Consider the following 56,494-nt stretch of genomic DNA (forward strand, 5'->3'; position numbering starts at 1 on the left):
CGAGACCAGGACGTTGATAGGTCAGGTGTGGAAGTGCAGTAATGCATTAAGCTAACTGATACTAATTGCCCGTACGGCTTGTCCCTATAACCTTAGCAGGTTATGGTGAATAAGAAGTATGTTGTAACGTTCGTTGATACAACTTCATTACCTAAAATATTTACTACATAAACGATATAAATCGTTTATAATACTTCCTCCAGATTCTTGGCGGCGCTGAAGTTAAGCGACGCTAGTACAAGTCAATGCCTGATGACCATAGCAAGTTGGTACCACCCCTTCCCATCCCGAACAGGACCGTGAAACAACTCTGCGCCGATGATAGTGCTGCAACCAGTGTGAAAGTAGGTTATCGTCAGGCTAGTTATATGAAGAACCCCACCAAGTGATCTTGGTGGGGTTTTTTGCATTCCGGCTTGTTTTTTTAGTCTCAAAAAGAGGCATATAAGATACAGGCTAGATTTTGATCTAGGGAAACGAAAGGTGTACCATGTGTGCTTTCGTGCTTGCTTCATACCTCAATGAAAAATAAGACAGCTCCAACATTGCTGTACCGAGTCCTGGCGTCCGCCGGCGTCGTAGCAACCCTCTTTGCGCTCGCGCCGGCGCATGCCGACGAGATGGCCGATGTCAGCAAACTGGCCAAGGCCGGCAAGTTTGTCGAGGCACTGAACAAGACCAACGAATACCTGAGCAAGCACCCAGCGGATCCGCAAATGCGCTTCATGAAGGGCGTGCTGCTGACCGAGCAAAACAAGTCGGATGAGGCGATCGCGGTGTTCACCAAACTCACCGAAGATTACAAGGACCTGCCGGAACCGTATAACAACCTGGCCGTGCTGTACGCGGCCAACGGCCAGTACGACAAGGCGCGCGTGTCGCTGGAAAAAGCGATCCGTACCAATCCGAGCTACATGACGGCGTATGAAAACCTGGGCGACGTCTACGGCAAAATGGCCAGCCAGGCGTACGACAAGGCGCTGGCGCTCGGTTCGAACAATACGCCGCCGGCCAAGTCCAAGCTGACGCTGCTGCGGAACTTCTCCAGCAGCACCGGCGCCAAGTTCGGCGCGCCGGAGATCGCCGTACCAACGCCTGCATCCGCGCCTCAACAAGTGGCCCAGGCCGCTGCACCACGCGCGGCTGCGAATGCCGCGCCGCCGCTGATTTCGCAAATTCCTGCCGATACCGGCAAGTCGACTACGCTGCAACGCATACCGGCTTTGTCGGTGACGCCGCCTGCACCGACTCCGGCGCCGGCAGTCAAGGTGGCCGCAGCGCCTGCGCCTGCGCCTGTGCCAGTGCCGGTTGCCGCCAAGCCCGTCGCACCGGCACCTGTGCCTACGCCGGTCCCAGCCAAGCCTGCTGCGCCTGCGCCGGTGCTGGCCAAGGTTGAACCGCCGAAGCCGGCGCCTGCACCAGCACCCGCGCCAGTGAAAGCCGCACCGGTGGTGGTCGCCCAGGCCGAGCCGGTCAAGCCGGCCAAAGTGGAGCCACCAAAACCTGCCAAGCCCGAACCGGAAAAAGCCGCCAAGCCGGACACGTCCGAGCGCGATGCGGTACTGGCCCAGGTCCACGGCTGGGCCAAGGCCTGGACGACGCAGAATGTCGATTCCTACCTCGGTTATTACAGCCAGGAGTTCGAGCCGCCTAAAGGTTTGTCGCGCAAGGCCTGGGCCGATGAGCGCCGCGCCCGCATTGAAGGCAAGGGGCGCATCCACGTTGAAGTGGGCGGACCGGAAGTGGTTGTGAACGGCAATACGGCCAAAGTGACTTTCCGCCAGACCTATGAATCGGATCGCCTCACCGCCAGAAGCCGGAAGACACTCGTGCTGGTCAAAAATGGTGGAAAATGGCAGATTAAGCAGGAAGCCTCGGGTAGCTGATGTCACACTTTAGATTTTCGCAACACTGGCGTGCCAGTGGCTTGTTTTGCGTCCTCCTCCTCAGCGTGATGGGAGGGACGGTCAGTTACGCCGCAAAAAAGCCGGCGCGGGCGCCGGTCGTCCGTAAAGCCAATCCGGAAGAGCTGCTGTCCGATATCTACAAAGAACTGTCCCAGCACAATCTGCGTGTCGCCCAGCAGAAGGCCGATGCGCTGGTGGTTGCCTATCCCAATTTCCGCCTGGGCCACCTGGTCCGCGGCGACATCCTGTTGATGCATACCCGCGCCGTGAACGTGCTGGGTGCGGCCGTGCCGGAGGGCGAAGCGTCCAAGCTGGCCGACCTGCGGCGCGAAGCGACCGTACGCATGCAGGCCGAGCCTGGCCGGCCGTCGGCGGCGCTGCTGCCGCGCGCGCTGATGCAGATGCGCAAGGACCAGAAGCATGCGCTGATCGTCGACGCCAAGCATTCGCGCCTCTACCTGTACGAGAACCGCAACGACCAGATCCGCCTGCTGTCCGACTTCTACGTCAGCCAGGGCAAGCTGGGCATCAACAAGTTGAAGGAAGGCGATATGCGCACGCCGGTCGGCGTGTACTACATCATCGGCCACCTGCCGGGCGTGAAGCTGCCCGACATGTACGGCAAGGGCGCGCTGCCGCTCGATTATCCGAACGACTGGGACAAGGCGCAGGGCCGCAGCGGTTCCGGCATCTGGGTGCACGGCACGCCGCCGGAAACCTTCAGCCGTCCGCCGCTGTCGACCGATGGCTGCGTGGTGGTCAGCAACGACGACCTGAACACGCTGACCCGCACGGTAGAAATCGGCAAGACGCCGATCCTGATCGGTGACCAGGTCGAGTTCGTCAGCAAGGAACAAATGGAGCGCGATCTGCGGGTGGCCAGTTCGCTGGTGGAAGCCTGGCGGCGCGATGTCGAGAACCGCGACGACGCCGGTTTGCGCGCGCTGTATTCGCCGCGCTTCAAGTCGGCGGCCGACGAGGATGTGAATGCCTGGCTGGACAAGAATCGCTTCCTGCCCGGCGCCAAGAAGATCAGCGTGACCGTGAGCGAGCCGAGCTACTTCCGCCAGCCTAGCCAGGAAGAAGTCATCGTCAGCAATTTCACGCAGCAGATCGTGGTCGGCAAATACCGCCACGCGGTGCGCAAGAAGCAGTACTGGGCCAAGGAAGGCAAGAGCTGGAAGATCGTCGCCGAATCGAACGTCTAAAAAGAAAAGGCCCCGAAGGGCCTTGGTCTATCAGAAGTGGTAAGCCGCTTTGATTTCGACGAAGTTGACGCCGGTGTTAGGCTTCTTGTAGCCGCCATTCGAGAAGTGCTGGATCTTGCCGCCGATTTCCCAGTTGTTGTCGAACACGTAGCCGATGCCGATGTGGTCGCCGAACTGGAAGTGGGTCGATAAACGGTAGGTATCGTTATCGTACAGCTTGGACAGGCGGTGCACGCCGATGCCGCCTTCGTAGTAGATGCCCTTCTTGTTGTCGTTCTCGAAGCGGAACACCGGCGTGAAGCCTACGTCCCACAGGTGGGCGGTGTTGCCCGAAATATTCTGGTACTGGCTTTCCTTCCACAGACCGGCGCTGGCTTCCCAGTAGCCGCTCAGGTGCGTGCCGTTCGATTGGAACCAGCGTGCGCTCCAATCCTTGGCGGCGCTGAAGCGCACCATTTGTACCTTGGCGGCGTTGCCGTAGTCGATGGCCACGGAATCGACCAGTTTGTCATCTGCAAACGCGCCGTGCATGGCGATCAGTGCGGCTGCTGCTGCAATCATTTGTTTCGCGAACATAGTATCCTTGCAATGTAAATGCCATATCTCATATTCATACGGCTGGCTTGATTGTACCGGGGTTCGTGGAATAATTCCGGCGAGGCTGTTATTTTGATCATCTCAGGAGTTGGAATTGTCTACGCGAATTGCCTTTCTCGGTATTGGCTTGATGGGAGACCCGATGGTGCGGCGCCTGCTGGCGGCCGGCCACGCGGTGACGGTCTGGAACCGCACCTTCGCCAAGGCCGCTGCGCTGGCCGATGCCGGCGCGCAGGCAGAGGCGGCGCTGGCCGATGCGGTGCGCGATGCGGACATCGTCATCTCCATGCTGGAGGCCGGCCCCATCGTCGGCGCCGTGATGCGCGAGGCCTTGCCGGCGCTGGCGCCACGCGCTTTGTGGGTCGACATGAGCTCGACCCGTCAATCGGAAGCGCAGGAGTTCCATGCGCTGCTGGCCGAGCACGGCCGGCGCTTTGTCGATGCGCCGGTGTCCGGTGGCGTCGGTGGTGCGGCGGCCGGTACGCTGGCCATCATGGCGGGCGGCAGCGCGCAAGATTTCGCCGAGCTGGAGCCGGTGCTGGCGGCCATGGGCCGGCCTACCTTGGTGGGCCCGGCCGGCAGCGGCCAGGTGGCCAAGCTGTGCAACCAGCTGATCGTTGGCGCCACCATCAACATCGTGGCCGAGGCTTTGCTGCTGGCGCAGGCGGCCGGCGCCGATCCGGCGGCGATGCGGGCGGCGATACGCGGCGGTTTCGCCGAGAGCAAAATCCTCGACGTGCACGGCCAGCGCATGCTGGATAGGAATTTTGTCGCCGGCGGCCAGGTGAAGACGCAGTTGAAAGACCAGCGCAACATCCTGGCGGCGGCGCAAGCGGCGGGCATCACCCTGCCGGTGACGCAGCTGGTGACCGAGCGCTATCAGGCGCTGGTGGAGACGGTCCCGCAGGCCGATCATTCGGCGGCGCTGCTGGGACTGGAAGCCATCAATCCCGGACAGCGCGTCGGCACCGCCCCGGACAAGCTGGTTTAAGCGAGCGGCAGGCTCTTCTCGGCCAGGCGCACCCAGAAGCTGGCGCCAATCGGCAGCAGGTGGTCGTTGAAGTCGTAGCTGCCGTTGTGCAGCACGCACGGGCCGAGGCCGTGCCCGCCATCGCGGTGGTCGCCCTCGCCGTTGCCGATGAAGACGTAGCAGCCCGGCTTGGCCTGCAGGAAGAACGCGAAGTCTTCCGCGCCCATGGTCGGCTCGACCTGGTCGTCTACCTTGTCCGCGCCCACCACCGACTTCATCACCTCCACCGCGAATTTGGTCTCGGCCGGATGGTTGACCAGCGGCGGATAGTTGCGGCGGAACTTGAAGTCCACCTCGGCGCCGAACGCGGCCGCCGTGTGCTGGGCGATCTCGCCCATGCGCTGCTCGATCATGTCCAGCACCGGCTGGGTGAAGGTGCGCACCGTGCCGACCAGCTCCGCTTCATCGGGGATCACATTGGTAGCGCTGCCGGCGTGGATCTGCGTGATCGACAGCACGGCCGTGTCCAGCGGACTCTTCTGGCGACTGATGATGGTCTGCCAGCTCTGGGCGATCTGCACCGCCACCATCACCGGATCGATGCCCTTGTGCGGCTGGGCCGCGTGCGCCCCCTTGCCTTTGACGGTGACGTAAAACTCGTTGCTGGAGGCCATCATCGGCCCCTCGACCACGCTCATCGTGCCGACCGGCGCGCCCGGCCAGTTGTGCATGCCGTAGATCGCGTCCATCGGACATTGCTCGAACAGGCCGTCCTCGATCATGCGGCGCGCGCCGGCGCCGCCTTCCTCGGCCGGCTGGAAAATGAGGTAAACCGTTCCGTCGAAATTGCGGTGCTCGGCCAGGTGCTTGGCCGCTCCCAGCAGCATGGCGGTGTGGCCGTCGTGGCCGCAGGCGTGCATCTTGCCCGGATGGCGCGAGGCGTGGGCGAAGGTGTTCACTTCCTGCATCGGCAGCGCGTCCATGTCGGCGCGCAGGCCGATGGCGCGCTTGGAGCTGCCGTGCTTGATGATGCCGACCACGCCGGTCAGGCCCAGGCCGCGTATCACCGGGATGCCCCATTCGCTCAGCTTGTCGGCGACGACGTCGGAGGTGCGTTGTTCTTCGTAGCACAGCTCGGGATGGGCGTGCAGGTCACGCCGGATTTGCTGTATTTCAGATTGAAATGCAATGATGGGATCAACTAGTTTCATCTGCTTCTCCAAGATCGGGTTCGCTTGCCTTTTGGGCATCGAGAACAGCCATTGTAGCCCTTGTCGTGCAAACAAATCCAGAGTGGGGAGTATCGTCGCCGTATCGATTACCATACTGCTTTGCATCCACGTTTTTTAGGCGTTTGATATGACAACCACACAAGTCCGCGCGACCTGCCCGCATGACTGCCCCGACACCTGCGCGCTGCTGGTGACGGTCGAGGACGGCGTGGCCACCGCCGTCAAGGGCGACCCCGACCATCCGACCACCGCCGGCGTGCTGTGCACCAAGGTGGCGCGCTACACCGAGCGCACCTACCATGAAGACCGTTTGCTGCATCCGCTGCGCCGCGTCGGCAAAAAGGGCGAGGGCAAGTTCGAGCGCATCAGCTGGGACGAGGCGCTGGACACCATCGCAGCCAGGCTCAAAGCAATTGCCGCGCGCGCGCCGCAAGCGATCCTGCCGTACAGCTACTGCGGCACCATGGGGCTGGTGCAGGGCGAGTCGATGTCGTCGCGCTTCTTCAACCAGATCGGCGCCTCGCTGCTGGACCGCACCATCTGCGCGACGGCCGGCGCCACCGGCTACAAGTACACCATCGGCGCCTCGATCGGAACTGATCTGGAGCAGTTCCAGAACGCCAAGCTGATCCTGATTTGGGGCGGCAATCCGATCGCCTCCAACCTGCACTTCTGGACCCGCGCGCAGGAAGCCAAGCGCAACGGCGCCAAGCTGATCGCCATCGATCCCTACCGCTCGCTGACGGCGGAGAAGTGCCACCAGCACATCGCGCTGCTGCCCGGCACCGACGCCGCGCTGGCGCTGGGCCTGATGCATGTGCTGATCGCCGAGGACTTGCTCGACCACGACTACATCGCGCAGCACACGCTGGGCTACGAGCAACTGAAACAACGCGCGGCCGAATGGACGCCGGAACGCACCGCCGACACCTGCGGCATCAGCGCGGCCGAAGTGGTCGAGCTGGCGCGGCTGTACGGCGGCATGGCGCGCGCCGGCGAGCCGGTGGCGATCCGTACCAACTACGGGGTGCAGCGCGTGCGCGGCGGCGGCATGTCGGTGCGCAACATCGCCTGCCTGCCGGCGCTGGTGGGCGCGTGGCGCCATCCGGCCGGCGGCATCCAGCTGTCGTCCAGTGGCTCGTTCCCGACCAACAAGGCGGCGCTGCAACGGCCGGACCTGCTGAAGAGCCAGCCGCGCATCATCAACATGACCACCATCGGCGACGACCTGCTGCGCCCGACATCGCCGGAGTTCGGGCCGGAAGTGGAGGCGGTGATCGTCTACAACGCCAACCCGCTGGCGATCGCGCCGGATTCGGCCAAGGTCATGGCCGGCTTCGCGCGCGAGGACTTGTTCACCGTGGTGCTGGAGCACTTCCAGACCGACACCGTGGACTACGCCGACATCGTGCTGCCGGCCACCACCCAGCTGGAGCACGTCGACACGCACACCGCTTACGGCCACCTGTACATGATGGCCAACAACGCCGCCATCGCGCCGATGGGCGAGGCCAAGGCCAACACTGAAATCTTCCGTCTGCTGGCGGCGCGCATGGGCTTCGACGATCCCTGCTTCCAGGACAGCGACGACCAGCTGGCGGCGATGGCCTTCAACGCCCAGGACGTGCGCGCCGTCAACTTCGATTGGGATTCGCTGAAGCAAAAGGGCTGGCAGAAACTCAACGTGCCGGACGCGCCGTTCGCGCACGGCGGCTTCCCCACGCCATCCGGCAAGTGCGAGTTTTATTCCGCCGCGATGGCGGCCGACGGCCTCGATCCGCTGCCCGCGTATCTGCCGCCGTACGAATCGGTGGCCAGCAATCCGGAACTGGCTAAACGATATCCGCTGGCGATGATTTCTCCGCCGGCGCGCAACTTCCTCAACTCCACTTTCGTCAACGTCAAGAGCCTGCGTTCGGCGGAGGGCGAGCCGCACCTGGACATCCATCCGGCCGACAGCGCGGCGCGCGGCATCGCCGACGGCGACATGGTGCGCATCTTCAATGACCGCGGCACTTTCATCGCCAAGGCGCGCGTCACGGACAAGGCGCGCGCAGGCCTCGTTGTAGGCTTGTCAGTATGGTGGAAAAAACTAGGCAGGGATGGTAAAAACGCCAATGAGGTTACCAGCCAACAGTTGACTGATATGGGCCGCGCACCAACTTTTTACGATACACTGGTACAAGTCGAAAGAGTCGCTGCTTGAAGGTAATGTATGCGCAATATAGCCCGCAGAATCGTCCGCGCCAGGTACTGGGTGGCGGCGGGCTGCGCGGCCCTCTTGCTGGCTGGCTGCGCGCAACTCAAGTACTACATGCAAGCCGCCCAGGGCCAGTATGCGCTGTGGTCGGACGCCCGTCCGATTGAAGACTGGCTGGGCGATCCGTCCACCGACCCCCAACTCAAGGCCCGCCTGGAAAAAGCGTTGTTAATACGCCGCTTCGCCGTCAAGGAACTGGGCCTGCCCGACAACGCCAGCTACAAGAACTACGCCGCGCTGACGCGCCCCTTCGTGCTGTGGAATGTGGTGGCGACGCCGGAGCTGTCGCTGCGTCCGATCCAGTGGTGCTTCCCGATCGCCGGTTGCGTCAGCTATCGTGGCTACTACAGCAAGGAAGACGCGATGGCCTACGCCGACGAGCTGCGCAAGGAGAAAGACGACGTGCAGGTCGGCGGCGTGCCGGCCTATTCCACGCTGGGCTGGTTCAGCGATCCGCTGCTGTCGACCTTCATCAACTATTCCGACGCCGAGCTGGCGCGCATGGTGTTCCACGAGCTGGCGCACCAGGTGGTCTATGTGCAGGGCGATTCGCAGTTCAACGAAGGCTTCGCGACGGCGGTGGAGGAGGCCGGCGTGGCGCGCTGGCTGGAGCTGTACGGCACCGATCCGATGCGCGAGGCCTACACCCGCTACAACGCGCGCCGCCAGGACTTCCTCGAACTGCTGGTGCAGCACCGGAAGATGCTGGCCGACACCTACGCCGGCAAAACCAGCACCCGCCACAAGCGGGCCGAGAAGGCGCGCATCTTCGCCCACCTGAAAACCGAGTACCAGAAGTTGAAGGACAGCTGGGGCGGCTACGCCGGCTACGACCGCTGGTTTGCCGAGCCGCTGACCAACGCCCACCTCAGCGCTGTGGGAACTTACCACGATTATCTGCCCGCCTTCCGTTCGTTGTTAAAGCAAGAACGAACGTTCGTGCGATTTTATGGTGCAGTGCAAAAATTAGCTTCTCTTGATCTAGTTCAACGTCAGCAGCAGTTGCAGCAACTGGGTCGCCCGGTAATGCTCAACGCGGAGACCGCCAAGGAGCCGGACACCGCACCGGAAGGCATGCATTGATGTTGCAGCGCAACATAAAAAGCCGTTAGAAGCCGCGTTCAAATATGGTTAAATGCGCTTGCGTCTGAGCTTGCTGCCCGATAGCATCGTCATAAGTAGGCTCCGGAAGTTCGCATCAGACGAATCCCCGACCCTGAACCGGCACTGTGCGCCGGACCTTACAACGATAATTCGAGACACGAGGCACAGGATGGAAAAAATCTGGTTGAAGTCGTACCCGCCCGGCATGCTGACGGAGATCGACACGAGCCAATACCGCTCGCTGGTGCAATTGATGGAAGAATCCTTCCACAAGTTCGCAGACCGCAACGCCTACGTCTGCATGGACAAGTTCCTCACCTATGCCGAAGTGGATGCTTATTCCAAGCGCCTGGGCGCCTGGCTGCAAAGCCGCGGCATGAAGAAGGGCGCGCGCGTCGCCGTCATGATGCCGAACGTGTTGCAGTATCCGATCGCCATCGCCGCCATCCTGCGCGCCGGCTACACCGTGGTCAACATCAACCCGCTGTACACGCCGCGTGAACTGGAGCACCAGCTCAACGACTCGGGCAGCGAAGCCATCCTGATCCTGGAAAATTTTGCGACCACGCTGGAGCAGGTGCTGGGCCGCACGCAGGTCAAGCACATCGTGGTGGCCAGCATGGGCGAGCTGCTCGGCGGCCTCAAGGGCGCGCTGGTCAACTTCGTGGTGCGCAGCATCAAGAAGATGGTGCCGCCGTTCTCGCTGCCGAACGCGGTGCGCTTCAAGGACGCGCTGTCGCAAGGCGGCCGCATGAAGCTGACGCCGGTGTCGCTCGAGCCCACCGATCCGGCCTTCCTGCAATACACGGGCGGCACCACCGGTGTCTCCAAGGGCGCCACGCTGACGCACCGCAACCTGGTGGCCAACCTGCTGCAGAACGAGGCCTGGTCCAAGCCGGCGCTGGGCAATGTGAGCGAGCAGATCACCATCGTCTGCGCGCTGCCGCTGTACCACATCTTCGCGCTGACCTGCTGCGCGATGTGGGGCACGCGCGTCGGCGCGCTGAACATCCTGATCCCGAATCCGCGCGACATCGGCGGCTTCATCAAGGAACTGAGCAAGTACAGGTTCAACATGCTGCCGGCGGTGAACACGCTGTACAACGCGCTGCTGAACCATCCGTCGTTCGGCAACCTGGACTTCTCGGCGCTGAAGATCTGCAACGGCGGCGGCATGGCGGTGCAGCAGGCCGTCAACGATAAATGGCAGAAGGTGACGGGCGTGTCCATCATCGAAGGCTATGGCTTGTCCGAGACGTCGCCGGTGGCTACCTGCAACCGCGCCGACAGCTCGGCCTTCACCGGCACCATCGGTTTGCCGGTACCGTCGACCGACATCGCTATCCTCGATGACGACGGCAATGAAGTGGCGCTGGGCCAGCCGGGCGAGATCGCGATCCGCGGTCCGCAGGTGATGGCCGGCTACTGGAACCGTCCGGACGAAACCGCCAAGGTCATGACGGCCGACGGCTATTTCAAATCCGGCGACGTCGGCGTGATGGACGAGAACGGCTTCGTGAAGATCGTCGACCGCAAGAAGGACATGATCCTGGTGTCCGGCTTCAACGTCTATCCGAACGAGCTGGAAGGCGTGATCGCGCTCCACCCCGGCGTGCTGGAGTGCGCGTGCATCGGCGTGCCGGACGAGCACTCGGGCGAGGCGGTCAAGGTCTTCGTGGTCCGCAAGGATCCGAACCTGACGGTCGAGCAGTTGATGGCCTATTGCAAAGAACAATTTACCGGCTATAAAAAGCCAAAATATATCGAGTTCCGCGAGGAGCTGCCCAAAACCAACGTCGGGAAAATCCTGCGGCGCATGCTGCGCGATGAACCTCCCGGCCAGAACAAGAAAGCTGCGTAAGACATGGAAAAAATTTGGCTGAAGTCCTACCCCGAAGGCGTGCCCGCCGAGATCGACAGCACGCAGTACCGCTCGGTGACGCACCTGCTGGAAGAATCGTTCCGCAAGTATGCCGACCGCAACGCCTACGTGTGCATGGACAAGTTCCTGACCTACGGCGAGCTCGACAAGCTGTCGCTGCAAATGGGCGCCTGGCTGCAAAGCAAGGGCCTGAAGCCGGGCGCGCGCGTGGCGATCATGCTGCCGAACGTGCTGCAATATCCGGTGGCGATGGCGGCCATCCTGCGCGCCGGCTACACGGTGGTCAACGTCAATCCGCTGTACACGCCGCGCGAGTTGCAGCACCAGCTGGTGGACTCCGGTTCGGAGGCGATCATCGTGCTGGAAAACTTCGCCACCACGGTGGAGCAGGTGGTGGCGCACACCCAGGTCAAGCAAGTCATCGTCGCCACCATGGGCGACATGTTGGGCGCGCTGAAGGGCACGCTGGTCAACTTCGTGGTCCGCAACGTCAAGAAGATGGTGCCGTCGTTCTCGCTGCCGAACGCCGTCTCGTTCAAGCAGGTGCTGGCCGAGGGTGCGCGCCTGACGCTCAATCCGGTCAAGCAGGGGCATGACGACATCGCCTTCCTGCAATACACCGGCGGCACCACCGGCGTCTCCAAGGGCGCCGTGCTGCTGCACCGTAACATCATCGCCAACGTGCTGCAGAACGAAGCGTGGCTGCAATTCAAGCCGCAGGCCGAGCAGCTGGTGTTTGTGTGCGCGCTGCCGCTGTACCACATCTACTCGCTGACCATCAGCTCCTTCATGGGCATGCGCATGGGCGGCATGAATTTGCTGGTGCCGAATCCGCGCGACATCCCCGGCTTCGTCAAAGAGCTGGCCAAGTACCGCGTGGCCGTGTTCCCTGCGGTGAACACGCTGTACAACGCGCTGCTCAACAACGCCGAGTTCGCCAAGCTGGACTTCTCGTCTTACTCGGTCTGCAACGGCGGCGGCATGGCGGTGCAGCAGGCCGTGGCCGACCGCTGGCTCAAGCTGACCGGCACGCCGATCATCGAAGGCTACGGCATGTCGGAAACCTCGCCGGTGGCCACCGCCAACCGTGTCGACATCAAGGAATTCACCGGCACCATCGGCCTGCCGATTCCATCGACCGACGTTTGCATCCTGGACGACGACGGCAACGCACTGCCGCTGGGCGCGACCGGCGAGATCGCCATCCGCGGCCCGCAGGTGATGGCCGGCTACTGGAACCGTCCGGATGAAACCGCCAAGTCGATGACGGCCGACGGCTTCTTCAAGACCGGCGACGTCGGCATCATGAACGAGCAGGGCTTCACCCGCATCGTCGACCGCAAGAAGGACATGATCATCGTGTCCGGCTTCAACGTGTATCCGAACGAAGTGGAAGGCGTGGTGGCGTCGCATCCGGGCGTGCTGGAAGTGGCGTGCATCGGCGTGCCGGACAAGAACTCGGGCGAGGCCGTCAAGTTGTTCGTGGTGCGCAAGGATCCGAACCTGACCGCCGAGCAGCTGCTGGACTTCTGCAAGCACGAACTGACCGCGTACAAGAAGCCGAAGTACATCGAGTTCCGTGACGAGCTGCCGAAGACCAACGTCGGCAAGATCCTGCGCCGTCAGCTGCGCGACGAAAAAGTCGCAGCATAACAAGAGAAAATCGCCTGCTGAGACAGGCGATTTTTTTATCTAGTGGTGGTCCGAACGCGGCCCTTTCTTGATGCAAGCGAGCCGCTTTTCCTTCATGGCCGCGGCCAGCCGCTGCCGCACCTCATGATCGTGATCGATATATCCCTCGACGTTGGCCTTGCGGGCGCAATCGGCCCAGTGCTGGTCGTCGACGTCCTGCAGCCTTTCAAACTCGGCCAGTGACAGCATGACCACGGGATCGTGATCAGGCTTCTCTACGACTATGGTCTGCGTCAGGGCCCGGTGCAAATAGCTATCGAGCTCCTGCGCAATTTCGCTCTCTGTGACTTTCAACATGTAGCGCCTCCATACGGTGATGGTCTAGCCAGTATAGGCCGTGCGCGCTTCATTGCAAGACGCCGGCGGCGCTCAGCCCGCATAAGGCTCGCCGTTCTTCAGATACTTCTGAATCGACTCCAGCCGGCTGTTATATATGGCGCTGGTGGGCGAGATCCAGCTGCCTTCGCCATATTCGTTCCAGGCGCAGATGAAGGTGATGCCTCCGGTGGTGTCCGTGTTGCCGGCATGCGCGGTCGAGACCTGCGCGCAATGCTGGGCGAACTGTTGCGGCGTCGGCAGGCAATGCTGCGCCAGCGCATCGCTGGCCTGCCAGGGGCTGTCGTCGAAGCCGGCCATCAGGGTTGGCCACCAGGTAGTTTTTCCATGCGTGAAATCGCGCATCGATGAGATGTAGAAATTGTATTGGGACACGGCCGTGCTCATCATCTCGGCGTAAGACGTCAGCTTGACCTGCGCGGCCCCCACCCACTTGCTGCGGATGTTATAGACATACATGCCCTGTACCGTCTCGCACATCCCCCAGCTGCCGATGTCCGAGGTGCCGACCACCAGGTGCATAGCCTGGGTGAAGGTGCCGGTGATGCCGGACGTCGAGATTCCGGCCGGCTGGTTCGCCAGCGCGTTGTTCTTCACCCGCGCAGCGTTGCGCAGGCCGGTGATGCCGCCGGTATTGTCGTTATGGACCAGGACGTTGGCGACGATATTGTGGCAGTCCTGCAGGAAGGCGTCGTGCACCAGCTGCGCTTCGCCCTTGGCGTATTTATAGTCGGACGCCAGGCCTTTGGTCGCGTAAATGATGCGGTCTATTTGCTCGACGCTGTAGATCGCGAATACCGGCTTGCCGTTGATCCTCCAATAGGATGGGTCCGCCATATGCAGGGCTGCCCTGCGGACGCCTTCGAAGAAGTATTCGCGCGTATCCTGCGGCGGATCGTTGCTGGCGTTGGAGTTGTTCGACCATTGCAGGAAGAAGGACATCCGGTCCTTGTGCGGCGAATTTTTGAAGTTAATCACCGGGTAGTTCAAGAATTCGTCGCGGAACCAGTTCATCGCGAAAACGTTAATGCCGTACTGGCTGGCGGTCAGGATCTCCTCATCCAGATAGTGCTGCGCCATCTGGTTGGAATCGTCCTCCGTTTGCAGCGTCAGCGGAAAGCGCTCGGGAAAAAGTCCCATCCGGTGAGTGACCTTGGGGCGGTCGGCGGTGGGATACGTACCCCACGGATTGTCGCCATGTATCCAGCGCTGACTCCCATCCATCGGGTTGCACCAGCCACCGAAATAGGCGGCCACCAAAGTACGCGTGGGCGTGACCGGAACGGCGCCGGCTTTGCCCGCTGGTACCAGCGCGCTCAGCGCTGTGGCGCCGGCGCCCAGCATTAGTTGTCGTTTCTTGGATTGCATGCGATGTCCTGTGGAATGGGGAGGGAGGGCTGCAATCCATTCTAGCACCGCAATTGTTATTTTTATATCTTTGCCTATCGAACATCCGCCAGTCCGGCACGGCCGTCGCGCACCAGGAAGCTGGCGATGGTCTTGATGGGGCTGGCTGCGTTGTGGACGTCGTCCAAAGCCAGGAACAGCGTGGTGGTGTCGGCCGGCGTGATGTTGAGCAGCATGAAGCCGCGCTTGTCGCTGCGGCCGTACTTGATGCTGTGGTTCATGGCGACGTACTGCTCGGTGCGCGCCTGAGGACGCGACGGCGACGTCACCGAGGTGCCGACGAACTCGGTGGCGATGACGGGATTGGCGGCCGAACGCGGACGCGCGGGAATGCGGTTGAGCTCGGCCGCGAAAAAGCTGTGGACGTCGCCGCCCAGTATCAGCGGATTGGCGGCCTTGCTGGCGTGCAGCGCGTCGAACAGGCGCTGGCGCGCCGCCGGGTAGCCGTCCCAGCCGTCGGTCCAGAAGCGGCCGTCGGATTCATTGATGATGGGCACCTGGCTGTTTTGCGCCATCAGCGTTTGCTGGGCCAGGATGTTCCAGCGCGCCGCCGACGAGGCCAGGCCTTGCTCCAGCCAGCGCTGCTGTTCCGCGCCCAGCATGGTGCGGCCGGGATCGGCCAGCGCCGGGCACTCGCGCCTGAGCACCGAGCTGGAGCCGCCGCGTCCGGCCGGCGTGCAGGCATGGTGGGAGCGGTACTGGCGGTCGTCCAGCACGTGGAAGCGCGCCAGCCGGCCCCAGTCGTAGCGCTGGTACATGCGCAGGTGGGCGAAGTCGGCCGGCGGCAAACGCAGCGGCATGTGTTCGTAGAAGGCTTGATAGGCGGCCGCGCGGCGCTCGGGAAAGCGCGGGTCCAGCCGCTCGTCGCGATCGCCGCCGTAGTCGTTGGCCACCTCGTGGTCGTCCCAGGTCACGATCCACGGCGCGGCCAGATGGGCGGCCTGCAAATCGCGGTCGGTCTTGTACTGGGCGTAGCGGGCGCGGTAATCGGCCAGCGAGAAGCTCTCAGCGGTCCGTAGCGCGGTTTGCGGATGCGTCAGCTGATACGGGCCCCACTCGTAGATGTAATCGCCCAGGAAGGCCACCAGATCGGGCGCGGCGGCCGCGATGTGGCGGTGCGCGCCGTAGCTGCCGAACTCCCAGTGCTGGCAGGAGGCCACGGCCAGCTTCAGCTGCTCCGGCAGGGCGTTGGCGGCGGGCGCGGTGCGCGTGCGGCCGATCGGGCTGACGGCGTCACCGAGCATGAAGCGGTACCAGTACCAGCGCGCCGGCGCCAGGCCGGTGACGTCGACATGCACGCTGTGCGCCAGCTCCGGCGCGGCGCTGGCCGTGCCCTTGGCGACGATGCGGCTGAAGCGCTCGTCCTCCGACACTTCCCAGCGCACGCTGAAGGCCAGCGGCGGCGTGGCGGCCGCGTTGAGCGGATCGTGCAGGATGCGGGTCCAGATGACGACGGCGTCCGGCAGCGGCGAGCCGGAGGCGACGCCGAGGCTGAACGGATAGGCGTTGCTGGCGCTGGCAGGCGCGCTGCCGCAGGAGGCGGCCAGCGCGGCGAGGCGGCTGGCGGTGAGGAGAAATGCGCGGCGAGGCTGCTGCATGCCGCGCCGGATCAGGAACGGATCAGCGTTTCGATCGGCGGCACCTTGCGCGGCTTGCGGTCCGAGTCGGTGGCGACGTAGGTCAGCGTGGCCTCGGTGACCTTAACGGTGCAGGCCTGCAGGCGGTTGCGCTCGGCGAACACCTCGACGTTGACGGTAATGGACGTATTGCCAACCTTGACAATATCAGCATAAAACGACAGCAGGTCGCCCACGAACACCGGGTTCTTGAACACGAAGGAGTTCACCGAGATGGTCGCCACGCGGCCGTTGGCGCGGCGGGTGGCCGGCAGCGAGCCTGCGATGTCGACCTGGGCCATGATCCAGCCGCCGAACACGTCGCCGTAGACGTTGGCGTCGGATGGCGCCGGCATCATGCGCAATTCCGGCATTTTCCCGGCGGGCAGGCCGCGGTTGACGGTTTCGGCTTTGATGGAGGTGGGATTTTCGGGGGAGGTCATCGTGAATTCTCTTGAAGGGCTACAATCACCGGGATTGAACCATAAAAAGCCGATATCCGCCATGCGACGTACTACGTACTCCCCGAACACCCCGCCAGCCGACGCCAGCAACGCCGCCCCTGCGCGCAGCGACATGGCGACGCTGAAAACACTCTTCCCTTACCTGTGGGTCTACAAATGGCGCGTGCTGCTGGCGTTGGGCTGCCTGATCGGCGCCAAGCTGGCCAACGTCGGCGTGCCGGTCGTGATGAAGCGCCTGATCGACAGCCTGAGCATCTCGCCCTCGCATCCACAGGCGCTGCTGGTGCTGCCGCTTGGAGCGCTGGTGGCCTACGGCGTACTGCGTGTGTCGACCACCTTGTTCACCGAGCTGCGCGAGTTCCTGTTCGCGCGCGTCACGCAGCGCGCGGTGCGCACCATCGCGCTGCAGGTGTTCCGCCATCTGCACGCGCTGTCGCTGCGCTTCCACCTGAACCGCCAGACCGGCGGCATGACGCGCGACATCGAACGCGGCACGCGCGCCGTCGGTTCGCTGATCTCCTACACGCTGTTCAACATCCTGCCGACGCTGGTGGAGATCACGCTGGTGCTGGGCTACCTCGTCACGCACTACGACATCTGGTTCTCGGTGATCACCTTCGTCGCGCTGGTGACGTACATCTCGTTCACCATCTTCGTCACCGACTGGCGCACGCACTTCCGCCGCACCATGAACGAGCTGGATTCGAAGGCCAACACCAAGGCCATCGATTCGCTGATCAACTACGAGACCGTCAAGTACTTCGGCAACGAAGACTACGAAGCGCGTCGCTATGACGAAGGCTTGCAGCGCTACGAATCGGCCGCCGTCAAATCGCAGACGTCGCTGTCGCTGCTGAACACCGGACAGTCGCTGATCATCGCCACCGCCGTTACGCTGATCCTGTGGCGCGCCACGCAAGGCGTCATCGACGGCAAGATGACGCTGGGTGACCTGGTGCTGGTGAACTCCTTCATGATCCAGTTGTACATACCGCTCAACTTCCTCGGCGTGATCTACCGCGAGATCAAGCAAAGCCTGGCCGACATGGAGAAGCTGTTCTCGCTGCTGGACCAGAACCGCGAAGTGGCCGACTCGCCGGACGCGCAGCCGCTGATCACGCATGGCGCGCAGGTGCGCTTCAACCACGTGGACTTCAGCTACGAAGCCAAGCGCCAGATCCTGTTCGACGTGGACTTCACCATCGCTCCGGGCACGACGACGGCGGTGGTGGGCCACAGTGGTTCGGGCAAGTCGACCTTGTCGCGGTTGCTGTTCCGCTTCTACGAAGTCAACGCCGGCGGCATCACCATCGACGGACAGGACCTGCGCACCGTTACGCAGGACACGCTGCGCCACGCGATCGGCATCGTGCCGCAGGATACGGTGCTGTTCAACGACACCATCGAATACAACATCGCCTACGGCCAGCCCGGCGCGACCAAGGAGCAGATCGTGGCGGCGGCGCGCGCGGCCTCCATCCACGACTTCATCGACAGCCTGCCGGACGGCTACGCCACCATGGTCGGCGAGCGCGGTCTCAAACTTTCCGGCGGCGAGAAGCAGCGCGTGGCGATCGCCCGCACGCTGTTGAAAAATCCCGCCATCCTGATCTTCGACGAAGCCACGTCCGCGCTGGACTCCAAGGCCGAACAGGCGATCCAGGCGCAGTTGAAGGAAATCGCCAAGAGCCGCACGACGATGGTGATCGCGCACCGCCTGTCCACGGTGGCGGACGCGCAGCAGATCCTGGTGCTGGACCACGGCCGCATCGTCGAACGCGGCACGCACCAGTCGCTGCTGGCGGCGGACGGCCTGTACGCGCAGATGTGGCAACGGCAGCAGGCCAAGGCCGATGAAGAATTGGCGTCGTCCCCCGACGACGTCGTGGATGCAGTCTAACTAAGGAAGCGACTATGAAGTCTCGTTTTGCGCTGGGTGCGGTAACTGTCTTGATGGCTTGTGTTCAGAATGCGTATGCCGACCCTACGGAACCGCAGTTCCGCGCCCTGTACAAGGAGCTGGTCGAAACCAATACCACGCTGTCCGCGGGCAGCTGCACGCTGGCCGCCGAGCGCATCGCCGCGCGATTGAAGACGGCGGGTTTCGCCGACTCCCAGCTGCACCTGTTCGCCGATCCTGCGCATCCGAAGGAGGGCGGCCTGGTGGCGGTCCTGCCGGGCAGCGATCCGAAGGCGAAAGCCATCCTGCTGCTGGCGCACATTGACGTGGTCGAGGCCAAGCGTGAGGACTGGGTGCGCGATCCGTTCACGCTGATCGAGGAAGACGGCAAGTTCTACGCGCGCGGCGCGCTGGACGACAAGGCGCAGGCGGCCATCTGGGCCGACACGCTGGTACGCTTCAAGACCGAAGGCTATGTGCCGCGCCACACGCTGAAGATGGCGCTGACCTGCGGCGAGGAGACCGGCGGCGCCTTCAACGGCGCCGAGTGGCTGACCAAGAACCGCCGCGAACTGATCGACGCCGGTTTCGCCATCAACGAAGGCGCGGGCGGCGAGCTCGATGCTGCCGGCAAGCGCGTATCGATGACGGTGCAGGCGGGCGAGAAGGTGTCGCAGAACTACCGGCTGGAAGTGACCAATCGCGGCGGCCACAGCTCGCGTCCGCAAAAGGACAATGCGATCTACCACCTGGCCGGCGCGCTGAAGAAGATCGAAGGCTACACCTTCCCGATCCAGCTGGCCGACGGCAGCCGTGGCTACCTGACCGGCATGTCGAAGATCCAGGCGGCCGAAGGCCATAAGGACGTGGCGGCGGCGATGCTGGCTGTGGTGAAGAATCCGAAGGACGCCAAGGCGGTGGCGCTGGTCTCGGGCCGCGACACCAGCTGGGGCGCGATGCTGCACACGACCTGCGTGGCGACCATGCTGGACGCCGGCCACGCCACCAACGCTTTGCCGCAGCGCGCACGCGCCAACATCAACTGCCGCATCTTCCCCGGCGTGACGCAGGAGACGGTGCGCGAGGCGCTGGTCAAGGCGATCAACGATCCGGCGGTGAAGGTGGAGACGCTGGAGATCCGTGGCGAGAATTCAGCGCCGCCGGAGCTGACGCGCGCCATCATGGAGCCGGTTGAAAAGCTGACCGCGAAGATGTGGCCCGGCGTGCCGGTGCTGCCGATCCTGCAATCGGGCGCCACCGACGGCCAGTTCCTGAACGCGGCCGGCATTCCAACCTACGGCATCAGCGGCATCTTCCTGACGCCGGACCTGGGCAATATCCACGGCCTGAACGAATACATCGGCGTGCAGTCGCTGATGGAAGGTCGCACCTTCCTGTACGACCTGGTGAAGGTCTACGCCGGCCAGAACTAGGCCAGCGCGCGGTACTGGAAGTCCCGCATGTGTACAGCGCCTTCGCCGGCGCTGTACACCGCCGGCTGCAAACTAAGGAAGCCGCCGAAGACGTTGTGGTGCATGCCGGAGGTCTCCATCTGCCACGGGTGCTGTATCCATTTGCCGTCGTCCAGCGCGTAGAAGAAGGTCACGATGTGGCGGTCGTTCCTGACGCGGATGCGCACCGTGGAGGCCCTCACGGCTTCGCGCATCCAACTTTGTTCGCTGGCGTACTGGTAGGTCAGCATGTGCGTGGCGCTGAAGCCGATGCCGACAAACATGCGCTCGTTGTAGTGCAGTAGCAGGCCGCCATGGCCTGCGCCGCTGATCTCCAGCGTGACGCTGGCTTCGTAGGCGTGGTCGCCGACGATGCAGGATAGTGGCGAGCAGTCGGCCGGCGATGTGCCTTTGCCCGCGATGTTGATCGAGCCCTGTTCAAAGCGCACACGCTTCATCTCGTCCGGTCCCGGATTGAAGAAGCACCACTGCACGCCGAATTTGTTTTTCGTGAAGTCGTCCGATTTGGCGAAGCCTGCTTGAACGGCTGTGCCTTTCTTCGGCATCGGCAGCGGCGACGACAGGTCGCCACCCTTGGGCTTGAACCAGCCGTCCGCCGTCCATTCGATCGGTTCGAGCAGCGCCTGGCGGCCGAGGGTGCGGTAGCCGTTCTCGTAGCCGTGGTAGACCATCCACCAGTCGCCGGCCGGACCTTCGACCAGCGTGGCGTGGCCGCGCGACCACCATCGTTCCTCGGCGCTCCTGGTGCGCACCAGCGGATTCTGAGGGCAGTTCTCCCACGGCCCATGGATGGACCGTGAGCGTGCGGCGATCACCATGTGGCTGGTCGGCGGGCCGGAGGTGCCGCCGACCGCCAGCACCAGGTAAAACCAGCCGTTGCGGCGCAACAGCTTCGGTCCTTCGGGGGCGAACATCTCCACCACCCAGTCGGAAGGATAGCGCCATGGTTCATAGACTTTTTCGAGCGCGCCGACGGTCGCCAGGCCATCGTCGGTCAGGCCGATGCGGCGCACGCCGTTGACGAACAGGTAGCGCTTGCCGTCCTCGCCGACCGCGTGGCCGGGATCGATGGCGTCGATGTGCAGGTCGATCGGATCGCTCCACGGGCCCCTGATGTTGTCGGCCCAGATGACAAAGATGGTGCCTTTGCTGTTCGGGGTGGCGGGGATGTAGATGAAGTAGCGGCCGTGGTACTTGACGAGGTCCATGGCCCAGACGCTGCCAATCGGCTGGGTCAGCGCCGGGCCGATCGGCTCCCAGTTCACCAGGTCGCGCGAGTGCCAGAGGATGATGCCGGGGTAGGACAGGAAGGACGAAAACGTCATGTAGTAATCGTCGCCGTCCTTGAGGATGGTGGGATCGGGATGGTCGCCGGACAGGATGGGATTGAGGTAGGTGCCATTGCCCAGGTCCGCCTTGCGCTGGCCTTCGATGCCGCGCCCCCATTTCGGTTCCATCGCGCGTGCCAGTTGCGGCGCGGCTGCGGCGCCAGCCAATATCGTTTTCAGCGCCGCGCGCCGGGATGATGTCATGCTGTCTCCATCTATGCAAAATGTGCGTAGATGGTGCATCAGCGCCCCGGCCGGCGCAATTGCAAATCTCACCAAGTCGAATAATGATTCCGCGCAAGTGGGACTGCGGTTGCTTGCGGTGAGGTCGCGCAGGACGCATTATGATGTGTCATCGGGAGATTGCGAGGAGAGGCCCATGAAAGATGGTTTGATGCTATTGATTGCCGGTTTGCTTTGCGCAGGCGGCGCGGCGCTGTTCTTCAGGTTTTTCGGCAGCGAGGCTTTCAACGTCATCATATTGGTGACGCTGGTTTCTGCCCTGGTGGACAATGCGCGTTTGCGGCGCAGATTGCGCGAGATGGGTGCCAAGCCTGAGGGCAAGCGCACTTGGCTGTGACGAAAAAAAAGGCCACCGCGAGGTGGCCTTTTGCTTGGTCGCGCCGCTTATTGCAGCGGTGCGTCCGCTACTTCTAAGTTCTTGAGCGGGTCGACCAGCTCGCCCTCCCACTTGGCGACCACCGCCGTGGCGACACCGTTGCCGATGACGTTGGTGGCGGAGCGCGCCATGTCCAGGAAGTGGTCGATACCCAGCAACAGCAGCATGCCCGCTTCCGGAATGTTGAACTGGCCCAGCGTCGCGGCGATCACCACCAGCGAGGCGCGCGGTACGCCGGCCATGCCCTTGGAAGTCAGCATCAGCACCATCATCATGGTCATCTGCTGGCCCAGCGACATCTCGATGCCGTAAGCCTGGGCGATGAACACGGTGGCGAAGGTGCAGTACATCATCGAGCCGTCCAGGTTGAACGAATAGCCGATCGGCAGCACGAAGGCGGCGATGCGGTTGCGCACACCGAAGCGCTCCAGGCCTTCCAGCGTCTTCGGATAAGCCGCTTCGCTCGACGCGGTCGAGAAGGCCAGCAGCACGGGGCTGCGCAGCTCCTTCAGCAGCGAGAAGATGCGGCCCTTGAGGAACAGGAAGCCGATGACGATCAGCAGAATCCACAGCAGCGCGATGCCGAGGTAGAACTCGGCCATGAAGACGCCGTAGGTCTGCAGCACGCCCAGGCCGCTTTTGGCGATCACGCCGGACACCGCCGCAAACACGGCGATCGGCGCGAACTGCATCACGTAGCCGGTGACCTTCAGCATCACGTGCGCCACGCCGTCCAGCGCGTTGACCATGACGTTGGCCTTTTCGCCGACGGCCGCTGCGGCCGAACCGAAGAACAGCGAGAAGATCACGATCTGCAGGATCTCGTTCTTGCTCATGCCTTCAACGATGGAAGCCGGCACCAGGTGGGTGACGAATTCCTTCAGCGTCAGGCCCGAGGTGACGATGTCGACCTTGGCGGTGGTGGCGGCCATGTGGCCGAGCAGTGCGTCGCCCGGGCGGAACAGGTTCACCAGCACCAGGCCCAGGCTCAGCGACATCACCGAAGCGATGAAGAACCAGCCCAGCGTCTTGATGCCGATGCGGCCCACTTCCGAGGCATCGCCCATCTTGGCGATGCCGCACACCAGCGTCGAAAACACCAGCGGTGCGATGATCATCTTGATCAGTCGCAGGAACAGCGTGGTGATCAGCGACATATAGTCCGCATACTCGACCGGCTTGGCCAGGTTGAGGTTCGCCAGGTAGCCGGCAAAGATACCCAGCGCCAGTGCGACGAGTATGTAGGTGGTCAATCGGCTTTTTTTCTGCATGTTCTGAATTCCCGTGGTAGTGTCTCTTCGGACGCAGGCCGACGCAGGGTAGTCTGCGGTAGCACAATCTAATACAAAATAATGTCATTTCCCCTCTATGTGGGGGTATGATCCTGCCAATGTTAGCCTTGTAAGCTGATGAAACATTAAGCAAGTTCCGCAGTATATATGATCGCGATAAAAAATCTGAATAAATGGTACGGCCAGTTCCAGGTATTGGCCGATTGCAACACCAACGTTGCCAAAGGCGATGTGATGGTGATATGCGGGCCGTCCGGCTCGGGCAAGTCGACGCTGATCAAGACCGTCAACGGGCTGGAGCCGTTCCAGCAGGGCGAGATCCTGGTCGACGGCGTCTCGGTCGGCGCCAAAGGCACGGACTTGCCCAAGCTGCGGGCCCGCATCGGCATGGTGTTCCAGAATTTTGAATTGTTCCCGCATCTGTCGGTGCGCCAGAATCTGACCCTGGGACAGATCAAGGTGCTGGGCCGCAGCGAGGACGAGGCCAACGCGCGCGGCCTGCAATACCTGGACCGGGTCGGCCTGCTGGCGCAGCAGGACAAGTATCCGAACCAGCTGTCCGGCGGCCAGCAGCAGCGCGTGGCGATCGCCCGCGCGCTGGCGATGGACCCGATCGCGATGCTGTTCGACGAGCCGACTTCGGCGCTGGATCCGGAGATGATCAACGAAGTGCTCGATGTGATGGTCGGCCTGGCGCAAGAGGGCATGACCATGATGGTGGTGACGCATGAAATGGGCTTCGCCAAAAAGGTGGCGAACCGGGTGGTCTTCATGGACAAGGGCAGCATCCTGGAAGACTGCAGCAAGGATGAGTTCTTCGGTGCGCCGCGTTCCGAGCGCGCGCGCGATTTCCTCGCGAGGATCATCCACTAACTGGCAAGTTTGACGCTCGGTACATTTTTTCTGCTTAGGGAGGAATCATGTCATTACCGCGGGTACTCATACTTTTGACCCTGGCCTGTCTCGGTGGCCAGGCCACAGCGCAGGAAGCCGGCGGCACGCTGGCCAAGATCAAGCGCACCGGCGCCATCACGCTCGGCGTGCGCGACGGCTCGATTCCCTTCTCCTACCTCGACGACAAGCAGCAGTACCAGGGTTATTCGGTCGACCTGTGCATGAAGATCGTCGCGGCGGTGCAGAAGCATCTGGGCATGCCGGTCAAGGTGGCGATGAATCCGGTCACCTCCGCCAACCGCATCCCGCTGATGGCAAACGGCACCATCGACCTCGAATGCGGCTCTACCACCAACAACGCGGAGCGCCAGAAGCAAGTGGCGTTCGCGCCGACCATGTTCGTGATCGGCAGCCGGCTGCTGTCGAAGAAATCATCGAACATCAACAGCCTGGCCGACATGAAGGGCAAGACCCTGGTGGCCACCGCCGGCACCACCACCCTCAAGCAGATGACCATGCTGAACGCCGAGAAGCAACTGGGCATGAACATCGTGGTCGGCAAGGATCATCCGGAATCGTTCCTCATGATGGAGACCGGCCGCGCGGCCGCCGAGGCCAATGACGATATCCTGCTGGCCAGCCAGGTGGCCAGCGCGCGCAATCCCGGCGAGTACGTGATCGGCAAGGAGGCCTTGTCGGTCGAACCCTACGGGATCATGATGCGGCGCGATGATCCGGCCTTCAAAGCCGTGGTGGATGCGGCGCTGGTGCAGGTCTACCAGTCGGCGGAGTTCCCCAAGCTTTACCAGAAGTGGTTCCAGAGTCCGATCCCGCCCAAGGGCATCAATCTGAACTTCCCGATGCCGGAGCAGCTCAAGGCCGTCATCGCCAAGCCCACCGATTCGCCTGATCCCGCCGCCTACGGCGCGCGATGAACTACCACTGGAACTGGCGCATTTTCGGCGAACTGTCGCCGGACGGCGTCCATACCTATTGGGATACGCTGATGTCCGGCCTGGCCTGGACGCTGGCGACCTCGCTGGCCGGCTGGCTGATGGCGCTGTTGCTGGGTTTCGCGGTCGGCGCGCTGCGCACGCTGCCGGGACGCGTGCTGCCGCTGCTCGGCACTGGCTATGTTGAAGTGTTCCGCAACGTGCCGCTGCTGGTGCAGATGTTCCTGTGGTTCTTTGTCGCGCCCGAGCTGCTGCCGCCGACGGCCGGCGCCTGGCTGAAGACGCTGCCGAACGCGCCGTTCATCACAGCCGTGGCGTGCCTCGGCTTCTTCACTTCGGCGCGGGTGGCGGTGCAGGTCACGGCGGGCATCCAGGCGCTGGCCGGCGGGCAGCGTCTGGCGGCGTTGGCGCTGGGCCTGGAGCTGCCGCAGACTTATCGCTTCGTGCTGCTGCCGCTGGCGCTGCGCATCATCCTGCCGCCGCTGACCAGCGAATTCCTCAACATCATCAAGAACAGTTCCGTCGCGCTAACCATCGGCCTGATGGAGCTGACCGCCAGTGCCCGCGCGATCCAGGAGTTTTCGTTCCAGGTGTTCGAAGCGTTTTCCGCCGCTACGCTGATCTACGTTCTCGCCAACCTGGTGGTGATCGCCGCCATGCGGGTGCTGGAACGGCGGCTGGCGCTGCCCGGCACATTGGGAGCGCGCTGATGTTCGCGCAGTTCGACTTCGACGTCATCGGCCGCTCTTGGGTCTATCTGTTCCAGGTTGGCATGGCGTTCACGCTGGAGCTGACGGTGCTGTCGATGATGGGCGGCGTGGCGCTGGGCACTTTGCTGGCGCTGGGCCGCATGGCCAGCTTCAAGCCTTTGGCGCTGGTGGCCGCCGCCTACGTCAACCTGATCCGCGCGGTGCCGCTGATGCTGGTGATTTTCTGGTTTTATTTTTTGGTGCCCTACGTCGCCGCGTGGGTGATCGGCGCGGTGGAGCCGGTCAAGGTCGGCACGTTCTGGTCGGCGCTGATTACCTTCACCTTGTTCCAGGCCGCGTACTACTGCGAGATCATGCGCGGCGGCATACAGGCCATCCCGCGCGGGCAGGTGCTGGCGGCGCAGGCGCTGGGACTGAACTACTGGCAGGTGATGGGCCGCATCGTGCTGCCGCAGGCGTTCCGCAACATGCTGCCGGTGCTGCTGACGCAGACCATCGTGCTGTTCCAGGACGTGTCGCTGGTGTATGTGCTGTCGGTGCCGGATTTCGTTGGCGCGGCCAGCAAAGTGGCGCAGCGCGACGGCCGGCTTGTGGAAATGTACACCTTCGTGGCACTGGTTTACCTTGTGTTGTGCTGCCTGCTTTCATGGCTGGCAAGGCAGCTGCAAAAGCGTGTCGCCATCATGCGCTAGGCTCTGGTAGTATCCTCGCCACTGCATCGTATAAACGGGGACATCGCATGCCATCCATGAAGAAAATAGCAGGCGCCATGCTGGCGCTTGGCCTTCTCGCCAGCGCGCATGCCGCTGACAAAATCGCTGTCGACCTGGTGCTGACCAAGGCCACGCTGATCGATGTCGCGGGCGGCAAGGCCGTCAAGGGCAAGTCGGTGCTGCTGAAGGGCGACACCATCGTCGCCGTGGTCGACGACCGCCAGCTGTCCGGCTACGCCGCCAAGCGGACCATCCGCCTGCCGGGCAAATACCTGATGCCGGGCCTGTGGGACACGCACGTGCACTTCGGCGGCGGCCCGGCCCTGATCGAAGAGAACAAGCATCTGTTGGCGCTGTACCTCGCCAACGGTATCACCGCCGTGCGCGACTGCTCCGGCGACCTGCCGGATACCGTGCTGGCCTGGCGCGACCAGATCAAGGCCGGCCAACTGGAAGGGCCGACCATCTTCACCTCCGGCGCCAAGCTGGAAGGCTACAAGCCGCTGTGGAAGGGCACCATCGAAGTCGGTACGCCGGAAGAGGTGAGCAAGGCGCTGGACGGCTTGCAGGCGCAGAAGGTGGACTTCGTCAAAATCACCGAGAACACGCTGAAGCCGGAGATCTACCTGGAGGCGCTGCGCCAGGCCAGGGAGCGCGGCATGCGCACTTCCGGCCACGTTCCGGTGCAACTGACGCTGGCGCAGATGTTCGATGCGGGGCTGGGCACGGTGGAGCATCAATCCTACCTGCTGCGCTCTTCGACGCCGAAGGAGGCCGAGTTGACCGCACAAGTGGCGGCCGGCACACTGACCGGCAAGGAAGCCATGAAGCAGAGCCTGGCCACCTACGACGAGCCGACCGCGCGCGCCTCGTTCCGCTACATGGCCTCCAAGGGCACGGCGGTGGTGCCGACGCTGTCGGTATCGCGCGTGGTGGCCTACCTGGACCGCGACGATCACTCGCACGATTCGGCCTTGCAGTACATCGGCAAAGGCCTGCGCGCCACCTACGACTGGCGCGTGCAGCGAGCGGCGCAGGACAACGCCGAGGCGATCGCGCTGCGCAAGGCGACGTTCGAGAAGTCGGCCTCGCTGCTGCCGCTGTTGGCGCAGGAAGGCGTCAGCATCATCGCCGGCACCGATGCGGGCTTTTTGAATTCCTATGACTATCCGGGCCAGGCGCTGCATGACGAAATCGGCCTGTACGTGCAATACGGCCTGACGCCGGTGCAGGCCTTGCGGACGGCCGTGATCAACGGCCCGCGCTTCCTCGGCCACCTGGACCGCTACGGCAGCCTGGAAGCCGGCAAGACGGCCGACCTGCTGGTGCTGGATGCTAATCCGCTGCAAGACATCGCCGCCACCCGCAAGATCCGCACGGTGGTCAGCCGTGGCCAGGTCTACGACCGCGCGCGCCTCGACAAGATGCTGGCCGAAACCAAGGCCTGGGTCGCGGCCCAGTAAGGACGGGCTCCGCGTCTACAGGGGCGTGGAGTATCCCCTCAAGCTGGCCTGCACGAAATCGATGAACAACCTTACCCGCGACGGGATCAGGCGCGATTCGATGATCGCATACACGGGTATCGGCGCGAAGTCCCATTCCGGCAGCACGCGCTGCAACTGGCCGCGTTCCAGTTCCTCCAGCGCCTCGGGGCCGGCGGAAACCGCTATCCCCATACCCAGTGTCGCCATCTTCTTGCACATGCTGACGTTGTTGGCTGTGTAGCGGCCGCTGACGTCGACGGTCGCTGTCTTTTTGCGGGAGGACAGCGTCCACTGCGCCTTGCCTCCGCCGGGGAACTGGATCATGCACTGGTGGTTCGCCAGGTCGTCGGGATGTTTCAGCGGCGGCGCGCCACGTAGATATGCCGGTGACGCGTACAGATAGCGCGGCAGCAGGCCGACCTGCCTGGCGATCAGCGTCGACGGCGTCGGCGGCGGTGTGCCCATGCGGATCGCGCAATCGAAGCCGTCGGTCACCAGGTCGACGCGGCGCGGCGTGAGGTCCATTTCAAAATCGATCTGCGGATACTGTTCGCCGAATGCCTTGAGCGATGGCGCCAGATAGGAGATCGCCAGGTCCACCGGCATCGATACCCGCAGCGTGCCGCTGGGGCGCTCGGCCAGTTCCTGCAGCGCTTCGTGCGCGATACGCGCTTCGGCGACGATGCTTTCGCAGCGGCGGAAGTAAGCCTGGCCGGCCTCGGTCAGCTCGACCTTGCGGGTGGTGCGGTGGAACAAGCGCACACCGATTTCTTTTTCCAGTTCCGAGATGCGGCGCGACAGCGTGGAGTTGGGCATGTCCAGCGTCTCGGCTGCGCGCCGGAACCCTCTGGCGTTGGCGACCGCCACGAACAATTCCATGTTTGATAAGAGTGACATCTCGATTGCTCCATCAGTGGATCAGTGATTTCATTTTAAGCTATTTATCCCAAAGATGAATCAATGGATGATGGCTGCACATTCACTCACTTAGCGAGGCTTCCATGAACACCTTATCGACAGCAGTGCAAATCGGCCGTTACACCCTGCGCAACCGCGTGGTGATGGCGCCAATGACCCGTTCGCGCGCCGACGATGCGAACGGCGTGCAATCCGAACTGGCCGTCACCTACTACCGTCAGCGCGCCACGGCCGGCCTGATCGTCACCGAAGGCGTGTTCCCCAGCGCGATGGGCAAGGGCTATGTACGCACGCCGGGCATCTACAGCGACGAACAAGTGGCCGCATGGAAGAAGGTGACGGAGGCGGTGCATGCCGAAGGTGGCCGCATCTTCATGCAGCTGATGCATACCGGCCGCATCTCGCATCCGAGCATGCTGCCTGGCGGCGCGTTGCCGGTGGCGCCTTCCGCCATCAAGCCTGCGGGGCAGTCTTTCACCGCCAACGGCATGGCGGATTTCGTCACGCCACGTGCGCTGGAGACTTCGGAAGTGGCAGCCGTCGTGGAAGAATACCGCCTGGCGACGCGGCGCGCGTTGGAGGCGGGCTTCGATGGCGTTGAACTGCATGCGGCGTCGGGCTATCTGCCGGAACAGTTCCTGTCGTCGGGCAGCAACCAGCGCGGCGACCAGTATGGCGGCTCGCTTCCCAACCGCGCACGCTTCATCCTTGAGGTGCTCGATGCGATGATCTCAGAAGCTGGCAGCGACCGCGTCGGCATCAAGATCTCGCCGGAGATGGGCTTCAACGACATCAAGGACGAGACGCCGGTGGAGACCTTTACCTACCTGGTGCGCAAGCTCGCGCCGCTAAATCTGGCCTATCTGCATGTGGCCAAGTTCAAGGCGGAATATGACTACCATGGCGTGCTGCGTCCCCTGTTCAAAGGCGCCTACATCCTGGGCGGCGGCCAGACCCGCGAATCCGGCGAGCAGCGCATCGCGGACGGCGAGGCCGAAGCTGTCGCCTACGGCAGCGCCTTCCTCGCCAATCCCGATCTGCCGCGCCGCTTCGAGCTGAAGGCTCCGTTGAACGCGCCGAATCCGGCGCTGTTCTATGCGCCCGGTGCGCAGGGCTATATCGATTATCCGGCGCTGGCTGACGCCCCGTCCAACCGCGCGCTGCGCATTCACGGCTACGGCGGCGTAGAGGTAATGCAGTGGGATGAAGTGCCGATGCCGCAGCCAGGTTCCGGTGAGGTGGTGGTGCGGGTTGTCGCCGCCGGCGTCAACGGCCTTGATTGGAAAATCCGCGATGGCCTGGTCAAGGACGTTTTCCAGCTGCCGCTGCCCGCCACGCTGGGTCTTGAATTGGCCGGCGAGGTGGCTGCGGTTGGGAACGACGTGCAAAGTTACGCTGTCGGCGACCGTGTTTTCGGACCGTTGAGCGGCTTGGGGGCCTACGCCGCATACGTGACGGTGGCCGCATCGAAGTTGGCGCTGATTCCTGCGGCGATTGACGATGCCACCGCCGCGGCCATTCCTGTCGCCGCGATGACGGCATGGCAGTCGCTGTTTGAGGCCGGCCTGCTCAAGCGAGGCGAGACGGTGCTGATCCATGGCGCCGCCGGCGGTGTCGGCAGCTACGCCGTGCAGTTTGCCAAGCAGGCCGGCGCCCGTGTGCTGGTCACGGCACAAGGTCGCAATGCCGATCTGCTGCGCAGCCTTGGCGCCGATGAGGTGATCGACTACAAAACCACACGCTTCGAGGACGTGGCGAAGAACGTCGATCTGGTGTTCGATCTGGTGGGCGGCGAAACGCTGGACCGCTCGTGGCAAGTGCTGTCGCCGCAGGGCCGCATCGTCAGCATCGCCGCGCCGGACATCGCAGCGCGCGTGCCGGACGGTCGTCGCGGCAGCTGGAACACCATGCATCCCGACGGCGCACTGCTGGCGCGGATCGCGGCGCAGGTTGCGAGCGGCGAGTTGACCGTGGTGGTCTCGGAGGTCGTCACCGCTGAACAGGCGCCGGCCGCCATCGAGCGCAATAAAACCGGCCACGGCGCAGGAAAGACGGTGATTCGCTTCTAAGGATCCGGCTGCGCTATGCGTAGTGCGTCCACATGCGCAGGATGCGAACAACATGCTGATCCGGAAAAACCTCATAGACGAGGCGGTGATGTATGTTGATCCTGCGCGAGTAGGCGCCCGCCAGGTCGCCGACAAGTTTTTCAAAAGGCGGCGGGCGCGCGAAAGGATCATTGGCCAGTAGGTCGAGAAGTGCCTGCACTTGCCGCTTCATTCCTGCTGCAGCAACTTTCTTTGCATCTTTCTGAGCCTGGTGGGAGTACACCAGTTGCCAGCTCACCAGATCAATTCCTTATCGCTGTCGTCAAGCGGCTCGGCGCGGGCAGCAAGGATGGACTCGCGCATTCCCGGCACGGACAGTAAATACAGCGTTTCCTGTATTGCACGCCAGTCATCGGCGGAGATAAGCACCGCGTCGTTGCGCTTGCCGGTGATCGTGATTGGCATGTGGCTGGCTGCGGTTTCGTCGATCAGGTTATAGAGCCGCGCGCGCGCGTCGCTGGCTGAGATGGTATCCATGACTGCTCCCTTGTTGCGTGATCAAAACGTACGCCTTAACGTACGTACTGTCAAGCGAGCGGCGCAAGAGGGTAAAATGGCGGTATTCGCCATTGATAGCCTGAAAGCCCGCCGCCATGTCCGACCTCGAACACACCCCAGACAGCATCACCATCGCCCGTCCCGACGACTGGCATTTGCACCTGCGCGACGGCGCCACCCTGGCCAGCGTGCTGCCGCATAGCGCGCGCCAGTTTGGCCGTGCCATCGTGATGCCCAACCTGAAACCGCCGGTGACCACCACCGCCGCCGCCGAAGCCTATCGCAACCGCATCATGGCGGCCCTGCCGGCTGGCATGAAGTTCGAGCCGCTGATGACGCTCTACCTGACCAACAACACGCCGCCGGACGAGATCCTGCGCGCGCAGGAAAGCGGCATCGTCCACGCGGTCAAGCTGTATCCGGCCGGCGCCACCACCAACTCGGACGCCGGCGTGACCGACCTGTCCAACTGCTACAAGACGCTGGAGATGATGCAGGAAGTGGGCATGCCCTTCCTGGTCCACGGCGAAGTCACCGACCAGGACATCGACCTGTTCGACCGCGAAGCCGTCTTCATCGAGCGCGTGATGCGCCCGCTGCGCCGCGACTTCCCGGCGCTGAACATCGTCTTCGAACACATCACCACCAAGCACGCCGCGCAGTACGTGGCGGAAGCCGAAGGCCCGATCGCCGCGACCATCACCGCGCATCACCTGCTGTACAACCGCAACGACATCTTCAAGGGCGGCATCCGTCCGCACTACTACTGCCTGCCGGTGCTGAAGCGCGAAGAACACCGCCTGGCGCTGGTCACCGCCGCCACCAGCGGCGACGAGCGCTTCTTCCTCGGCACCGACTCCGCGCCGCACGCGCAGGGCGCCAAGGAAGCCGCTTGCGGCTGCGCCGGCTGCTACACCGCGCTGCACGCGATGGAGCTGTACGCTGAAGCCTTCGAACGCGCCGGCGCGCTGGACAAGCTGGAAGCCTTCGCCAGCTTCAACGGCCCGGCCTTCTACAACCTGCCGCGCAACACCGACACCATCACCCTCAAGCGCGAGCAATGGACGCTGCCGGAAACCCTGCCGCTGGCGGACCAGCAGGTGGTGCCGCTCAACGCCGGCGAAACCATCAACTGGAAAATGGTATAAGCAGTGCTGCAAGCGATAGACTGGTCGCGTCCCTGGTACGACTCGGTCCGCACAGCGGCCGGCCAGCTGTCAGCGGACGTGCCCTTCATGGATACGTTCAACGCGCAAGCCGCAGCACTGGGCTTGCGCAATCATCTGGATTTGCCCATCTCTTTCGTGCCGCAGGAGTCGCTGCCTGACGGCACAGCCTACGAAGCCTTCATCGGCGCCACCGGCGGCGTGCCCACGCGCGATAACCTGCACGACTTCTTCAACGGCCTTGTGTGGCTTAGCTTCCCGCGCATCAAAGTGCAGCTGAACGCCTTGCAGGCGGCGCAGATCGAACGCGACGGCGTTGGCAAATCGCGTGGCCCCGCGCGTGACGGCGCCACCATCTTCGACGAGAACGCAGCCTTGCTCGTAGTACGCGACAACGCCGCCGGCCATGCGCTGACGGCTGCGCTGCGCGACCATCAATGGCGCGCAGCCTTTATCGAGCAGCGCGCCAGCTTCGGGCCGGACGCGCAGGTATGGCTGTTCGGCCACGCGTTGATGGAGAAGCTGGTCGCACCACGCAAGGCGATCACCGCGCACACCCGCGTGGTGGTGGCCGGCGACGATTTTTTCGCCATGGACCACGACGCCCGCCGTCATTGGATCGACGCCAGGGTGGCGCGGGATCTGGCCGAGCATGGCCTCAGCACCGCCGACTTCACGCCGATGCAGGCGCTGGGCGTGCCGGGCTGGTGGCCGGAACAGGACGACGCTTTCTACAGCGACGCAACGGTGTTCCGTCCCAAACGCGCACCAGCGGTAAAATAGATTTTTTAACCGACTTCGCCGCCGATGCGGCAGAAAGAGCACGCCATGACGCAGGTAATTCGCTGGGGGATACTCGGCACCGGCAAGATCGCCAAGGCTTTCGCCATCGCCTTGCAGGACACGCCCGGCGCCAAGCTGGCCGCCGTTGCTTCACGCAGTGTAGATAGCGCTACCAAGTTCGGTGTCGAACATGGCGCGGAGCGTTTCCACGGCAGCTACCAGGCGTTGGCGGACGATCCCGAGGTCGACGTCATCTACATCGGCACGCCGCACCCCATGCACCACGAGAACGCGCTGATGTGCCTCCACGGCGGCAAGGGCGTGCTGGTGGAGAAGTCGTTCACCATGAACCGTCGCCAGGCCGAGGACATCATCAACCTGGCGCGCCAGAAAAAGCTGTTCGTCATGGAGGCGATGTGGACGCGCTTCATGCCGGCCGTGGTGGAGGCCAAGCGCATCGTCGACAGCGGCGAGATCGGCGTGCCGGCCAACGTCAGCGCGGACTTCGGCTTTACCGCGGATGTGGGACCGGAGCATCGCCTGTTCGCGCCTGAACTGGGCGGTGGCGCATTGCTGGACCTGGGCATTTATCCCTTGTCGATGGCGTCGTTCTTCCTCGGCCCGGTGACGGGCGTGAAGGCGCAGGCGGAGATGGGCGCCACCGGCGTCGACGTGCAGACCGCGTTCACGCTGATGCACAAGGACGGCGGCGTGTCGTCGTGCGCATGCAGCCTGCGTTCGCGCACGCCGACCGAGCTGACCATCTCGGGCACGAAGGGCTTCCTGCGCCTGCATGACCGCTTCCACAACACCGAGACCATCACCGTGACGCTGGTGGACGGCGCCTCGCGCAGCGAGCGCACCATCAACCTGCCACGCAGCGGAAATGGCTATACCCATGAGGCGCAGGAAGTGGGGCGCTGCATCCGCGCCGGCTTGATCGAAAGTCCGGTGATGCCGCACGAAGAAACGCTGTCCATCATGGGTACGCTGGACGACATCCGCGCGCAGATCGGTCTGAAATACACCTTCGACGTCTAAGGCCTTCAAGCGCGGGCGGTGGGAACTGGTTAGAATCGACAGATATCGTTTCCACAATCAGGTCCCTATCATGTTCGTCGCCACCCGCACTCCCTCACTGAAAACAGTCCTGCTGGCCAGCGGCGTGGTCCTGACGCTGGCGATGGGCGTGCGCCACGGCTTCGGCTTCTGGATGCAGCCCATCTCGCAAGCGAACGGCTGGACACGTGAAACCTATTCGCTGGCGCTGGCCTTGCAGAACCTGTTGTGGGGCGCGTTCGGCCCGTTCGCCGGCATGGCGGCGGATCGTTTCGGCACCATGCGCGTGGTGCTGGTGGGCGCGGTCAGCTACATGGCGGGGCTGGTGTGGATGGCGCTGGTGACGCAGCCCGCCTTGTTCGTGATCGGCTCCGGCATCTTCATCGGCCTGGGGCTGGCGTGCACCGCGTTCGGCGCGGTCAGCGGCATCATCGGCCGGGTGGCGCCGATGGAAAAGCGCTCGTGGGCGTTCGGCATCTCCGGTGCCGCCAGTTCCTTCGGCCAGTTCCTGATGATGCCGGTCGAGCAGCAACTGATATCGGCGGTGGGCTGGCAGAATGCCTTCTATTTGTTGGCCGGGCTGGTGGTGCTGCTGATGATACCGATGTCCTTCCACCTGCGCGAGCCGGCGGTGGAGCATAGCGGTCCGCAGCAAAGCGTGCGCGAGGCGATGAGTGAAGCGGTGGGCAACCGATCCTTCCTGTTCCTGGTGGCGGGCTATTTCGTGTGCGGCTTCCAGCTGGTGTTCATCGGCGTGCACATGCCGGCGTACCTGAAGGACAAAGGCATCGCCAGTCCGGGCGTGGCGGTGATGGCGCTGGCGTTGATTGGCTTGTTCAATATCTTCGGTTCCTACTATGCGGGCAAGTTGGGTGGACGCTTCCCTAAACGCTACCTGCTGTCATCGATCTACTTTACGCGCGCCGTTGTCATCGGCCTGTTCCTGCTGGCGCCGTTGACGCCGTATTCGGTGTACGTGTTTGCGGCGGCGATAGGATTCATCTGGCTGTCGACGGTGCCGCTGACGAACGGCATCATCGCCGGCATCTTCGGCGTCAAGCACATGTCGATGCTGGCGGGCGTGGTGTTCTTCTCGCACCAGGTGGGTAGTTTCATCGGCGTGTGGTTGGCCGGCTACCTGTTTGCGAAGCTGGGCAGCTACGACATCGTCTGGGGCATCGCGATTGGGTTGAGCATCATGGCGGGCTTGATCAATCTGCCGATCAACGAGCGCGCCATCGAGCGCGGCGCCTTGAAGGCGGCCTAGCGATGAAAACCTGGCTGCTGCGCGCGGCCAGCGCGGTGGTGCTGGCGCTGGTGTTCATGGCCTACCTGACGCCAGACTTCCTGCTGGACCTCGCCAACCGCTTCTACCTGTGCTTTTAACATTGGGGTCAAGTCTGACATTCGGACACGGCCTCTGCCTTAGCGGTCGTTACGGCTGGGCTCGTGTCCGAATGTCAGACTTGACCCCAGCTAGACTTTGAGGAACTCTTCGCGGCCGCCTAGCCAGCGGGCCAGATGGGCTTCGACGGTGGCGGCTTTTTCGGGGGTGTTGGCGTGCAGCAGGTCGTGGGCGACGTCGCGCGCCTGGTCCACCAGCCAGCCGTCCGTTTCCAGATCGGCAAAGCGCAGCATCGCCTGGCCGGACTGGCGGGCGCCGAGGAATTCGCCGGGGCCGCGGATCTCCAAATCGCGGCGCGCTATCTCGAAGCCGTCGGTGGTTTCGCGCATCGTCATCAGGCGCTGCTTGGCGACGCCTCCCAGTGGGCTTTGGTACAGCAGCAGGCACACCGACGCCGCCGAGCCCCGTCCCACGCGTCCACGCAGCTGGTGCAGCTGCGACAGGCCGAAACGCTCCGCATGCTCGATCACCATCAGCGATGCATTCGGCACGTCCACGCCCACTTCGATCACGGTAGTGGCGACCAGCACCTGCATCTCGTTGGCGCTGAAGGCGTCCATGACGGACTGCTTCTCGGCCGGTTTGAGGCGGCCGTGCACCAGGCCCACGTTCAGGTCCGGCAGCGCTTCGGCCAGCAGCGCGTGCGTGTCGGTCGCGGTTTGCAGTTGCAGCGCTTCCGATTCCTCGATCAGCGGACATACCCAGTAAATCTGTCGTCCTTCCAGCGCGGCGGCATGTACGCGCTCGATCACTTCATCGCGACGATTCTGGTCGATGGCACGCGTGACGATCGGGCTGCGGCCCGGCGGAAGTTCGTCGATTACCGATACTTCCAGGTCGGCGTAGTAGGTCATCGCCAGCGTGCGCGGAATCGGCGTGGCCGACATCATCAGCTGGTGCGGGACGGCGCCCTCGACACCCTTGTTGCGCAAGGTCAGGCGCTGGCCCACGCCGAAGCGGTGCTGCTCGTCGACGATCACCAGCCCCAGGTTGGCGAAGTTCACAGCCTCCTGGATCAACGCATGCGTGCCGATCACCAGCTGCGCCTCGCCCGATTCGATCAGCGCATACGCGGCCAGCTTTTCCTTTTTCTTCAAACTGCCCGTCAGCCACGCGACCTTGACGCCCAACGGCTCCATCCACGCGGCGATCTTGCGGAAGTGCTGGTCGGCGAGGATTTCGGTCGGCGCCATCAGTGCGGCCTGGTAGCCGCTGTCGATCGCCTGCGCGGCCGCCAGCGCCGATACCACCGTCTTGCCGCTACCGACGTCGCCCTGCAACAGCCGCTGCATCGGATACGGATGGCGCAGGTCGGCGCGGATTTCGTTCAGCACGCGCTGCTGCGCGCCGGTCAGCTTGAACGGAAGCGCGGCCTGGAAGCTTTCTGACAGCGCACCGATGACGGTCAGCGCCGCCGCGCCCTTGGAGCGGCGCGCACGCTGCGCGCGCTTGAGCGACAGCTGCTGCGCCAGCAGTTCGTCGAACTTCATGCGGGTCCACGCCGGATGCGAACGGTCGAGCAGCGCGTGCTCGTCCACCTGCTGCGGCGGATAGTGCAGCAGTTTCACCGAAGGCTCGAAGTCGGACAGCTGCATCTGCGCGCGCAACTGCTCCGGCAGCGTGTCGGTCCAGTCGACCCGCTTCATCGCATCGCCGATGGCGCGCCGCAGTATCGGCTGCGACAGGCCTTCGCCCGATGGATACACCGGCGTCAGGGAAGTCGGCAGCGGCGCGCCTTCGTTGACCACCTTGTAGGCCGGGTGCACCATCTCGGCGCCGAAGAAGCCGTGTTTCAGCTCGCCGCGCGCGCGCACCCGCGTGCCCTCGGCCAGCTGCTTGACCTGGCTGCCGTAGAAATTCATGAAGCGCAGCTGCAAATCGCCCGTCTCGTCGGCGATATGCACCAGCAGCTGCTTGCGCGGCTTGTAGGTGATTTCATTTTTGACCACCAAACCCTCGACCTGCGAGGTCTCGCCGCCGTGCAGGCGGGCCTCTTCGATGGTGATGACCTGGGTTTCGTCCTCGTAGCGCATGGGCAGGTGCAGCACCAGGTCCATATCGGTGTGCAGGCCCAGCTTGGCCAGCTTGGCTTCCGGGCTGACTGTCTTCTTGACGGTTTTGGAGGTTGAAACAGGCATATTGGAGCGTTTTTCGGGCACTAGCGTAAAATAGAGGGTTGGCCGCAGCAAAGCAACGCCGGTATTGTACGACTTGCACCGCCTTCGGGCCTATCCGAATTTTCTTCAACAGTTTCCAGAAGTCCGCAAATGTACTCGCTTTCCGATTTCGATTTTAACTTGCCGCAAGAGCGTATTGCGCAATTCCCGCTGCCAGACCGCAGCGCTTCCCGCCTGTTGCACCTGGACGGCGAGCAGATCATCGACCGCCAGTTCGCCGATATCGTCGGCCTGCTGCAAGCGGGCGACCTGCTGGTGATGAACGACACCCGTGTGCTGAAGGCGCGCTTCTTCGGCGTCAAGGAGAGCGGCGGCAAGATCGAGGCGCTGGTCGAACGCGTGCTGGACAACCGCACCGTGCTGGCCCAGGTGCGCGCGTCCAAGTCGCCCGGCCCCGGCGTCAAGATCCGCCTGGCCGACGCCTTCGACGTCACCGTCGGCGAGCGCGCCGGCGAGTTCTACACCCTGCATTTCGACGCCGACGTGTTCGACCTGATCGAAGCGCACGGCCGCCTGCCGCTGCCGCCCTACATCGAGCACGACGCCGACTCCTTCGACGAAACCCGCTACCAGACCGTGTTCAACAAGGTGCCGGGCGCGGTGGCCGCGCCGACCGCCGGCCTGCACTTCGACGAGAAGCTGCTGGCCGAGCTGAAGGCCAAGGGCGTCAACTTCGCCTACGTCACGCTGCACGTGGGCGCCGGCACCTTCCAGCCGGTGCGCGCCGAGGTGCTGGCCGAGCACAAGATGCACACCGAGTGGTACACCATGCCGCAGGAAACCGTGGACGCCGTGTGCGCCACCCGCGCCGCCGGCCGGGATGTGGTGGCGGTCGGCACCACCAGCCTGCGCGCGCTGGAATCGGCCTCGCAGAGCGGCCAGCTGGAAGCGGGCAGCGCCGATACCGCGCTGTTCATCACGCCCGGCTACCAGTTCAAGACGGTCACCCGCCTGATCACCAATTTCCACCTGCCGAAGTCGACCCTGCTGATGCTGGTGTCGGCCTTCGCCGGTTTTGAAGAGATCCGCAAGGCCTACGCCCACGCGATCGCCAACGAATACCGTTTCTTCAGCTATGGCGACGCCATGCTGCTGACGACGCAAGCACGAGCAAAATAAGGAACAATATGCTGGAATTTAAACTGCACAAGACCGATAGCAGCGGCCTGACCAAGGCCCGCCGCGGCGAAGTCAAACTGAACCACGGCGTGGTCCAGACCCCGATCTTCATGCCGGTCGGCACCTACGGCTCGGTCAAGGCGATGTCGCCGCTGGAACTGAAAGAAATCGACGCCCAGATCATCCTGGGCAACACCTTCCACCTGTGGCTGCGCCCGGGCAACGACGTCATGGCCAAGTTCGGCGGCCTGCACGACTTCATGGGCTGGGACAAGCCGATCCTGACCGATTCCGGCGGTTTCCAGGTGTTTTCGCTGGGCGCGATGCGCAAGATCACCGAAGAGGGCGTGCACTTCAACTCGCCGATCAATGGCGACAAGCTGTTCCTGTCGCCGGAAGTGTCGATGCAGATCCAGCGCGTGCTGAACTCCGACATCGTCATGCAGTTCGACGAATGCACCCCTTATGAAATCGACAACCGCCCGGCAACTCTTGAGGAGGCGGCAAAGTCGATGCGCATGTCCTTGCGCTGGGCGCAACGATCAAAAGACGAATTCCACCGTGGCGAGAACCCGAACGCGCTGTTCGGCATCGTCCAGGGCGGCATGTTCGAGAACCTGCGCGACGAATCGCTGGCCAAGCTGGAAGAGATCGACTTCCCGGGTCTGGCCATCGGCGGCCTGTCGGTCGGCGAGCCGAAGGAAGACATGATGCGCATCCTGGCCCACGTCGGCCCGAAAATGCCGGCCAACAAGCCGCACTACCTGATGGGCGTCGGCACGCCGGAAGACCTGGTCAACGGCGTGTCCAACGGCGTCGACATGTTCGACTGCGTGATGCCCACTCGAAATGCCCGCAACGGCTGGATCTTCACCCGCTTCGGCGACGTGAAAATCAAGAACGCCCGTTACAAGGAAGACAAGGAACCGCTGGACAGCACCTGCTCCTGCTATGCTTGCCGCAACTTCTCGCGCGCCTACCTGCACCATCTGAACCGCACCCAGGAAATCCTCGGCGCGCGCCTGAACACCATCCACAACCTGCACTACTATCTGGACATCATGCGCCAGATGCGCGAGGCCCTGGATGAGGACCGCTTCCACGCCTGGACCCTGCAATTCCACGCCGATCGTGGTCGCGGCATCTGAATTAACTAAAAGTGTTGTAAGTCTTGTAAAAAGATTTATGCCACCCACATAGCCGGAAGACCTAGCGCCTTCCGGCCAGTGCTAGAATACAGCGCTATTTTTTCAAACTATTATCGGAGTCACCTGTGTTCATTTCCAACGCTTACGCCCAATCGGCTTCCCCACTCGACGCACTCGGCCTGGGCGGTAACCTCACCAGCTTCCTGCCGCTGATCCTGATGTTTGTTGCGATGTACTTCCTGATGATCCGTCCTCAGCAGAAGCGCGCGAAAGAACAGAAGGCCATGATGGAAGCGCTGGCCAAGGGCGACGAAGTCGTCACCGCCGGCGGCGTGCTGGGCAAGGTCGTCAAGGTGACCGACCTGTACATCACCCTGGAAATCTCCACCGGCGCCGAAATGACGGTGCAGAAGAATTCCGTCACCATGCTGCTGCCTAAGGGCACGCTGAAGGCGCTGTAATCAGTCCCGGCCCGCGCTACGCGGGCCTTATTGCATCCGACGCCTAACACTGAACGTTGAACAATATGAATCGCTATCCTCTCTGGAAATACATACTGATCGTAGTCGCCATTCTGCTGGGCGCGCTGTACACCGCGCCTAACTACTACGGCGAATCGCCTGCGGTCCAGGTCACGAGCGGCAAATCGACCGTCAAGATTTCGGCCGACATGGGCGCCAAGGTGGAAGAGGTGCTCAAGGGCGCCGGCATCGCCTACAACGGCATCGCCTTCGACGGCACCGGCACCTACGCTTCCGTGCGCGCCCGCTTCGCCGATCCGGACACCCAGTTCCGCGCCAAGTCGGTGCTGGAAAAGGGCCTGAACGCCGATCCGACCGATCCGACCTATCTGGTCGCGCTGAACCTGCAAAAAGACACGCCGAAATGGATGCAAGCGCTGCATGCGCTGCCGATGTACCTCGGCCTCGACTTGCGCGGTGGCGTGCACTTCCTGATGCAGGTCGATACCAAGGCGGTATTGGCCAAGCGCGTGCAAGGCATCCAGGCCCTGGCCCGTACCTCGCTGCGTGACAAGAACGTGCGTCACGCCGGCATCGACCGCGTGGGCGACACCATCGAAATCAAATTCCGCGACGACGCCACCCGCCAGAAGGCCAAGGACGTACTGCAAGGCCAGATGACCGACCTGCTGCTGGTCGATTCCGGCGAAGGCGATGCGCTGAAGACCACCGTCTCGCTGAAGCCGGTCGCGCTCAAGCAAACCATCGACGATGGCGTCAAGCAGAACATCTCCACGCTGTCCAAGCGCGTGAATGAACTGGGCGTGGCCGAACCTATCATCCAGCAGCAGGGCCCTGACCGCATCGTGGTCCAGCTGCCAGGCGTGCAGGACGTGGCGCGCGCGCGCGCCGTGATCGGCCGCACCGCGACGCTGGAAGTGCGCATGACCGACAACTCGGTCACCCCGGGCACCGAGCTGACGTCGGCGATCCCGTTCAACTCCGAGTTGTTCACCGTCGGCCGCAACGTGCCGGTCGTGCTGAGCAAGGACGTCGTCATCACCGGCGACTCGATCTCCAGCGCCACCGCCACCTACGACCAGAACCAGCAGCCTGCCGTCAGCATCACGCTCAACGGCGACGGCGGCCGCAAGATGCGCGACCTGACCCGCGACAACGTGGGTAAGCGCATGGCCATCGTGCTGTTCGAGAAGGGCAAGCCGGAAGTGCTGTCGGTCGCCACCATCCAAAGTGAATTCGGCAGCAGCTTCCAGATCACCGGCATGGGCAACGCGGAGAACTCCGCCGAGCTGGCGCTGCTGCTGCGCTCCGGCGCGCTGTCCGCACCAATGGACGTGATCGAAGAACGCACCATCGGCCCGCAACTGGGCGCCGAGAACATCAACAAGGGTCTGCATTCGACGATGTACGGTTTCGCCGCCATCGCCATCTTCATGATCGCCTACTACATGATGTTCGGCTTCTTCAGCGTGCTGGCGCTGGCCTGCAACCTGTTGCTGCTGCTGGCATTGCTGTCGCTGATGCAGGCGACCCTGACCCTGCCTGGTATCGCCGCTATCGCGCTGGCGCTGGGTATGGCGATTGACGCCAACGTGCTGATTAACGAGCGTATCCGCGAAGAGCTGCGTTCCGGCGCCACGCCGCAGGCGGCGATCGCCGCCGGCTTCGACCGCGCATGGGCGACCATCATCGACTCCAACGTGACCACGCTGATCGTCGGTATCGCATTGTGGGTGTTCGGTTCCGGTCCGATCCGCGGCTTCGCCGTGGTGCACTGCCTGGGTATCTTGACCTCGATGTTCTCCGCCGTGTTCATCTCGCGCGGTGTGGTCAACCTCTGGTACGGCCGCAAGAAGAAGCTGCAATCGCTCGCCATCGGTACCGTTTGGGTACCGGGTCTGAAATAACTCAGGGGTTCACATGGAATTTTTCCGCATCAAAAAAGACATACCGTTCATGCGCCACGCGCTGGTGTTCAACGCGATTTCGGCGTTGACCTTCGTCGCGGCCGTGTTCTTCCTGATCACCCGTCCGCTGAACTTCTCGGTGGAGTTCACCGGCGGCACCGTGATGGAACTGAAATACCAGCAGCCTGCAAAGCTGGAGCAGATCCGTCACTCGCTGGAGAAGATCGGCTACGAGCAGCCGGAAGTGACCGGCTTCGGCACCGCGCATGACGTCATGCTGCGCCTGCCGGTGGTGAAGAACGTCACCTCCAAGGATGCGTCGCAGCTGGTGTTCACCACGCTGTGCGCGGCCGAGCAGGGCGCCACCAAGCAGATCGACACCGTGACCGCCAAGGGCGAGCATGTAGTCAAATCCGCTTGCACCGATGCCGCAGGCGGCGAAGTGGTGTCGCTGCAAAAAGTCGAATTCGTCGGCCCGCAGGTCGGCGACGAGCTGGCGCAGAACGGTTTGAACGCGCTGGTGATGGTGATCATCGGCGTGATGATCTACCTGGCTGTGCGCTTCGAATGGAAATTCGCGGTGGCGGCGATCATCGCCAACCTGCACGACGTGGTCATCATTCTCGGCTTCTTCGCGTTCTTCCACTGGGAGTTCTCGCTGACGGTGCTGGCGGCGGTGCTGGCGGTGCTGGGTTACTCGGTCAACGAGTCGGTGGTTATCTTCGACCGTATCCGCGAAAACTTCCGCAAGCAGCGTAAGTCGTCGGTGCATGAAGTGATCGACAACGCGATCACCTCGACCATCTCGCGTACCATCATCACCCACGGCTGCACGCAGATGATGGTGCTGTCGATGCTGTTCCTGGGCGGTCCTACGCTGCACTACTTCGCGATCGCGCTGACCATCGGTATCTGCTTCGGTATTTACTCGTCGGTGTTCGTGGCTGCCGCAGTGGCCATGTGGCTGGGCGTGAAGCGTGAAGACCTGATCAAGCCGATCAAGGAAAAAGACGAAACCGATGGCGCTGTAGTGTAAAACAACGTTATCGTTTTGATAGTAGAATCCCCCAGCGCTTTTAGCTTTGGGGGATTTTTTTTTATGATGTACAGATTATTGGCCGGTCTTCTGGTCTGCTGCGCCGCGCATGGCGCCGAACTGCCGTGGGACCTGAGCTACGCGTCCGCGCTGCGCGACCATCCGATCGCGGACCATGAGTTCATGCGCATCTGGCCGCAGCAGCATCCGCAGCGGCCCATCCATCAAAAGCTGGCGGAGTACGCGGGGGAGCCGATCGAAGCGTCGATGCTGATCGAGCAGCCCGATGGCCATGCCGGCGACTCTATCGCCCAGTGGTTCATCAAGACGCGCAATACCGCGCAGCTGTGCAGCTTCCATCCCAAGCGCTTGAACGATCCGTGCAAGAAGCTCGATCCCATGCGCTTGCAGGCGGCGATGCGCGATGTGCTGCATATGTCCGACCCCTGGCCGCCGAAGGGAGAAGGGCTGGTGGCGGAGAAGGATTACTTCGGCCCCGGCAAGCCGCTGCTGCTCAATTACTTCGGCTACGTCAGCGTGTACGTGGACGGCGTATCCTTGCAGCGTCCTATCGGTGGCGATGAGTGGAAGGAGCGGCTCGACAAGTCGCGTCCTGCGACGCCGGAAGCAGGGCGCTTGCAGCAGGCTTTGGCGCTTGCCATGGAGGGCGCGGTGGAGCCGGCGCCGGTCGCTGTGGCCAAGCCGGAAGCGCCGTCGGTGCCGGAGAGCGTCGAGCTGAAAGCCCGCAATGCGCTGATCGCCGAAGTGCAGGATTATCTCAGCAAGGGCGACTACAAGAGCCTGGAGGCATTGCGCAAGCGCTTGCTGGATCCGATGCAGCGCACCGGCAGCGGTGTATGGAAGCTGGCAATCTTCTACAACCAGCTGCGCCGGCGTCCCCACGGTACGCGCGACCTGGCCTACTGGACGCGCATGGAGAATGAAGCGAAGGCGTGGGAGAAGCAGTTCCCCAAATCGAACGCGGCGCGCATCTACCACGTCTACGTGTTGCTCGCGCGCGGCACCACCTTCCGTGGCACGGCCAACTACAAGGATGTTCCGAAGGAGGACATCGAACGCATGCTGGCCTCCACGCGCGAAGCGATGAGCATCATCAACACGCTTGAAAAGCCGATGCTGAAGGAGCGCGATCCCGAGTTCTACAAGGCCCTGCTGCAAGTGCTGCCGTACACGGACCATTACAGCTTCCTGGGCGTGATGAACACGGTGGCCGAAGCGCGCAAGGAGTTCCCGAACTATCACGAGACCTATTTCACCGCCGCCTTCTTCTCGACCGAGATGTGGGCCAGCGCGCCGGACTCGGTCGACGAAATCGCCCGCAGCGCCAAGGCTGTGCGTACCGCCGATTCCGATGCGATGTACGCCCGCGTCTACTGGTACATGAGCCAGATGTCCTATGACGACAAGCTGTTCGACAACAGCCTCGCCGACTGGAGCGAAATGAAGACCAGCTTCGATGCGCTGGTGGACCGCTACCCCGATCCATGGAACCTGAACGCCTACGCCTACTTCGCCTGCCAGGCCGGCGACTACGCCACCATGGCCGGTCTGTTGAGCCGCATCGGCGAACGGCGCGTGGTCACTAGCTGGGGCAAGCGCGGCGCGGACGCCTACGAGGACTGCGCCGGTCATGCCGGCGATGATACCAGCCACTATCTGTCCGACCTGCGCGAGACGGCCAAGAAGCGGCAGCTGCGCACCTTCTACCGCTACATCAACTACGCGGCGCAAACGCGCAAGGACGGCAAGTACGGCGAGAGCCTGCGCATCGTGCGCAAGGCCGAGGAGTTGAATCGCGTGTTGTTCAACAAGCCGTCGATGATGGTGCAGTACCACCTCGGCCTGACGCTGCATGCCCTGAAGCGCTATGACGAGGCGTTGCAGGCGCTGTCGCTGGGATTGCAGTCGCAGCCCAACTACGCGCCAGCCTACTTCCAGCGCGGGCTGGCCTACGAGGCGCTGGGCCGTCGCGACGAAGCGCGCGGCCAGTTCGAAACCGCTGCCGGCCGCATGCCGGCCGAGATCACCAGCAACGAACCGGCGCAGCGCGCGGCTGAGGAACAGGAGCGCCGCACGATGTCGGCCAAGTTCCGCGAATACGGGATCAGTTTCTGATTGTTCAGCGGTTCTATGGATTCCCGCTTTCGCGGGAATGACGGCACAGCCGCCCCGTCGTTCCCGCGAAAGCGGGAACCCATGCTGAGCGTCCGCTGCGTTAGCGCCCCGTTTTGATCATGTCGTACAGCGCCTGCGCGGCCGGCGACAGGTGGCCGGCCTTGCGGGTGATGAGCACCAGCTGGCGCGAGATGGTCGGCTCCTTCAGCTTGATGGCGCGCAGGCGCGGATAGCTGCCCTTGATGATCGCCAGGTTGGGTACGATGGCGGCGGCGATGCCGGAGGCCACCAGGCCCACCGCCGTCGCGCTGCGTTGCACGTCGTACTGGAAGTGCAGGTTCAGTTCCGCGCTCTTGCTGCCCAGGTAGCTGTCCAGCAGCGCGCGGTTGCCGTTGACGTCGCCCGAGAAGATCAGCGGGTAGGGCTGGATCTGCGTCCACGTCAGCGAGCGCCGCTTCGCCAGCGGATGATCGTCGCGGCACACCAGCACGAAATGATCCTCCATCAGCGGCACCGACACCAGATCGGGATGCATGCCGCCACCCAGGCCGATGCCGAATTCCGCTTCCCTGCGCTGCACCGCCTCCGCCACGCGCGATGAGGCGTGGTCGAGAATCTTGATGCGGTTGTCGGGAAAGCGCGCCGAGTACTCCTGGATGATCTGCGGCAGATACTGTATGCCCACCGTCGGCACGCAGGCGATCGACACGTCGCCGCGCTGCGCCTTGCCGGTCTCGCGGATCTCGCTTAGCGTTGACGACAGCTCTTGCAGCAGGCGCCGTGCCTGCGGCAGGAAGTCCGTGCCGATGCTGGTCAATGCGATCGAGCGCGTGGTGCGTTCGACCAGCATCACACCCAGGAAGTCCTCCAGGTTGCGCAGCCGTTGCGTGACGGCGGTTTGCGTCACATGCAGCGTCTCCGCCGCTTTCTGGAATCCGCCAAAGTCCGCAATCGCGACAAAAGCCTGTACGCCGAGTATGTCGATTTTCATCAGAAAAATGAATGAATGGTCTAAATAAATTCATTGTACTTATATTTGATGGAGGCGGAAAATTCGCCTCATTGAAACCGAAGGAGAAGATCATGCCGCTATCAACAATTTTCCTGGTGTTCTCCAAGCTGGCGTTGATGGGCTTCGGCGGCGTGATGCCGTTCGCCTACCGCGCGCTGGTCGAGCAGCACAAGTGGCTGACGGCCGAGGAGTTCGCGAAGTATCTGGCCACCAGCCAAATGCTGCCCGGCCCGACGATCTGCAACGTCGCGCTGATGGTGGGCAACCGCTACGCCGGCACGGGCGGCGCGCTGGCGGCGCTGGCCGGCATGGTCGCCGGCCCGTTCCTGGTGGTCATCGCAGTGGGCGTGGTGTACCAGCGCTTCGGTGAGGTCGAGATGTTCCGCCACGCGATACGCGGCATGGCGGCGGTGGCGGCGGGGCTGATCCTTGCCACCGCCGTAAAGATGGCGAAGGCCATGTTCGCCAAGGCCGACTGGCGCGAACACCGCACGCATTTGCAGGCGGCCTTGCTGGCGCTGGCTTTTATCGGACTGGGTCTGCTGCAATGGCAGCTGGCGCTGGTGTTCTGTGTGCTGGCGCCGTTGGGCACCGGTGCGAATTATCTGGTGGGAGAGAAAAAATGAACGAGCAATCTCCGGTAGTCGAGCTGTCGCTGCACATAGCGGTGATGTCGTTGATGGCGGTGGGCGGCGGCGTGGTGCTGATAGGGCCGCAGGTGGGGCACTACGTGGTCGAGGGCAAGCAGTGGCTGAACAATGAACAGTTCTCGGCCGCGTATGCGATAGCGCAGGCGGCGCCCGGTCCCAACCTGTTGTTCGTCTCGCTGGTGGGCTGGCTGATCGCCGGCTGGGCGGGCGCGATCTTCACCACGCTGGCGGTGCTGGGCCCGTCGACGCTGCTGACACTGGCCGCGATCCGCTTGCAGGCACGCCATGCCGGCGGACGACTGACGCAAGCGCTGGGCGATGCCTTCGCGCCGATATCGATAGGCTTCCTGGCCGCCACCGCCTGGCTGTTCACCCGTATCTCCAACGTCAGCTGGCATGCCGATGTGCTGACGGTGCTGGCGGCGGTGATACTGCTGCGGTCCAGGATCAATCCGGTGATACTGATCGCGGCCGGTGCGCTGGCCGGCATGCTGGGTCTTATCTGAGCGAGTGCGGCGTTGAACGCGACCGCAGCGACGCCGACGGGCAGTGGCCGAACAGCTTGCGGTAGTCGCTGGAAAACTGGCTGAAGTTACTCAGGCCCCAGGAGCCGGCCACGTCGCCGATGGCGCCGCCGTCCTGCAACTGCCGGCGCACGCCGTTCAGGCGCACCATGCGCAGGTACAGCATGGGGCTCATGCCCAGCACGTCCTCGAAGCAGTATTGCAAGGTGCGTCGGCTCACATGCACCCGTTCGCACAACTCCGGTACGGTAATCGAATCGCTGCGGTGCGCCATGATGTATTCGCGCGCCAGCGAGACCACGTGGCGCCGCCGTTGCAGGCTGGCCGCCAGCGCCGGCTCCACGCAGCTGTGGTCCAGCATGTCGAGCAGGGTGGACAGCACCAGCTCCTGCCATTGCGCCGCGCCTTCCGCCGTGCTTTCTCCCTCGGCCGGCAGCAGCTGCGACAGGACGCGCAGGCATTTGGCCTGGGCCTGTGCATCCACCTGCAACAACTCGGCCGACTGCACCCGCTGCCAGTCGATCTGGCAACCGTAGCGCCGCGCCGTCTCGATCAATAGCTCACGGCTGGCAACGATGCCGAAGATGCTGTAGGCGCTCGGCGTTACCAGTTCGAACTCAACGTTGCCCGGCTGCACCATAATCCAGTCGGCTGCCGTCTGGCGGCCGTTGATGCGCGTGCTGGCGCCGTGGTCGGGCAGGCCGAACCAGATGGCGTCCGGCCACACGCGGCAGGATTGGCGCACCGACTGGCTCAGGCTTTCCCGGAATACTTGCAGCTGCGGCAGGCGCAGTTCGGTCAGCGCGCCGTGGAACAGGCCGGAGCTGATCTGGTCGTAGCTTTGTTGCCAGTTGGTGAGCTTGCTGGCCAATTCATCGGCGTCGTGCGCCATCACAGTGCGCAAATCTGGCGCACTGTGTACCAACGCTGTCGCAGTCTGGTGCATATTATTTTTCTCCCACTGTTGTTATTTCTTCCCGTGGACGCTAGCCCCTCGCAAGTTTGCCGATTTTCGATAACGCTGGCATTTGGCTGGCTCCTATACTCGATTCTGCTGCAACTTCCATACCAGACGCGCTTTACCTTAGGGAGAATCACATGAATGCAAAACAGGCGGCCGGGCAACCGGCGCTGCAACAGTCGCTAGGCACCTTCCAGTTGTGGGGCATCGCGGTAGGCCTGGTGATCTCGGGCGAGTACTTCGGCTGGAGCTACGGCTGGGCCTCGGCGGGGACGCTGGGCTTTACCATCACCGCGCTGTTCATCGCGGCCATGTACACCACCTTTATTTTCAGCTTCACCGAGCTGACCACCTCGATCCCGCATGCGGGCGGCCCGTTCGCCTACAGCAAGCGCGCCTTCGGCCCGACCGGCGGCTACCTGGCCGGCGCGGCCACCCTGATCGAGTTCGTGTTCGCCCCGCCAGCGATTGCGCTGGCGATCGGCGCGTATCTGAATGTGCAGTTTCCCACCGTCGATCCGAAGACGGCGGCGGTCGGCGCCTACGTCGTGTTCATGACCTTGAACATCGTCGGCGTGCAGGTGGCGGCCACCTTCGAGTTGCTGATGACGCTGCTGGCCATCTTTGAATTGCTGGTGTTTATGGGTGTGGTGTCGCCCGGCTTCTCGGTGGCGAACTTCGTCAAGGGCGGCTGGTCTGGCCAGGACAGCTTCAGCATCGCGTCGATTCCCGGCATGTTCGCGGCGATTCCGTTTGCGATCTGGTTCTTCCTGGCGATTGAAGGCGTGGCCATGGCGGCCGAGGAAGCCAAGGATCCGAAGCGTTCGATCCCCATCGCCTACATCGCCGGCATCATTACGCTGGTGCTGCTGGCGATCGGCGTGATGGTGTTTGCCGGCGGCGCTGGCGACTGGACCAAGCTGGCCAACATCAACGATCCGCTGCCCCAGGCGATGAAGATCATCGTCGGCGAGCACAGCAACTGGTTGCACATGCTGGTGTGGCTGGGCTTGTTCGGACTGATCGCTTCCTTCCACGGCATCATCCTCGGCTATTCGCGCCAGATCTTTGCCTTGGCGCGCGAGGCTTACCTGCCGCATTACTTCGCCAAGATCCATCCACGCTTCAAGACGCCGCACCGCGCCATCCTTGCGGGCGGCGTGATCGGCATCGCTGCCATCTATAGCGACGAGCTGATCAAGATCGGCGGCCAGACCCTGACCGCCAACATCGTCACCATGTCGGTATTCGGCGCCATCACCATGTACATCCTCAGCATGCTCAGCCTGTTCAAGCTGCGCCGCACGGAGCCGCACATGGCGCGTCCTTTCCGCGCACCGTTCTATCCGCTGTTCCCGGCGATTGCGCTGGCCGGCGCGCTGGTCTGCCTGGTGACGATGATCTATTACAACCTGCTGATCTTCGGCGTGTTCGTCGGCTTCATGGCCGCCGGCTATGGCTTCTTCCTGGCCACCAAGGGCAATCGTCAGCAGCACGCGGCGCTTGACGCTGTCTAACCCGCCGTCTAACCCACAACAACGGAGCACTATCCATGTCCAAATCCCTCTTCTCCCTGCTGGCCGCGGCCGGATGCCTGGCTTGCGCGGCAGGCAGCGCGCTGGCGGCCGACGCCGTACCTGCACCGGCAGCGCCCGCGCCAGACTGGACCAACACCGGCAATGTGACGCTGGTGTCCGACTATATTTTCCGCGGCATCTCGCAGACGCAGGCCAAGCCGACGGCGCAAGCCACGCTGGACTTCACCCATGTCAGCGGCTTCTATCTCGGTCTGTTCGGTTCCGGCGTTTCGCACGCGGCCTATAACAACGGCAGCGGTTCGGAGATCGACGTCTACGGCGGCTATCGCTATCCGCTGAGCGAGGGCAATAATATCGACGCCGGCCTGGTCACCTACTGGTATCCCGGCGCGCATTATGCGGCGGGCGGCAAGGACATCAAGTACCATACGCAGGAGGCCAAGCTGGGCGTGAACATCGGCGCCTTCAATGCCTACGCCTGGGTGGCGCTGAGCGAGTACTGGTTCGGCTTCGCGGTACAGCCGGACAGCGGCAAGCTGGCCAACACGCGCGGCACCGCATATGCCGAAGTGAACTGGAATCCCGAACTGATGCCGGGCCTGGTGCTGAACCTGCACGCGGGCCGCCAGCAAGTGCGCAACATGAGCGATTTCAATTTCTTCGACATCAAGGCGGGCGTGACCAAGACGGTGGACGTTTGGGCGTTCACGGCGGCGGGGACCTACAACAGCGGCGACGCCAGCAAGAACGGCACACCTTTGTGGACCTTCTTCAACGCCGACGGCAGCGGCAAGAACGTGGCACAGAAGCGCCTGGTCGTAACCGCCTCGCGCAACTTCTAGACCACCTGCAGCATCGGGAGACGGCAATGAGCAGCTTTGCACATACGGTAGGCAGCAGGACATATCAGTTCCGCGACCTGAAGGACTTGATGGCGAAGGCCACGCCGGCGCGTTCCGGCGACTATCTGGCGGGGCTGGCGGCGGCCAGCGCCGAGGAACGGGTGGCGGCGCAGATGGCGCTGGCCGAGCTGCCGCTGTCGCTGTTCCTGAACCAGATGGTGGTGCCGTATGAGCAGGACGAGGTGACGCGGCTGATCATCGACGATCACGACCGCATTGCCTTCGCCCGCATCGCCCACCTGACCGTGGGCGACTTCCGCAACTGGCTGCTGGGCGACGCCGCCGATGAAGCCGCGCTGGCCTTTGTTGCCCCCGGCATCACGCCGGAGATGGCGGCGGCCGTTTCCAAGATCATGCGCATCCAGGACCTGATCCTGGTGGCGAAGAAATGCCGCGTCGTCACCCGCTTCCGCAACACCATCGGCCTGGCGGGCTGCATGTCGACGCGTTTGCAACCCAACCACCCGACCGACGACGCCACCGGCATCGCCGCCAGCGTGCTGGACGGCCTGCTGTACGGCAGCGGCGACGCGGTGATCGGCATCAACCCGGCCACCGACAATGTGCCGCAGGTGATCAAGATCGTCACCATGCTCGACGAGATCATCGACCGCTACGGCATCCCGACGCAATCGTGCGTGCTGACCCATGTGACCAACACCATCGCCGCCATCGAGCGCGGCGCGCCGATCGACCTGGTGTTCCAGTCGATCGCCGGCACCGAGGCGGCTAACGCCAGCTTCGGCATCAACCTGGCCTTGCTGGCGGAGGCGCAGCAGGCCGCGCTGTCGCTGCAACGTGGCACGGTGGGCAACAACGTCATGTACTTCGAGACGGGGCAGGGCAGCGCGCTGTCGGCCAACGCCCATCACGGCGTCGACCAGCAGACCTGCGAGACGCGCGCCTACGCGGTGGCGCGCAAGTTCCAGCCGCTGCTGGTCAATTCGGTGGTCGGTTTCATCGGCCCCGAATATTTGTACGACGGCAAGCAGATCGTGCGCGCGGGGCTGGAGGATCACTTCTGCGCCAAGCTGCTGGGTCTGCCGATGGGCTGCGACGTCTGCTACACCAACCACGCCGAGGCCGACCAGAACGATATGGACATCCTGTTGACGCTGCTGGGTACGGCCGGCTGCACCTTCGTCATGGGCATCCCCGGTTCGGACGACATCATGCTCAACTACCAGACCACTTCCTTCCACGATGCGCTGTACGCGCGCCGCGTGCTGGGCCTGAAGCCGGCGCCGGAATTCGAAGCCTGGCTGAAGGAGATGGAAATCTTCACCCGCGACGACTACGTTACACTGGGCAAAGCGCTGCCGGCTTCCTTCCAGCGAGCGCTGGCCAGCCTGAAATAATGGGAACCAGAATGAAAGACGACGAGCACCTGCTTCCGGCCAGCCCCGCTGGCAACGATGGCGTGGTGACCACCAATCCGTGGGGATCGTTGCGGCGTTTCACGGCGGCGCGCATCGCGCTGGGACGCAGCGGGGTCAGCCAGCCGACCGCGCCGCAACTGGAATTCCAGCTCGCGCATGCGCGCGCGCGCGACGCCGTGCACCTGGCGCTGGATCACACTGCGCTGGGCGATGCCTTGCAAACAGCCACGGGCTTGCCCTGCCTGGCGCTGCACAGCGCCGCCGCCAGCCGCGACATTTACCTGCAACGTCCCGACCTGGGCCGGCGGCTGGACGACGCGTCGCGCCAGGCGTTGCTGGCCCGCCCGCGCGAGTGTGGGAGTGACGGCGGGAGTGACGGCGCCGGCTACGACCTGGCCTTCGTCATCGCCGACGGCCTGTCCGCGCTGGCGATCGAACAGAACGCCTTGCCCTTCCTGAAGGTGATGATGGCGCGCCTGGCCGCCGAATCGTGGTCGCTGGCGCCGCTGTCCATCGTCCGCCAGGGGCGGGTGGCGGTGGGCGACGAGGTGGGCGAGTTGCTGGGCGCGCGCGCGGTGGTGGTGCTGGTCGGCGAACGACCCGGCCTCAGCTCGCCGGACAGCATGGGCCTGTACCTGACTTGGGCGCCGCGCACCGGCCTGACCGACGCCGCCCGCAATTGCATCTCGAATGTGCGTCCGGCGGGCTTGACCTACGACGACGCAGCCTTCAAGCTTCACTACCTGCTATCCGAATCGCGCCAGCGGCAATTGTCCGGCGTCGCGCTGAAGGATGAAACAGCCTCCGACAACACCATGCTGGACGCGCCGCAACGCAACTTCCTGCTCGACCTCGATTAGTCGGCAGGCGGACGTCCCGCCAGAGCGACTAGTGAGAAAGCGACAATGAGCCGTACCGGCCGACTTTTCCTGTTGATGGACGCGATGCGCGGCTACCGCCGTCCCGTCACCGCCGCCCGTTTGGCCGAGCAGCTGGGCGTATCCGAACGCACTATCTACCGCGACATCCAGACGCTGTCCGGCCTGGGTGCGCCGCTGGAGGGCGAGGCCGGGGTCGGCTACATGCTCAAGGCCGGTTTCTTCCTGCCGCCGCTGATGTTCGGCGCCGACGAGCTGGAGGCCCTCGTGCTGGGTGCGCGCTGGGTGCGCAGACAAGGCGACGAGGCGCTGGCCGCCGCCGCCAACAACGCGCTGGCCAAGATCGCCGCCGCCTCGCCCAAGGACCTGCGCGACGACATGGCCGAGACCAGCCTGTGGGTGCCGCTGTACCAGGACCAGGACAGCGCCAGCGACGTCCACGTGCGCCCGGTGCGCGAGGCGATCCGCTACCAGCACCGCTTGCGCATGGCCTACCAGGATGAGCACGGCAAGCCGTCGGAGCGGGTGGTGTGGCCGTTCGCGCTGGCCTTCATGGAGGGTAAGCGCTTGCTCGCCGCGTGGTGCGAGCTGCGGATGGCCTTCCGTCACTTTCGCATCGACCGCATCGCGGAGGTGGAATCGCTGGGCGTGCGCTATCCGGCGCGCCGCAGCGACCTGCTGAAAACCTGGCGCCAGCAACACAACCTGCGCGAAGACTACTGACAAAAACTGTCGCAGGCCGGTCGTACGATGAAGTTCTCAACCCACCCAACGGAGACTTCACATGCGCCTATACCACCACCCCGCCTCCTCCAACTCGCGCCGCGTCATGCTGGCCGCTCTGCACATGGGCACGCCGTTGGAGCTGACCGAAGTAAACCTGATGAGCCAGGAGGACCGCCGCCGGCTGGAGGTGCTCAATCCCAACAGCAAGGTGCCGGTGCTGCAGGACAGCGACTTCATCCTGTGGGAATCCTGCGCCATCATGCAATACCTGGCCGACCGCACCCATGGCCAGACGCTCTACCCCGACAACATCATGGCGAGGGCCGACATCAACCGCTGGATGCTGTGGGCGTGCCAGCATTTCTCGCCGGCGCTGGGCATTATCGTCTGGGAAAACATCTGGAAGGGCATCACCGGCGGCGGCGTTCCCGACCCGGCCGAAGTGGCAAGGGGAGCGCGGCAGGTCGCGCAATTTGGCGCCGTGCTGGAGCAGCATCTGGCGGGGCGCGAGTGGGTCGTGGGCGACAAGCTGAGCCTGGCGGACTTCGCGCTGGCCGCGCCGCTGATGTATACCGAGCAAGCTAAGTTGCCGGTAACTCAATATCCGAAGATGATGGCGTGGCTAGCCCGCATTCAGCAGCTGGATGCGTGGAAACAATCGGAGCCGGTGTGGTGATGGAAACTTGTGTCCATATGTGAACTGGCGCACAGAGCGGGCGGGGCGGGGCGAGTATTCTGGACTTGTCTCCTCTGGAGGAGATCCCTAGTTTTGGACTTTGCCCGCTCCCCAGCGGGCTTTTTTTTTGCTGCGAACCCCGAACCGAGGCGGGGTCTGACCCCGCATGGGGTCAGACCCCTGTGGCCGCAGTGCGGGTTAAAGCATCAGCACCGCGTACAGCGACTGCACTTCCAGCGCCGATTCGCTCATGATGGCGTGCAGCGTGCCTTCGCCGACCACGAAGTCGATGGTGCGCGCGCCTTGCAGCGTGGTCGCGCCCGGACGCTGGTACAGCGGCGAGTGCACCGGCGACAGGTCATTGGCCAGCAGCAGCGTATCGCCCAGGGTTTCCGGCGGCAACGCCCGCAAACCCACCCACATCGATTCGATCGCCCTGTAGACGCCGTCCGGCACGTCCAGCTTGGTCATCACGCCGCGGCCGATTTCCACCTCGCCGTGCTCGACCCAGTCCTCCGGTTCGCCGTCCATCACTTCCGGGAAGTCGCCGGCGCAGGACAGCATGTAGAAGCCCGCCACCTCGTGCATGATGCCGGCAAACAGCGCCGTATCCGGGTCGACGTGCGTGACGCGGCGCGCGATGACCTGCGACAGGGCCGCCACGTGCGCCGTGTGTTCCCACAGTTGATTGATTTTGGCTTGCAGTACGGGATCGGTGACCTGGCTGCCGATCTGGCGCACGATCAGCGCCGCCACCAGCGATTGCAGGGTGCGCACGCCGAGCCGCTGCACGGCCGCGCGCACGCTGGAGATTTCAGTACCGGATCGGTTGTAGGCCACCGAGTTGGCGATGGCGACGCTGCGCGCCGCCAGCAACGGGTCTGCCTGTATCAGTTTTGCCGCCGCCTCGGTGTGGCAATCGGGATCGCTCAGCGCCTGCTGCAAGCGCAGCGAGGCGTTGACGTTGACCGGGAACGAGAGCTCCCCCCGGCTCGCCTGAGCAGCAATAGTCTTGAAGGCGTCGAGTCTGTCCATTGCAAAAAATTATACTCGGAATATTGCCGTGTGGCACTTCTTCTGAAAATACTTTTCCGCGGCACAACAGACCGCCTTCAGCGGGATTACTGCTCGCTGAAGATGGCGTCGCAGCCGTCCTGGGTGGCGTCGGTGTCTTGCAGTTCGTCGGTCAGGCCCAGGTCGAACAGCTCTTCGATGGCGTTCATGAAGCTGTTGTGCTTGGTCGCGCCGATCAGGCGGTAGATCTCG

General features: G+C 63.3%; 50 protein-coding genes and 2 rRNA genes (1 of these 52 cut by a window edge). 36 read left to right on the forward strand and 16 right to left on the reverse strand.

The features are described from left to right. From RUGAMON1_RS16090 to RUGAMON1_RS16105, 4 genes are all read left to right on the forward strand, one after another. Positions 1-86: ribosomal RNA gene (locus RUGAMON1_RS16090) — 23S ribosomal RNA — on the forward strand; the annotation flags it as partial. Between the two features lie 162 nt (positions 87-248). Next, positions 249-361: ribosomal RNA gene (rrf, locus tag RUGAMON1_RS16095) — 5S ribosomal RNA — on the forward strand. A 160-nt stretch (positions 362-521) separates the two neighbouring features. Beyond that, positions 522-1,886, forward strand: a complete 1,365-nt coding sequence (locus RUGAMON1_RS16100) for a L,D-transpeptidase Cds6 family protein (RefSeq protein ID WP_445231446.1) — start codon at positions 522-524, stop codon at positions 1,884-1,886. 41 nt (positions 1,887-1,927) lie between these two features. Next, the gene (locus RUGAMON1_RS16105; RefSeq protein WP_445231447.1) at positions 1,928-3,115 is read left to right on the forward strand and encodes a L,D-transpeptidase family protein; all 1,188 of its coding nucleotides are present in this window, start codon (positions 1,928-1,930) and stop codon (positions 3,113-3,115) included. 30 nt (positions 3,116-3,145) lie between these two features. Here RUGAMON1_RS16105 and RUGAMON1_RS16110 read toward each other — a convergent pair whose 3' ends face one another. Then, positions 3,146-3,691: an acyloxyacyl hydrolase gene (locus tag RUGAMON1_RS16110; protein ID WP_445231448.1), complete on the reverse strand. Its 546-nt coding sequence runs from the start codon at positions 3,689-3,691 to the stop codon at positions 3,146-3,148. A gap of 115 nt (positions 3,692-3,806) precedes the next feature. On the opposite strand from RUGAMON1_RS16110, the gene RUGAMON1_RS16115 reads away from it, so the two are divergent. Then, positions 3,807-4,703 (forward strand): NAD(P)-dependent oxidoreductase, encoded by an 897-nt coding sequence (locus RUGAMON1_RS16115; RefSeq protein WP_445231449.1) that lies wholly within the window; start codon positions 3,807-3,809, stop codon positions 4,701-4,703. On the opposite strand, the gene RUGAMON1_RS16120 is transcribed toward RUGAMON1_RS16115, so the two are convergent. Then, positions 4,700-5,893: a M20 aminoacylase family protein gene (locus RUGAMON1_RS16120; protein ID WP_445231450.1), complete on the reverse strand. Its 1,194-nt coding sequence runs from the start codon at positions 5,891-5,893 to the stop codon at positions 4,700-4,702. The genes RUGAMON1_RS16115 and RUGAMON1_RS16120 overlap by 4 nt on opposite strands. Positions 5,894-6,041: 148 nt before the next feature. On the opposite strand from RUGAMON1_RS16120, the gene RUGAMON1_RS16125 reads away from it, so the two are divergent. The 4 genes from RUGAMON1_RS16125 to RUGAMON1_RS16140 all read left to right on the forward strand — a co-directional run bounded on the left by RUGAMON1_RS16125 (position 6,042) and on the right by RUGAMON1_RS16140 (position 12,813). After that, entirely contained in the window at positions 6,042-8,120 is a 2,079-nt protein-coding gene (locus tag RUGAMON1_RS16125) for a molybdopterin-containing oxidoreductase family protein (RefSeq protein WP_445231451.1), read from the forward strand. A gap of 9 nt (positions 8,121-8,129) precedes the next feature. Next, positions 8,130-9,257, forward strand: coding sequence for an aminopeptidase (locus RUGAMON1_RS16130; RefSeq protein WP_445231452.1), 1,128 nt, complete (start codon positions 8,130-8,132; stop codon positions 9,255-9,257). A gap of 190 nt (positions 9,258-9,447) precedes the next feature. Next, positions 9,448-11,139 (forward strand): long-chain-fatty-acid--CoA ligase, encoded by a 1,692-nt coding sequence (locus RUGAMON1_RS16135; RefSeq protein WP_445231453.1) that lies wholly within the window; start codon positions 9,448-9,450, stop codon positions 11,137-11,139. 3 nt (positions 11,140-11,142) lie between these two features. Continuing rightward, complete coding sequence (locus RUGAMON1_RS16140; protein WP_445231454.1) at positions 11,143-12,813, forward strand: long-chain-fatty-acid--CoA ligase; 1,671 nt, start codon at positions 11,143-11,145, stop codon at positions 12,811-12,813. 39 nt (positions 12,814-12,852) lie between these two features. On the opposite strand, the gene RUGAMON1_RS16145 is transcribed toward RUGAMON1_RS16140, so the two are convergent. The 4 genes from RUGAMON1_RS16145 to RUGAMON1_RS16160 form a co-directional block, all read right to left on the reverse strand. Further along, the gene (locus RUGAMON1_RS16145) at positions 12,853-13,149 is read right to left on the reverse strand and encodes a hypothetical protein (protein WP_445231455.1); all 297 of its coding nucleotides are present in this window, start codon (positions 13,147-13,149) and stop codon (positions 12,853-12,855) included. A 72-nt stretch (positions 13,150-13,221) separates the two neighbouring features. After that, positions 13,222-14,556 (reverse strand): glycoside hydrolase family 99-like domain-containing protein, encoded by a 1,335-nt coding sequence (locus tag RUGAMON1_RS16150; RefSeq protein ID WP_445231456.1) that lies wholly within the window; start codon positions 14,554-14,556, stop codon positions 13,222-13,224. A 74-nt stretch (positions 14,557-14,630) separates the two neighbouring features. After that, the gene (locus RUGAMON1_RS16155; protein WP_445231457.1) at positions 14,631-16,193 is read right to left on the reverse strand and encodes an alkaline phosphatase D family protein; all 1,563 of its coding nucleotides are present in this window, start codon (positions 16,191-16,193) and stop codon (positions 14,631-14,633) included. Positions 16,194-16,204: 11 nt separating this feature from the next. After that, a complete protein-coding gene (locus RUGAMON1_RS16160) occupies positions 16,205-16,654 on the reverse strand; it encodes an acyl-CoA thioesterase (protein ID WP_445231458.1) in 450 nt (149 codons plus the stop codon). A 61-nt stretch (positions 16,655-16,715) separates the two neighbouring features. Between RUGAMON1_RS16160 and RUGAMON1_RS16165 the strand changes: the two genes are divergently transcribed. Together RUGAMON1_RS16165 and RUGAMON1_RS16170 are read left to right on the forward strand one after the other, a co-directional pair. Then, positions 16,716-18,575, forward strand: coding sequence for an ABCB family ABC transporter ATP-binding protein/permease (locus tag RUGAMON1_RS16165; protein WP_445231459.1), 1,860 nt, complete (start codon positions 16,716-16,718; stop codon positions 18,573-18,575). A 14-nt stretch (positions 18,576-18,589) separates the two neighbouring features. Then, positions 18,590-20,008 carry a M20/M25/M40 family metallo-hydrolase gene (locus tag RUGAMON1_RS16170; protein ID WP_445231460.1) on the forward strand — a complete coding sequence of 473 codons (1,419 nt, stop codon included), beginning with the start codon at positions 18,590-18,592 and terminating at the stop codon, positions 20,006-20,008. Here RUGAMON1_RS16170 and RUGAMON1_RS16175 read toward each other — a convergent pair. Next, entirely contained in the window at positions 20,005-21,579 is a 1,575-nt protein-coding gene (locus RUGAMON1_RS16175; RefSeq protein ID WP_445231461.1) for a family 43 glycosylhydrolase, read from the reverse strand. The two genes, RUGAMON1_RS16170 and RUGAMON1_RS16175, sit on opposite strands and share 4 nt — an antisense overlap. A 175-nt stretch (positions 21,580-21,754) precedes the next feature. On the opposite strand from RUGAMON1_RS16175, the gene RUGAMON1_RS16180 reads away from it, so the two are divergent. Further along, positions 21,755-21,955, forward strand: coding sequence for a hypothetical protein (locus tag RUGAMON1_RS16180; RefSeq protein ID WP_445231462.1), 201 nt, complete (start codon positions 21,755-21,757; stop codon positions 21,953-21,955). A gap of 47 nt (positions 21,956-22,002) precedes the next feature. On the opposite strand, the gene RUGAMON1_RS16185 is transcribed toward RUGAMON1_RS16180, so the two are convergent. Continuing rightward, positions 22,003-23,265 (reverse strand): dicarboxylate/amino acid:cation symporter, encoded by a 1,263-nt coding sequence (locus tag RUGAMON1_RS16185; protein ID WP_445231463.1) that lies wholly within the window; start codon positions 23,263-23,265, stop codon positions 22,003-22,005. A gap of 168 nt (positions 23,266-23,433) precedes the next feature. On the opposite strand from RUGAMON1_RS16185, the gene RUGAMON1_RS16190 reads away from it, so the two are divergent. The 5 genes from RUGAMON1_RS16190 to RUGAMON1_RS16210 are packed head-to-tail and all read left to right on the forward strand — an operon-like array spanning position 23,434 to position 28,019. Next, complete coding sequence (locus RUGAMON1_RS16190; RefSeq protein WP_445231464.1) at positions 23,434-24,159, forward strand: amino acid ABC transporter ATP-binding protein; 726 nt, start codon at positions 23,434-23,436, stop codon at positions 24,157-24,159. A 47-nt stretch (positions 24,160-24,206) separates the two neighbouring features. Further along, positions 24,207-25,115, forward strand: coding sequence for an amino acid ABC transporter substrate-binding protein (locus RUGAMON1_RS16195; protein WP_445231465.1), 909 nt, complete (start codon positions 24,207-24,209; stop codon positions 25,113-25,115). Further along, the gene (locus RUGAMON1_RS16200) at positions 25,112-25,843 is read left to right on the forward strand and encodes an amino acid ABC transporter permease (protein WP_445231466.1); all 732 of its coding nucleotides are present in this window, start codon (positions 25,112-25,114) and stop codon (positions 25,841-25,843) included. Before RUGAMON1_RS16195 ends, RUGAMON1_RS16200 begins: the two co-directional genes overlap by 4 nt. After that, on the forward strand, positions 25,843-26,535 hold the full coding sequence (locus RUGAMON1_RS16205) for an amino acid ABC transporter permease (RefSeq protein WP_445231467.1): 693 nt from the start codon (positions 25,843-25,845) through the stop codon (positions 26,533-26,535). The genes RUGAMON1_RS16200 and RUGAMON1_RS16205 overlap by 1 nt, the downstream gene beginning before the upstream one ends. A 56-nt stretch (positions 26,536-26,591) precedes the next feature. Beyond that, a complete protein-coding gene (locus RUGAMON1_RS16210) occupies positions 26,592-28,019 on the forward strand; it encodes an amidohydrolase family protein (RefSeq protein WP_445231468.1) in 1,428 nt (475 codons plus the stop codon). 15 nt (positions 28,020-28,034) lie between these two features. On the opposite strand, the gene RUGAMON1_RS16215 is transcribed toward RUGAMON1_RS16210, so the two are convergent. Next, positions 28,035-28,937: a LysR family transcriptional regulator gene (locus RUGAMON1_RS16215; RefSeq protein WP_445231469.1), complete on the reverse strand. Its 903-nt coding sequence runs from the start codon at positions 28,935-28,937 to the stop codon at positions 28,035-28,037. Positions 28,938-29,041: 104 nt separating this feature from the next. Between RUGAMON1_RS16215 and RUGAMON1_RS16220 the strand changes: the two genes are divergently transcribed. Further along, complete coding sequence (locus tag RUGAMON1_RS16220) at positions 29,042-31,027, forward strand: oxidoreductase (protein WP_445231470.1); 1,986 nt, start codon at positions 29,042-29,044, stop codon at positions 31,025-31,027. A 13-nt stretch (positions 31,028-31,040) separates the two neighbouring features. Here the strand turns inward: RUGAMON1_RS16220 and RUGAMON1_RS16225 are convergent, their stop codons facing one another. Both RUGAMON1_RS16225 and RUGAMON1_RS16230 read right to left on the reverse strand, forming a co-directional pair. Beyond that, positions 31,041-31,304, reverse strand: a complete 264-nt coding sequence (locus tag RUGAMON1_RS16225; RefSeq protein WP_445231471.1) for a Txe/YoeB family addiction module toxin — start codon at positions 31,302-31,304, stop codon at positions 31,041-31,043. Beyond that, positions 31,301-31,543: a type II toxin-antitoxin system Phd/YefM family antitoxin gene (locus tag RUGAMON1_RS16230; RefSeq protein ID WP_445231472.1), complete on the reverse strand. Its 243-nt coding sequence runs from the start codon at positions 31,541-31,543 to the stop codon at positions 31,301-31,303. Before RUGAMON1_RS16230 ends, RUGAMON1_RS16225 begins: the two co-directional genes overlap by 4 nt. A gap of 116 nt (positions 31,544-31,659) precedes the next feature. Between RUGAMON1_RS16230 and pyrC the strand changes: the two genes are divergently transcribed. From pyrC to RUGAMON1_RS16250, 4 genes are all read left to right on the forward strand, one after another. Then, on the forward strand, positions 31,660-32,712 hold the full coding sequence (gene pyrC, locus RUGAMON1_RS16235; RefSeq protein ID WP_332856348.1) for a dihydroorotase: 1,053 nt from the start codon (positions 31,660-31,662) through the stop codon (positions 32,710-32,712). 3 nt (positions 32,713-32,715) lie between these two features. After that, positions 32,716-33,513: a DUF3025 domain-containing protein gene (locus RUGAMON1_RS16240; RefSeq protein WP_445231473.1), complete on the forward strand. Its 798-nt coding sequence runs from the start codon at positions 32,716-32,718 to the stop codon at positions 33,511-33,513. Between the two features lie 45 nt (positions 33,514-33,558). Next, on the forward strand, positions 33,559-34,554 hold the full coding sequence (locus tag RUGAMON1_RS16245) for a Gfo/Idh/MocA family protein (RefSeq protein ID WP_445231474.1): 996 nt from the start codon (positions 33,559-33,561) through the stop codon (positions 34,552-34,554). A 70-nt stretch (positions 34,555-34,624) separates the two neighbouring features. Then, entirely contained in the window at positions 34,625-35,839 is a 1,215-nt protein-coding gene (locus RUGAMON1_RS16250; protein WP_445231475.1) for an MFS transporter, read from the forward strand. 209 nt (positions 35,840-36,048) lie between these two features. On the opposite strand, the gene recG is transcribed toward RUGAMON1_RS16250, so the two are convergent. Beyond that, positions 36,049-38,115 (reverse strand): ATP-dependent DNA helicase RecG, encoded by a 2,067-nt coding sequence (gene recG / locus RUGAMON1_RS16255; RefSeq protein WP_445231476.1) that lies wholly within the window; start codon positions 38,113-38,115, stop codon positions 36,049-36,051. A gap of 129 nt (positions 38,116-38,244) precedes the next feature. Here recG and queA point away from each other — a divergent pair, with 129 nt between their 5' ends. From queA to RUGAMON1_RS16285, 6 genes are all read left to right on the forward strand, one after another. Then, positions 38,245-39,273 carry a tRNA preQ1(34) S-adenosylmethionine ribosyltransferase-isomerase QueA gene (gene queA / locus RUGAMON1_RS16260; RefSeq protein WP_445231477.1) on the forward strand — a complete coding sequence of 343 codons (1,029 nt, stop codon included), beginning with the start codon at positions 38,245-38,247 and terminating at the stop codon, positions 39,271-39,273. An 8-nt stretch (positions 39,274-39,281) separates the two neighbouring features. Continuing rightward, positions 39,282-40,421, forward strand: coding sequence for a tRNA guanosine(34) transglycosylase Tgt (gene tgt, locus RUGAMON1_RS16265; RefSeq protein WP_116991915.1), 1,140 nt, complete (start codon positions 39,282-39,284; stop codon positions 40,419-40,421). Between the two features lie 125 nt (positions 40,422-40,546). Next, positions 40,547-40,882 carry a preprotein translocase subunit YajC gene (yajC, locus tag RUGAMON1_RS16270; protein ID WP_445231478.1) on the forward strand — a complete coding sequence of 112 codons (336 nt, stop codon included), beginning with the start codon at positions 40,547-40,549 and terminating at the stop codon, positions 40,880-40,882. Positions 40,883-40,947: 65 nt separating this feature from the next. Continuing rightward, on the forward strand, positions 40,948-42,810 hold the full coding sequence (secD, locus tag RUGAMON1_RS16275; protein WP_445231479.1) for a protein translocase subunit SecD: 1,863 nt from the start codon (positions 40,948-40,950) through the stop codon (positions 42,808-42,810). A gap of 13 nt (positions 42,811-42,823) precedes the next feature. Beyond that, entirely contained in the window at positions 42,824-43,846 is a 1,023-nt protein-coding gene (gene secF / locus RUGAMON1_RS16280; RefSeq protein WP_445231480.1) for a protein translocase subunit SecF, read from the forward strand. 63 nt (positions 43,847-43,909) lie between these two features. Beyond that, entirely contained in the window at positions 43,910-45,982 is a 2,073-nt protein-coding gene (locus RUGAMON1_RS16285) for a tetratricopeptide repeat protein (protein WP_445231481.1), read from the forward strand. Between the two features lie 100 nt (positions 45,983-46,082). On the opposite strand, the gene RUGAMON1_RS16290 is transcribed toward RUGAMON1_RS16285, so the two are convergent. Further along, a complete protein-coding gene (locus RUGAMON1_RS16290; RefSeq protein ID WP_445231482.1) occupies positions 46,083-46,973 on the reverse strand; it encodes a LysR family transcriptional regulator in 891 nt (296 codons plus the stop codon). Between the two features lie 92 nt (positions 46,974-47,065). Between RUGAMON1_RS16290 and RUGAMON1_RS16295 the strand changes: the two genes are divergently transcribed. Then, complete coding sequence (locus RUGAMON1_RS16295) at positions 47,066-47,620, forward strand: chromate transporter (RefSeq protein ID WP_445231483.1); 555 nt, start codon at positions 47,066-47,068, stop codon at positions 47,618-47,620. Continuing rightward, positions 47,617-48,150 carry a chromate transporter gene (locus RUGAMON1_RS16300; RefSeq protein ID WP_445231484.1) on the forward strand — a complete coding sequence of 178 codons (534 nt, stop codon included), beginning with the start codon at positions 47,617-47,619 and terminating at the stop codon, positions 48,148-48,150. The genes RUGAMON1_RS16295 and RUGAMON1_RS16300 overlap by 4 nt, the downstream gene beginning before the upstream one ends. Here RUGAMON1_RS16300 and RUGAMON1_RS16305 read toward each other — a convergent pair. Then, on the reverse strand, positions 48,143-49,060 hold the full coding sequence (locus tag RUGAMON1_RS16305) for a helix-turn-helix domain-containing protein (RefSeq protein ID WP_445231485.1): 918 nt from the start codon (positions 49,058-49,060) through the stop codon (positions 48,143-48,145). The two genes, RUGAMON1_RS16300 and RUGAMON1_RS16305, sit on opposite strands and share 8 nt — an antisense overlap. Positions 49,061-49,266: 206 nt before the next feature. Between RUGAMON1_RS16305 and eat the strand changes: the two genes are divergently transcribed. The 6 genes from eat to RUGAMON1_RS16335 all read left to right on the forward strand — a co-directional run bounded on the left by eat (position 49,267) and on the right by RUGAMON1_RS16335 (position 55,228). Continuing rightward, positions 49,267-50,646, forward strand: a complete 1,380-nt coding sequence (gene eat / locus RUGAMON1_RS16310; protein ID WP_445231486.1) for an ethanolamine permease — start codon at positions 49,267-49,269, stop codon at positions 50,644-50,646. A 35-nt stretch (positions 50,647-50,681) separates the two neighbouring features. Continuing rightward, positions 50,682-51,509: a TorF family putative porin gene (locus RUGAMON1_RS16315; RefSeq protein ID WP_445231487.1), complete on the forward strand. Its 828-nt coding sequence runs from the start codon at positions 50,682-50,684 to the stop codon at positions 51,507-51,509. Between the two features lie 26 nt (positions 51,510-51,535). Next, a complete protein-coding gene (locus RUGAMON1_RS16320) occupies positions 51,536-52,927 on the forward strand; it encodes an ethanolamine ammonia-lyase subunit EutB (protein ID WP_445231488.1) in 1,392 nt (463 codons plus the stop codon). A gap of 11 nt (positions 52,928-52,938) precedes the next feature. Beyond that, complete coding sequence (eutC, locus tag RUGAMON1_RS16325) at positions 52,939-53,808, forward strand: ethanolamine ammonia-lyase subunit EutC (protein ID WP_445231489.1); 870 nt, start codon at positions 52,939-52,941, stop codon at positions 53,806-53,808. A gap of 45 nt (positions 53,809-53,853) precedes the next feature. Then, entirely contained in the window at positions 53,854-54,549 is a 696-nt protein-coding gene (locus RUGAMON1_RS16330) for a helix-turn-helix transcriptional regulator (RefSeq protein WP_445231490.1), read from the forward strand. A 61-nt stretch (positions 54,550-54,610) separates the two neighbouring features. Beyond that, positions 54,611-55,228 carry a glutathione S-transferase family protein gene (locus RUGAMON1_RS16335; protein ID WP_445231491.1) on the forward strand — a complete coding sequence of 206 codons (618 nt, stop codon included), beginning with the start codon at positions 54,611-54,613 and terminating at the stop codon, positions 55,226-55,228. 198 nt (positions 55,229-55,426) lie between these two features. On the opposite strand, the gene RUGAMON1_RS16340 is transcribed toward RUGAMON1_RS16335, so the two are convergent. Together RUGAMON1_RS16340 and RUGAMON1_RS16345 are read right to left on the reverse strand one after the other, a co-directional pair. Further along, positions 55,427-56,263, reverse strand: coding sequence for an HDOD domain-containing protein (locus RUGAMON1_RS16340; RefSeq protein WP_445231492.1), 837 nt, complete (start codon positions 56,261-56,263; stop codon positions 55,427-55,429). A gap of 86 nt (positions 56,264-56,349) precedes the next feature. Beyond that, positions 56,350-56,494, reverse strand: the 3' portion of a protein-coding gene (locus tag RUGAMON1_RS16345; protein ID WP_020700711.1) for a hypothetical protein. 137 nt of this gene lie beyond the right edge of the window; 145 of the gene's 282 nt are visible here — the last part of the coding sequence; its start codon lies off the right edge, out of view — the gene reads right to left on this strand; the stop codon is at positions 56,350-56,352.

Origin of the sequence: Duganella rhizosphaerae (genome assembly GCF_040364205.1) — a bacterium.
Lineage (GTDB): Bacteria > Pseudomonadota > Gammaproteobacteria > Burkholderiales > Burkholderiaceae_D > Rugamonas > Rugamonas rhizosphaerae.

What these genes read in the sequence shown, in the direction of transcription:
- RUGAMON1_RS16190 (WP_445231464.1), top strand. Translation starts at nt 23,434, where the DNA reads ATGATCGCGATAAAAAATCTGAATAAATGGTACGGCCAGTTCCAGGTA.
- RUGAMON1_RS16290 (WP_445231482.1), bottom strand. Translation starts at nt 46,973, where the DNA reads ATGAAAATCGACATACTCGGCGTACAGGCTTTTGTCGCGATTGCGGAC.
- RUGAMON1_RS16220 (WP_445231470.1), top strand. Translation starts at nt 29,042, where the DNA reads ATGAACACCTTATCGACAGCAGTGCAAATCGGCCGTTACACCCTGCGC.
- pyrC (WP_332856348.1), top strand. Translation starts at nt 31,660, where the DNA reads ATGTCCGACCTCGAACACACCCCAGACAGCATCACCATCGCCCGTCCC.
- RUGAMON1_RS16205 (WP_445231467.1), top strand. Translation starts at nt 25,843, where the DNA reads ATGTTCGCGCAGTTCGACTTCGACGTCATCGGCCGCTCTTGGGTCTAT.
- RUGAMON1_RS16180 (WP_445231462.1), top strand. Translation starts at nt 21,755, where the DNA reads ATGAAAGATGGTTTGATGCTATTGATTGCCGGTTTGCTTTGCGCAGGC.
- eat (WP_445231486.1), top strand. Translation starts at nt 49,267, where the DNA reads ATGAATGCAAAACAGGCGGCCGGGCAACCGGCGCTGCAACAGTCGCTA.
- RUGAMON1_RS16200 (WP_445231466.1), top strand. Translation starts at nt 25,112, where the DNA reads ATGAACTACCACTGGAACTGGCGCATTTTCGGCGAACTGTCGCCGGAC.
- RUGAMON1_RS16320 (WP_445231488.1), top strand. Translation starts at nt 51,536, where the DNA reads ATGAGCAGCTTTGCACATACGGTAGGCAGCAGGACATATCAGTTCCGC.
- recG (WP_445231476.1), bottom strand. Translation starts at nt 38,115, where the DNA reads ATGCCTGTTTCAACCTCCAAAACCGTCAAGAAGACAGTCAGCCCGGAA.
- queA (WP_445231477.1), top strand. Translation starts at nt 38,245, where the DNA reads ATGTACTCGCTTTCCGATTTCGATTTTAACTTGCCGCAAGAGCGTATT.
- tgt (WP_116991915.1), top strand. Translation starts at nt 39,282, where the DNA reads ATGCTGGAATTTAAACTGCACAAGACCGATAGCAGCGGCCTGACCAAG.
- RUGAMON1_RS16210 (WP_445231468.1), top strand. Translation starts at nt 26,592, where the DNA reads ATGAAGAAAATAGCAGGCGCCATGCTGGCGCTTGGCCTTCTCGCCAGC.
- RUGAMON1_RS16135 (WP_445231453.1), top strand. Translation starts at nt 9,448, where the DNA reads ATGGAAAAAATCTGGTTGAAGTCGTACCCGCCCGGCATGCTGACGGAG.
- RUGAMON1_RS16110 (WP_445231448.1), bottom strand. Translation starts at nt 3,691, where the DNA reads ATGTTCGCGAAACAAATGATTGCAGCAGCAGCCGCACTGATCGCCATG.
- RUGAMON1_RS16100 (WP_445231446.1), top strand. Translation starts at nt 522, where the DNA reads ATGAAAAATAAGACAGCTCCAACATTGCTGTACCGAGTCCTGGCGTCC.
- eutC (WP_445231489.1), top strand. Translation starts at nt 52,939, where the DNA reads ATGAAAGACGACGAGCACCTGCTTCCGGCCAGCCCCGCTGGCAACGAT.
- secD (WP_445231479.1), top strand. Translation starts at nt 40,948, where the DNA reads ATGAATCGCTATCCTCTCTGGAAATACATACTGATCGTAGTCGCCATT.
- RUGAMON1_RS16300 (WP_445231484.1), top strand. Translation starts at nt 47,617, where the DNA reads ATGAACGAGCAATCTCCGGTAGTCGAGCTGTCGCTGCACATAGCGGTG.
- RUGAMON1_RS16315 (WP_445231487.1), top strand. Translation starts at nt 50,682, where the DNA reads ATGTCCAAATCCCTCTTCTCCCTGCTGGCCGCGGCCGGATGCCTGGCT.
- RUGAMON1_RS16145 (WP_445231455.1), bottom strand. Translation starts at nt 13,149, where the DNA reads ATGTTGAAAGTCACAGAGAGCGAAATTGCGCAGGAGCTCGATAGCTAT.
- RUGAMON1_RS16335 (WP_445231491.1), top strand. Translation starts at nt 54,611, where the DNA reads ATGCGCCTATACCACCACCCCGCCTCCTCCAACTCGCGCCGCGTCATG.
- RUGAMON1_RS16175 (WP_445231461.1), bottom strand. Translation starts at nt 21,579, where the DNA reads ATGACATCATCCCGGCGCGCGGCGCTGAAAACGATATTGGCTGGCGCC.
- RUGAMON1_RS16170 (WP_445231460.1), top strand. Translation starts at nt 18,590, where the DNA reads ATGAAGTCTCGTTTTGCGCTGGGTGCGGTAACTGTCTTGATGGCTTGT.
- RUGAMON1_RS16295 (WP_445231483.1), top strand. Translation starts at nt 47,066, where the DNA reads ATGCCGCTATCAACAATTTTCCTGGTGTTCTCCAAGCTGGCGTTGATG.
- RUGAMON1_RS16215 (WP_445231469.1), bottom strand. Translation starts at nt 28,937, where the DNA reads ATGTCACTCTTATCAAACATGGAATTGTTCGTGGCGGTCGCCAACGCC.
- RUGAMON1_RS16245 (WP_445231474.1), top strand. Translation starts at nt 33,559, where the DNA reads ATGACGCAGGTAATTCGCTGGGGGATACTCGGCACCGGCAAGATCGCC.
- RUGAMON1_RS16250 (WP_445231475.1), top strand. Translation starts at nt 34,625, where the DNA reads ATGTTCGTCGCCACCCGCACTCCCTCACTGAAAACAGTCCTGCTGGCC.
- RUGAMON1_RS16330 (WP_445231490.1), top strand. Translation starts at nt 53,854, where the DNA reads ATGAGCCGTACCGGCCGACTTTTCCTGTTGATGGACGCGATGCGCGGC.
- RUGAMON1_RS16125 (WP_445231451.1), top strand. Translation starts at nt 6,042, where the DNA reads ATGACAACCACACAAGTCCGCGCGACCTGCCCGCATGACTGCCCCGAC.
- RUGAMON1_RS16150 (WP_445231456.1), bottom strand. Translation starts at nt 14,556, where the DNA reads ATGCAATCCAAGAAACGACAACTAATGCTGGGCGCCGGCGCCACAGCG.
- RUGAMON1_RS16305 (WP_445231485.1), bottom strand. Translation starts at nt 49,060, where the DNA reads ATGGCGCACGACGCCGATGAATTGGCCAGCAAGCTCACCAACTGGCAA.
- RUGAMON1_RS16340 (WP_445231492.1), bottom strand. Translation starts at nt 56,263, where the DNA reads ATGGACAGACTCGACGCCTTCAAGACTATTGCTGCTCAGGCGAGCCGG.
- RUGAMON1_RS16130 (WP_445231452.1), top strand. Translation starts at nt 8,130, where the DNA reads ATGCGCAATATAGCCCGCAGAATCGTCCGCGCCAGGTACTGGGTGGCG.
- RUGAMON1_RS16185 (WP_445231463.1), bottom strand. Translation starts at nt 23,265, where the DNA reads ATGCAGAAAAAAAGCCGATTGACCACCTACATACTCGTCGCACTGGCG.
- RUGAMON1_RS16160 (WP_445231458.1), bottom strand. Translation starts at nt 16,654, where the DNA reads ATGACCTCCCCCGAAAATCCCACCTCCATCAAAGCCGAAACCGTCAAC.
- RUGAMON1_RS16155 (WP_445231457.1), bottom strand. Translation starts at nt 16,193, where the DNA reads ATGCAGCAGCCTCGCCGCGCATTTCTCCTCACCGCCAGCCGCCTCGCC.
- secF (WP_445231480.1), top strand. Translation starts at nt 42,824, where the DNA reads ATGGAATTTTTCCGCATCAAAAAAGACATACCGTTCATGCGCCACGCG.
- RUGAMON1_RS16140 (WP_445231454.1), top strand. Translation starts at nt 11,143, where the DNA reads ATGGAAAAAATTTGGCTGAAGTCCTACCCCGAAGGCGTGCCCGCCGAG.
- RUGAMON1_RS16230 (WP_445231472.1), bottom strand. Translation starts at nt 31,543, where the DNA reads ATGGATACCATCTCAGCCAGCGACGCGCGCGCGCGGCTCTATAACCTG.
- RUGAMON1_RS16195 (WP_445231465.1), top strand. Translation starts at nt 24,207, where the DNA reads ATGTCATTACCGCGGGTACTCATACTTTTGACCCTGGCCTGTCTCGGT.
- RUGAMON1_RS16285 (WP_445231481.1), top strand. Translation starts at nt 43,910, where the DNA reads ATGATGTACAGATTATTGGCCGGTCTTCTGGTCTGCTGCGCCGCGCAT.
- RUGAMON1_RS16120 (WP_445231450.1), bottom strand. Translation starts at nt 5,893, where the DNA reads ATGAAACTAGTTGATCCCATCATTGCATTTCAATCTGAAATACAGCAA.
- RUGAMON1_RS16165 (WP_445231459.1), top strand. Translation starts at nt 16,716, where the DNA reads ATGCGACGTACTACGTACTCCCCGAACACCCCGCCAGCCGACGCCAGC.